The sequence below is a fragment of the Actinomycetospora chlora genome, from assembly GCF_039542135.1.
GTDB classification, from domain to species: Bacteria; Actinomycetota; Actinomycetes; order Mycobacteriales; family Pseudonocardiaceae; genus Actinomycetospora; species Actinomycetospora chlora.
The window spans coordinates 1-46456 of sequence record NZ_BAABHO010000052.1; the positions used below are offsets into that span (position 1 = coordinate 1).

46 protein-coding genes, 1 tRNA gene and 2 pseudogenes are annotated in these 46456 nt (G+C 74.8%); 36 read left to right on the forward strand and 13 right to left on the reverse strand.

Going from position 1 to position 46456, the window contains the following annotated elements; all coding sequences use genetic code 11:
• Positions 1 to 1489 (reverse strand): Hsp70 family protein (locus tag ABD994_RS24940; RefSeq protein WP_345421925.1); only part of this gene is annotated, 1489 nt, incomplete at its 3' end.
• Positions 1490 to 1778: 289 nt separating this feature from the next.
• On the opposite strand from ABD994_RS24940, the gene ABD994_RS24945 reads away from it, so the two are divergent.
• From ABD994_RS24945 to era, 13 genes and pseudogenes are all read left to right on the forward strand, one after another.
• Complete coding sequence (locus ABD994_RS24945) at positions 1779 to 2975, forward strand: IniB N-terminal domain-containing protein (protein WP_345421928.1); 1197 nt, start codon at positions 1779 to 1781, stop codon at positions 2973 to 2975.
• Between the two features lie 95 nt (positions 2976 to 3070).
• The gene (locus tag ABD994_RS24950) at positions 3071 to 4888 is read left to right on the forward strand and encodes a dynamin family protein (RefSeq protein ID WP_345421931.1); all 1818 of its coding nucleotides are present in this window, start codon (positions 3071 to 3073) and stop codon (positions 4886 to 4888) included.
• Positions 4885 to 6411: a dynamin family protein gene (locus tag ABD994_RS24955; RefSeq protein WP_345421934.1), complete on the forward strand. Its 1527-nt coding sequence runs from the start codon at positions 4885 to 4887 to the stop codon at positions 6409 to 6411. The genes ABD994_RS24950 and ABD994_RS24955 overlap by 4 nt, the downstream gene beginning before the upstream one ends.
• A gap of 72 nt (positions 6412 to 6483) precedes the next feature.
• Positions 6484 to 7503, forward strand: a complete 1020-nt coding sequence (gene hrcA, locus ABD994_RS24960) for a heat-inducible transcriptional repressor HrcA (RefSeq protein ID WP_345422044.1) — start codon at positions 6484 to 6486, stop codon at positions 7501 to 7503.
• A 53-nt stretch (positions 7504 to 7556) separates the two neighbouring features.
• A complete protein-coding gene (gene dnaJ, locus ABD994_RS24965; protein ID WP_345421937.1) occupies positions 7557 to 8714 on the forward strand; it encodes a molecular chaperone DnaJ in 1158 nt (385 codons plus the stop codon).
• A gap of 7 nt (positions 8715 to 8721) precedes the next feature.
• The gene (locus ABD994_RS24970) at positions 8722 to 9486 is read left to right on the forward strand and encodes a 16S rRNA (uracil(1498)-N(3))-methyltransferase (protein ID WP_425550121.1); all 765 of its coding nucleotides are present in this window, start codon (positions 8722 to 8724) and stop codon (positions 9484 to 9486) included.
• Positions 9483 to 10388, forward strand: a complete 906-nt coding sequence (locus ABD994_RS24975; RefSeq protein ID WP_345421940.1) for an alpha/beta hydrolase family protein — start codon at positions 9483 to 9485, stop codon at positions 10386 to 10388. Before ABD994_RS24970 ends, ABD994_RS24975 begins: the two co-directional genes overlap by 4 nt.
• Positions 10389 to 10469: 81 nt before the next feature.
• Positions 10470 to 11162: pseudogene (locus tag ABD994_RS24980) on the forward strand (PhoH family protein); the annotation flags it as partial.
• 1077 nt (positions 11163 to 12239) lie between these two features.
• A pseudogene (locus ABD994_RS24985) lies at positions 12240 to 12608 on the forward strand (PhoH family protein); the annotation flags it as partial.
• A 29-nt stretch (positions 12609 to 12637) separates the two neighbouring features.
• Positions 12638 to 13222: an rRNA maturation RNase YbeY gene (ybeY, locus tag ABD994_RS24990; RefSeq protein ID WP_345421942.1), complete on the forward strand. Its 585-nt coding sequence runs from the start codon at positions 12638 to 12640 to the stop codon at positions 13220 to 13222.
• Positions 13219 to 14676: a hemolysin family protein gene (locus ABD994_RS24995; protein WP_345421945.1), complete on the forward strand. Its 1458-nt coding sequence runs from the start codon at positions 13219 to 13221 to the stop codon at positions 14674 to 14676. The genes ybeY and ABD994_RS24995 overlap by 4 nt, the downstream gene beginning before the upstream one ends.
• The gene (gene lhgO, locus ABD994_RS25000) at positions 14669 to 15940 is read left to right on the forward strand and encodes an L-2-hydroxyglutarate oxidase (protein WP_345421948.1); all 1272 of its coding nucleotides are present in this window, start codon (positions 14669 to 14671) and stop codon (positions 15938 to 15940) included. Before ABD994_RS24995 ends, lhgO begins: the two co-directional genes overlap by 8 nt.
• On the forward strand, positions 15924 to 16817 hold the full coding sequence (era, locus tag ABD994_RS25005; protein ID WP_345421951.1) for a GTPase Era: 894 nt from the start codon (positions 15924 to 15926) through the stop codon (positions 16815 to 16817). Before lhgO ends, era begins: the two co-directional genes overlap by 17 nt.
• A 79-nt stretch (positions 16818 to 16896) precedes the next feature.
• On the opposite strand, the gene ABD994_RS25010 is transcribed toward era, so the two are convergent.
• Positions 16897 to 17259 carry a nuclear transport factor 2-like protein gene (locus ABD994_RS25010; RefSeq protein WP_345421957.1) on the reverse strand — a complete coding sequence of 121 codons (363 nt, stop codon included), beginning with the start codon at positions 17257 to 17259 and terminating at the stop codon, positions 16897 to 16899.
• Positions 17260 to 17329: 70 nt separating this feature from the next.
• On the opposite strand from ABD994_RS25010, the gene recO reads away from it, so the two are divergent.
• The 4 genes from recO to ABD994_RS25030 all read left to right on the forward strand — a co-directional run bounded on the left by recO (position 17330) and on the right by ABD994_RS25030 (position 21504).
• Complete coding sequence (recO, locus tag ABD994_RS25015; protein WP_345421960.1) at positions 17330 to 18235, forward strand: DNA repair protein RecO; 906 nt, start codon at positions 17330 to 17332, stop codon at positions 18233 to 18235.
• Between the two features lie 71 nt (positions 18236 to 18306).
• A complete protein-coding gene (locus ABD994_RS25020) occupies positions 18307 to 19098 on the forward strand; it encodes an isoprenyl transferase (protein ID WP_345422050.1) in 792 nt (263 codons plus the stop codon).
• Positions 19095 to 19505 carry a hypothetical protein gene (locus ABD994_RS25025; protein ID WP_345421962.1) on the forward strand — a complete coding sequence of 137 codons (411 nt, stop codon included), beginning with the start codon at positions 19095 to 19097 and terminating at the stop codon, positions 19503 to 19505. The genes ABD994_RS25020 and ABD994_RS25025 overlap by 4 nt, the downstream gene beginning before the upstream one ends.
• A 130-nt stretch (positions 19506 to 19635) precedes the next feature.
• On the forward strand, positions 19636 to 21504 hold the full coding sequence (locus tag ABD994_RS25030; RefSeq protein WP_345422054.1) for a BCCT family transporter: 1869 nt from the start codon (positions 19636 to 19638) through the stop codon (positions 21502 to 21504).
• A gap of 51 nt (positions 21505 to 21555) precedes the next feature.
• On the opposite strand, the gene ABD994_RS25035 is transcribed toward ABD994_RS25030, so the two are convergent.
• The 3 genes from ABD994_RS25035 to ABD994_RS25045 are packed head-to-tail and all read right to left on the reverse strand — an operon-like array spanning position 21556 to position 22603.
• A complete protein-coding gene (locus tag ABD994_RS25035) occupies positions 21556 to 21966 on the reverse strand; it encodes a Fur family transcriptional regulator (RefSeq protein ID WP_345421964.1) in 411 nt (136 codons plus the stop codon).
• Complete coding sequence (locus ABD994_RS25040; protein WP_425550123.1) at positions 21963 to 22301, reverse strand: ArsR/SmtB family transcription factor; 339 nt, start codon at positions 22299 to 22301, stop codon at positions 21963 to 21965. The genes ABD994_RS25035 and ABD994_RS25040 overlap by 4 nt, the downstream gene beginning before the upstream one ends.
• An 11-nt stretch (positions 22302 to 22312) precedes the next feature.
• Positions 22313 to 22603 (reverse strand): DUF6703 family protein, encoded by a 291-nt coding sequence (locus tag ABD994_RS25045; protein WP_345421967.1) that lies wholly within the window; start codon positions 22601 to 22603, stop codon positions 22313 to 22315.
• An 85-nt stretch (positions 22604 to 22688) separates the two neighbouring features.
• Between ABD994_RS25045 and ABD994_RS25050 the strand changes: the two genes are divergently transcribed.
• The 6 genes from ABD994_RS25050 (at position 22689) to ABD994_RS25075 (ending at position 28166) form a co-directional block, all read left to right on the forward strand.
• Entirely contained in the window at positions 22689 to 23024 is a 336-nt protein-coding gene (locus ABD994_RS25050) for an antibiotic biosynthesis monooxygenase family protein (RefSeq protein ID WP_345421972.1), read from the forward strand.
• Between the two features lie 69 nt (positions 23025 to 23093).
• A complete protein-coding gene (locus ABD994_RS25055) occupies positions 23094 to 24521 on the forward strand; it encodes a glycine--tRNA ligase (RefSeq protein ID WP_345421975.1) in 1428 nt (475 codons plus the stop codon).
• 145 nt (positions 24522 to 24666) lie between these two features.
• Positions 24667 to 25680, forward strand: coding sequence for an XdhC family protein (locus tag ABD994_RS25060; protein ID WP_345421978.1), 1014 nt, complete (start codon positions 24667 to 24669; stop codon positions 25678 to 25680).
• Complete coding sequence (locus ABD994_RS25065; RefSeq protein WP_345421981.1) at positions 25677 to 26357, forward strand: YdcF family protein; 681 nt, start codon at positions 25677 to 25679, stop codon at positions 26355 to 26357. The genes ABD994_RS25060 and ABD994_RS25065 overlap by 4 nt, the downstream gene beginning before the upstream one ends.
• Entirely contained in the window at positions 26354 to 27634 is a 1281-nt protein-coding gene (locus ABD994_RS25070) for a deoxyguanosinetriphosphate triphosphohydrolase (protein ID WP_345421984.1), read from the forward strand. Before ABD994_RS25065 ends, ABD994_RS25070 begins: the two co-directional genes overlap by 4 nt.
• 4 nt (positions 27635 to 27638) lie before the next feature.
• Complete coding sequence (locus tag ABD994_RS25075) at positions 27639 to 28166, forward strand: gamma carbonic anhydrase family protein (RefSeq protein ID WP_345421986.1); 528 nt, start codon at positions 27639 to 27641, stop codon at positions 28164 to 28166.
• 4 nt (positions 28167 to 28170) lie between these two features.
• Here ABD994_RS25075 and ABD994_RS25080 read toward each other — a convergent pair whose 3' ends face one another.
• The gene (locus ABD994_RS25080; protein WP_345421990.1) at positions 28171 to 28860 is read right to left on the reverse strand and encodes a GntR family transcriptional regulator; all 690 of its coding nucleotides are present in this window, start codon (positions 28858 to 28860) and stop codon (positions 28171 to 28173) included.
• A 186-nt stretch (positions 28861 to 29046) separates the two neighbouring features.
• On the opposite strand from ABD994_RS25080, the gene ABD994_RS25085 reads away from it, so the two are divergent.
• The 5 genes from ABD994_RS25085 to ABD994_RS25105 all read left to right on the forward strand — a co-directional run bounded on the left by ABD994_RS25085 (position 29047) and on the right by ABD994_RS25105 (position 34960).
• Positions 29047 to 30816, forward strand: coding sequence for a thiamine pyrophosphate-binding protein (locus ABD994_RS25085; protein ID WP_345421994.1), 1770 nt, complete (start codon positions 29047 to 29049; stop codon positions 30814 to 30816).
• Between the two features lie 5 nt (positions 30817 to 30821).
• Positions 30822 to 32207 (forward strand): phenylacetate--CoA ligase family protein, encoded by a 1386-nt coding sequence (locus ABD994_RS25090; RefSeq protein WP_345422060.1) that lies wholly within the window; start codon positions 30822 to 30824, stop codon positions 32205 to 32207.
• Positions 32208 to 32244: 37 nt separating this feature from the next.
• Positions 32245 to 32886, forward strand: coding sequence for a gluconate 2-dehydrogenase subunit 3 family protein (locus ABD994_RS25095; protein WP_345421997.1), 642 nt, complete (start codon positions 32245 to 32247; stop codon positions 32884 to 32886).
• 7 nt (positions 32887 to 32893) lie between these two features.
• Positions 32894 to 34546: a GMC family oxidoreductase gene (locus tag ABD994_RS25100; RefSeq protein WP_345422002.1), complete on the forward strand. Its 1653-nt coding sequence runs from the start codon at positions 32894 to 32896 to the stop codon at positions 34544 to 34546.
• Between the two features lie 75 nt (positions 34547 to 34621).
• On the forward strand, positions 34622 to 34960 hold the full coding sequence (locus ABD994_RS25105; RefSeq protein ID WP_345422005.1) for a thioesterase family protein: 339 nt from the start codon (positions 34622 to 34624) through the stop codon (positions 34958 to 34960).
• Positions 34961 to 34967: 7 nt separating this feature from the next.
• Here ABD994_RS25105 and ABD994_RS25110 read toward each other — a convergent pair whose 3' ends face one another.
• Positions 34968 to 35759, reverse strand: coding sequence for an SDR family NAD(P)-dependent oxidoreductase (locus ABD994_RS25110; RefSeq protein WP_345422008.1), 792 nt, complete (start codon positions 35757 to 35759; stop codon positions 34968 to 34970).
• A gap of 58 nt (positions 35760 to 35817) precedes the next feature.
• On the opposite strand from ABD994_RS25110, the gene dnaG reads away from it, so the two are divergent.
• From dnaG to ABD994_RS25125, 3 genes are read left to right on the forward strand one after another with little or no spacing between them, the layout of a single operon-like run.
• Complete coding sequence (gene dnaG / locus ABD994_RS25115) at positions 35818 to 37710, forward strand: DNA primase (RefSeq protein WP_345422011.1); 1893 nt, start codon at positions 35818 to 35820, stop codon at positions 37708 to 37710.
• Positions 37707 to 38255 (forward strand): hypothetical protein, encoded by a 549-nt coding sequence (locus ABD994_RS25120; protein ID WP_345422014.1) that lies wholly within the window; start codon positions 37707 to 37709, stop codon positions 38253 to 38255. The genes dnaG and ABD994_RS25120 overlap by 4 nt, the downstream gene beginning before the upstream one ends.
• Positions 38252 to 39034: a trans-aconitate 2-methyltransferase gene (locus ABD994_RS25125; RefSeq protein WP_345422016.1), complete on the forward strand. Its 783-nt coding sequence runs from the start codon at positions 38252 to 38254 to the stop codon at positions 39032 to 39034. Before ABD994_RS25120 ends, ABD994_RS25125 begins: the two co-directional genes overlap by 4 nt.
• A 3-nt stretch (positions 39035 to 39037) precedes the next feature.
• Here the strand turns inward: ABD994_RS25125 and ABD994_RS25130 are convergent, their stop codons facing one another.
• The gene (locus ABD994_RS25130; protein WP_425550124.1) at positions 39038 to 39304 is read right to left on the reverse strand and encodes a hypothetical protein; all 267 of its coding nucleotides are present in this window, start codon (positions 39302 to 39304) and stop codon (positions 39038 to 39040) included.
• Between the two features lie 120 nt (positions 39305 to 39424).
• On the opposite strand from ABD994_RS25130, the gene ABD994_RS25135 reads away from it, so the two are divergent.
• A tRNA-Asn gene (locus ABD994_RS25135) sits at positions 39425 to 39497 on the forward strand.
• A 59-nt stretch (positions 39498 to 39556) separates the two neighbouring features.
• On the forward strand, positions 39557 to 39907 hold the full coding sequence (locus tag ABD994_RS25140) for a VOC family protein (protein WP_345422021.1): 351 nt from the start codon (positions 39557 to 39559) through the stop codon (positions 39905 to 39907).
• 260 nt (positions 39908 to 40167) lie between these two features.
• On the opposite strand, the gene ABD994_RS25145 is transcribed toward ABD994_RS25140, so the two are convergent.
• The 4 genes from ABD994_RS25145 to ABD994_RS25160 all read right to left on the reverse strand — a co-directional run bounded on the left by ABD994_RS25145 (position 40168) and on the right by ABD994_RS25160 (position 43000).
• Positions 40168 to 40701 carry a hypothetical protein gene (locus tag ABD994_RS25145; protein ID WP_345422023.1) on the reverse strand — a complete coding sequence of 178 codons (534 nt, stop codon included), beginning with the start codon at positions 40699 to 40701 and terminating at the stop codon, positions 40168 to 40170.
• Positions 40698 to 41225 (reverse strand): hypothetical protein, encoded by a 528-nt coding sequence (locus tag ABD994_RS25150; protein ID WP_345422026.1) that lies wholly within the window; start codon positions 41223 to 41225, stop codon positions 40698 to 40700. The genes ABD994_RS25145 and ABD994_RS25150 overlap by 4 nt, the downstream gene beginning before the upstream one ends.
• A gap of 4 nt (positions 41226 to 41229) precedes the next feature.
• On the reverse strand, positions 41230 to 41688 hold the full coding sequence (locus tag ABD994_RS25155; RefSeq protein ID WP_345422029.1) for a hypothetical protein: 459 nt from the start codon (positions 41686 to 41688) through the stop codon (positions 41230 to 41232).
• 70 nt (positions 41689 to 41758) lie between these two features.
• A complete protein-coding gene (locus ABD994_RS25160) occupies positions 41759 to 43000 on the reverse strand; it encodes an adenylate/guanylate cyclase domain-containing protein (protein WP_345422032.1) in 1242 nt (413 codons plus the stop codon).
• A gap of 79 nt (positions 43001 to 43079) precedes the next feature.
• On the opposite strand from ABD994_RS25160, the gene ABD994_RS25165 reads away from it, so the two are divergent.
• Genes ABD994_RS25165 through ABD994_RS25175 form a run of 3 tightly spaced genes read left to right on the forward strand, consistent with a single transcriptional unit; the run spans position 43080 to position 45170 of the window.
• Positions 43080 to 43991 (forward strand): metallophosphoesterase family protein, encoded by a 912-nt coding sequence (locus ABD994_RS25165; protein ID WP_345422035.1) that lies wholly within the window; start codon positions 43080 to 43082, stop codon positions 43989 to 43991.
• Entirely contained in the window at positions 43988 to 44659 is a 672-nt protein-coding gene (locus ABD994_RS25170) for a 4'-phosphopantetheinyl transferase family protein (protein ID WP_345422038.1), read from the forward strand. The genes ABD994_RS25165 and ABD994_RS25170 overlap by 4 nt, the downstream gene beginning before the upstream one ends.
• Before the next feature lie 13 nt (positions 44660 to 44672).
• On the forward strand, positions 44673 to 45170 hold the full coding sequence (locus ABD994_RS25175; protein ID WP_345422041.1) for a DnaJ family domain-containing protein: 498 nt from the start codon (positions 44673 to 44675) through the stop codon (positions 45168 to 45170).
• On the opposite strand, the gene ABD994_RS25180 is transcribed toward ABD994_RS25175, so the two are convergent.
• The coding region (locus tag ABD994_RS25180; protein ID WP_425550122.1) for an ATP-binding protein at positions 45167 to 46456 on the reverse strand (1290 nt) is incomplete at its 5' end. The two genes, ABD994_RS25175 and ABD994_RS25180, sit on opposite strands and share 4 nt — an antisense overlap.

Consider the following 46456-nt stretch of genomic DNA (forward strand, 5'->3'; position numbering starts at 1 on the left):
CGGCCGGCCCGGTGCCGGGGGGTGGCACCAGGCCGGGCCCCGCGGCGGCGCCGGTCACGGCGGCGCCGGTCGGGCCGAGGGGCGTCACCTCGCCCAGCGGGCGGGCGACGACGGTCGGCGGGACGGTGGGGGCCGGGGCCGGCGGGACGGTCAGCGCCGCCGCCGGCGGGGAGAAGGTGTCGCGCAGGGCGGTGCGCAGGGAGTCGCCGACGGCGTCGTCGAGGGGCAGCGGGACGCTCACCGCGACCGTGACGGCCGCCGCGACCACCACCGACGCCGCGAGCAGCCGCCGTCCGCGGCGCCGGGGCGGGACGTCCTCGTCGTCCGGCACGGCGAACGGCCCGACCACGGCCGTCGGCGGGCGCTGCGGGCCCGCGGGCGCGGCCGCGGGCTCCTCGTCGGTCGCCGCGGACGACGTCCCCCGCGCCGCCACCGCGGCCCCGAGCGCGACGACGGTCAGCGGGTCGGCGTCGGCGGCGACCGGGCGCCCGAGCGCCTCGGTGAGCATGCGCGCGACCAGCGGGATGCTCGACGACCCGCCCGCGAGCAGGACGTGGTCGACCTCCGCCGGGGCCAGGCCGGCATCGGCGAGCGTCGCGACGAACTCCTCGACCGTCGCGGCCACCGACTCCCGGATGCGCGCCTCGAAGTCCGCGCGCGACAGGCGCACCGACCGGTGCCCCGCGGGCAGGACGACCGGCACGGTCACCTCGGTGTCCGCCGAGAGCGCCTCCTTGGCCTCGACGCACTCGCGCCGCAGCCGGTGCAGGGCGTGCCAGCTCTCCGGGTCGTCGGGGTCGAGGCCGGCGAGGGCGTCGGCCACCTCGGCGCGGACGTGGGCGAGCACGGCCTCGTCGAAGTCGACGCCCCCGACGCGGTCGAGACCGCGCGGGGTGCCGAGCAGCGTCACCGTGCCGTCGGCGGCGCGGCGGGCCACGGCGGCGTCGAACGTGCCACCGCCCAGGTCGTAGACGGCGGTGGTCGAGCCGGCGTCGCCGCCGGACCGGCGCAGCGCCGCGTGCCCGAGCACGGCGGCGTGGGGCTCGGCGAGGAGCTCGACGGTGTCGAGCCCGGCCGCGGTCAGCGCGGCGCGCAACCGGGAGCAGCGGAAGTCGCCCCAGGTCGCCGGGTGGGTGACGACGACGTGGCGCGCCGGCCCGCCCTCGCGCTCGGCGACGCGGGCCAGCACCCACGCGACGATCGCGGCGGCGACCTCCTCGGCCGGCCAGGGCTCGCCGCCCACCACCGGCGGGACGTCGTCGCCGAGGCGGCGCTTGACCTCCCGCACGACGCGGTCGGGCTCGTCGGCGGCGCGGCGCTCGGCGCTCTCGCCCACGAGCACGGTCCCGTCGGCGGCGCGGTGCACCACGGACGGGACGACCGCGAGGCGGCTCCCGAGGGCCACCGTCTCCGGGTGCGTCCCGCCGTCGCGCAGCACCGCCGCGGCCGTGTAGGTCGTCCCGAGGTCGATCCCGAGGTCGTACGTCATGGCCGGCCCCCCCACCCATTACTCAGCGCTCGGTACCGATGCACCGAACGTGCACAGTGGCGAGGTTAGAGCGGCATTCGGAGCAACACATAGTCCGAATAGCCCACACGGGGGGTGGATGTTGCGACCCCCGGACCGGGCCCCACTGCTCCGTCGGAGACCCCGGGGGCCGATCCCCCCGGTGCCCCCACGAGGAGGGGGGTCATCCCCGCTCCCCGGGGGCCGGCGGCTGCCTAGCTTTCGTCGCCACCGGACGACCGGTCCGGACCCACGACGCCGGAGGTGCCCGATGCCCGCGACCGAGGCCAAGACGCTGCTGCAGTTCCTGCTCGACCTCTTCCGCGACCCCGTGGCGCGGGCCGAGTTCCTCGCCGACCCCGCCTGCACCCTGCAGGACGCGGGTCTCGACGACCTCACCCTCGCCGACGTCCGCGACGCGGTGCCGCTGGTGATGGACCACGCGCCGGCCGCCGTCGCCGCCCGCTACGACGAGGACGTGCGGGCCGGGGCCCTCGACGGCGCGGGAGGCGGCGGGGGCGCCGACGGTCCCCACGCGCTCGCCGGCCCCGCGGCCTGGGACGACTGGTCCGGGCCGGGCGGGTGGCACGGCTGGACCGGGGGCGGACCCGGCGGCGGACCAGGAGGCCCGGGGGGCCCGGGGGGCCCGGGTGGCCCGGCCGCGGCCCCGGGCACGGCCGAGATCGACCGCGTCATCGCCCACCTCACCGTGGCGACGACCACCTACCACTTCGACAGCCACGACACCGTGCTCAACCAGATCATCGACCAGAACATCTGGGCCGACGGGCCGGTCACCCAGGACTTCGACCTCAGCCCGACCGTCGCGTCTGGGGCCGGTGCGGTGGCCGGGGTGGACGGTGACGGCACGGTCGTCACCGGTGCCGGGGCGATCGTCGGCGACGACAACCAGGTCGTCGGCGACGGGACGGCCGTCGGGGGCGACGGCACCGCGGTCGGCGGCGGGCTCGCCGCCGGCGCCGGCGGGGCGGTGTCGATCGGCGGTGCCGCGACCGGCGGCACCGGTGTGGTCGCGGGCGGCGACGTCGCGGTGGAGAACGGGCCCGGCGACCTCGTGGACGACGACAGCACGACGGTCACGGACTCGGGCAACGAGACCGACAACAGCGTCGACGACCACAGCACGACGATCACGGACTCCAGCAACGAGACCGACAACAGCGTCGACGACCACAGCACGACCGAGATCGACAACTCCGACAACAGCACCACGGAGATCGACAACAGCGTCGACGACTCGGACAACAGCACGACCGACAACTCCGACAACAGCGACGACGACGTCGACGCGTCGGACAACAGCACCACCGAGATCGACAACAGCGTCGACAACTCGGACAACAGCGACGACGACACCACGACCGACATCGACAACAGCGTCGACGACCACAGCGACGTCGACGTGGACCTCGACGTGGACGACGTCGACGTGGACGTCTTCCCCTGATCGGGCATCGTGACGGGGAGTAACATCTGCTGGCTGTGCGGTGACGGGCGGTGCACGGGGAGGCCGTGCACCGCCCGTCCACGGCGGGGGAGCCCATGACCACGACCACCGCGACGCCACCTGACGCCCGTCGGGCCGCGGCGAAGCTGCTCGACGACGCCGTCGCCCTCGCGCGCGAACTCGACCGCGACGACGTCGCGACCTCGCTGGCCCGCGACGGGGCCCGGCTGCTCGACCCGGGCGCCCGGGTCCTCGTCGTCGGCGACTACAAGCAGGGCAAGAGCAGCCTCGTCGACGCCCTCGTGGGCGCCGACGTCTGCCCGGTCCACGCCGACGTGGCCACCGCCCTGCCCACCGTGGTGCGCCACGGCGAGGAGCCGTCGGCGGTGCTGGTCGGGCCGCACGGGCGGGTCGACGTGACGCCGAGCCGGCTCGCGGGCGCGGTCACGGGCCGCGACGACGAGCCGGGCTGGGGGCACGCCGAGGTCGCGCTCGACGCACCGCTGCTCGCCGACGGGATCACGCTGGTCGACACCCCGGGCGCGGGCGGGCCGGGCGGCACCCCGGCGACCCGGGTGCTCACCGAGCTGCCCGCCGCCGACGCCGTCCTGCTGCTCAGCGACGCCTCGCGCGAGCTGGCGGCCGGCGAGGTCGAGCTGCTGCGGGCCGCCGTCGCCCACGTGCCGACCGTCCTCGTCGCCCTGACCCGCACCGACCTGCACCCGGCCTGGCGGGAGGTCCGCGACCTCGACACCGCCCTGCTCGCCGAGCGCGGCCTCGCGGTCGAGGTGGTCGGCGTCTCGGCCGAGCTCGCCCGCCACGCCCGGGGCCGGTGGGGGACGCCCGTCGGCGACGAGCTCGCGGTCGCGTCCGGGATCCCGGCCCTGCGCGAGCTGCTGCGCCGCCGCATCGCCGAGCCCGCCGGCACCCGCACCGGGCGGGCGGTGGGCGAGCACGTCGCCGGCGTCCTCGCGTCGGTGCGCGCCGCGCCCGCCGCCGAGCTCGCCGCGCTCGAGGCCCCCGCCCGGGTCCGCGAGCTCGACGAGGCGCTGCGGGCCGCCACCGAGCGGGCCGCGGCGACCAAGGACCGCTCGGCCCGCTGGCAGCAGACCCTCGCCGACGGCGTCGCCGACCTCTCCTCCGACATCGAGTGGGACCTGCGCGACCGCGTCCGCCAGGTCGTGCGCACGGCCGAGGAGACGCTCGAGACGGTCGACCCGTCACGGGTGTGGGACCAGTTCGAGCCGTGGCTGGCCGAGGAGGTCGGCCGGGCCGCGGCGACCACGTACCTGTGGGCGGGGGAGCGGACGTGGTGGCTCGCGGAGCGCGTGGCCGCGCACTTCGCCGAGCCGGCCGCGGACGGGGCGCCGCCGGGCACGGCCCCGGTCCCGGCCGGGCGCTTCTCCGCCGAGCTCTCGGTGCTGCCGGCGGTGCCGCCGCCGGACCTCGACCGCCTGCGCGTCGGCCAGGCGCTGGTCGTCGGGCTGCGCGGCTCCTACAGCGGGGTGGTCATGGTCGGCCTGGTCTCGACGCTGTCGGGGCTGGCGCTGATCAACCCGTTCTCGGTCGGTGCCGGGGTGCTGCTCGGCGGCCGGACCGTGCGCGAGGAGCGCCGCCGGGCGCTGCGCCGCCGGCAGCTCGACGCCCGCCGGGTCGTGCGCCAGTACGCCGAGGAGGTGCAGTTCGTGCTCGGCAAGCACACCAAGGACATGCTCCGCGAGGTGCAGCGCACGCTGCGCGACCACTTCACCGGGCGTGCCGAGGAGGTCACGATGGGCGCGGCCGCCGCCGTGAAGGCGGCCACCGCCGCGCGGGACCTCGACGCCGACGTCCGCCGCCGGCGCACCGCCGCCGTCCGGGCCCGCCTCGAGCGGATCGACGGCCTGCTCGCCCGCTGCGGGGCGTCGTCGTGATCGCCGAGCGCACCCGCGCCGTCCTGGACCGGGCCCTGGCGGTCTACGCGCAGGACCCGGCCGCGGCCGCCGTCCTGCGCGCCCACCGCGACCGCCTCGACGGCCCGCTGCGCGTCGCTCTCGCCGGGACGCTCAAGGCCGGGAAGTCGACGCTGCTCAACGCGCTGGTCGGCGAGCAGATCGCGCCGACCGGGACCGCCGAGTGCACCCGCGTCGTCACCACCTACCGGGACGCGCCGGCCGCGCGGATCACCGCCGAGCACCGCGACGGCACCCCCGACCGCGAGCTGCCCGTCGTGCACCGCCGCGGGACGCTGGTCATCGACCTCGCCGGCACCCCGGTCGAGCGGCTGCGCGGGCTGCGGGTCGACTGGCCGTCGGCGAGCCTGCGCGCGGTCACCCTCGTCGACACCCCCGGCGCCGACTCCACCCGCCCCGGCATCGCCGGCCGGGCCCGGGCCTTCCTCTCCGCCGGCGACACGGCCGCGCCCGCCGAGGGCGCGGACGTGGCGACCGTCCTCGACGCGGCCCCGGACGACGGCGCGGACGTCGTGCTGCACCTGGTGCGCCACCTGCACGGCGCCGACGTCGCGTTCGCCGAGACGGTGGGCGAGCGCGCCGCGCGCGGCATCGGCCCGGCCGGCACCGTCGCCGTGCTCTCGCGGGCCGACGAGATCGGCGGCGGGCGTCTCGACGCGCTGGTCACGGCCGCCCAGGTGGCCCGGCGCTACCGGGCCGACCCCGGCCTGCGCCGGCACTGCCGCACCGTGGTGCCGGTGGCGGGGCTGCTCGCCGAGACCGCCCGGACGCTGCGCGGGTCGGAGTTCGCCGCGGTGCGCGACCTCGCCGCCGGCGCCCGGGAGGACGTCGAGGACGTGCTGCTCTCGGCCGACCGGTTCCTCGAGGCGCCCGAGCGGCTCGTGGCCGGCGACCACCGCACCCGCCGCGCCCTGCTCGACCGCTTCGGCGTGCACGGGCTGCGGCTCGCCACGACGCTCGTGCGCCGGGGTGCCGCCGACTCCGCCGGGCTGGCCGCCGAGCTGGTGCGGCGCAGCGGGCTGGAGGAGCTGCGCGCCGTCGTGGGCACCCAGCTGGTCGCGCACGGCGACGTGTTCCGGGCCCGCGCGGCGCTGGCCGCCCTCACCCGGGTGCTGCGCGCCGTCCCGGCGCCGCGGGCGGGCGGCGAGGCGGGGGCTGCCGAGCTGGCCGGGGCCGTGGAGCGGGTGCTGACCGGCGCCCACGAGTTCGTCGAGCAGGACGCGCTGGTCGCCCTGCACACCGCCGGGCTCGGCGGGCGCGGCGACGCCGAGGAGGCCCGCCGCCTGCTCGGCGGCGACGGTCCGGACGTCACCGCCCGGCTCGGCGTCCCGCCGGACGCCCCCGCCGCCGACGTGCGCGGGCTGGCCCTCGACGCGCTGGCCCGCTGGCGCCGGGCGGGCGAGGACCCGCGGGCCGAGCGGGCCTGCACCGACGTCGCGCGGGTCGTCGTACGCAGCGTGGAGGGGATCCTGGCGGAGCGCTGACCCGCCGGACGTCGACCTCCGCCTCGCCTACGATGGAGGGTCGGGAGCTCGACCGTTCGGGAGGTGGGCGCGGTGAACGCCGAGGAGCGCCGCGTCGCCGTCCTGCGCGCGATCGTCGCCGACTTCGTGGCCACCAACGAGCCGGTGGGCTCGAAGGCCATCGTGGAGCGCCACAACCTGGGCGTCTCCAGCGCGACCGTGCGCAACGACATGGCGGCGCTGGAGGAGGACGGGTACATCGCCCAGCCGCACACCAGTGCCGGGCGCATCCCCACCGACAAGGGCTACCGCCTGTTCGTCGACCGGCTCCACCAGGTCAAGCCGCTCTCGAGCGCCGAGCGGCGGGCGATCACCACGTTCCTGGAGGGCGCGCTCGACCTCGACGACGTGCTCAAGCGCAGCGTGCGGCTGCTCGCGCAGCTCACCCGGCAGGTCGCGGTCGTGCAGTACCCGACGCTGACGCGCTCGACGGTGCGCCACCTCGAGGTCGTGCGGCTCACGCCGGCGCGGCTCATGCTCGTGCTGATCACCGACACCGGCCGGGTCGACCAGCGGGTGGTCGACCTCGGCGACGTCCTCGACGAGGAGGACGTCTCGCGGCTGCGCGCGCTGCTCAACAACGCCCTGGTCGGCCAGCCGCTGGCCACGGCGTCCGCCCGGATGGCCGAGCTGCCCGACGACGCCCCGGACGGGCTGCGCTCGCCGCTGCTCAGCGTCGCCGCCGTGCTCGTCGAGGCCCTGCTCGAGCGCCCCGAGGAGCGGCTGCTGCTCGGCGGCACGGCCAACCTCACCCGGGCGGGCACCGACGCCACGGCGCTGCGGGGCATGCTGGAGGCGCTCGAGGAGCAGGTGGTCGTGCTGCGGCTGCTGACCTCGGCCAGCGATCCCGAGACGGTCACCGTGCGGATCGGTGAGGAGAACGAGTCCGAGGACCTGTGGAGCGCGTCCACGGTGTCGATCGGCTACGGAGGGGGCACCACGGCCCTGGGCGGCATGGGCATCGTGGGACCCACCCGGATGGACTACCCGAGCACGATCGCGGCGGTGCGTGCGGTGGCGCGCTACGTCGGTGAGATCGTCGGGGGACGCTGAGCGCCCGCGACGCGGGCGGCGGCTCGAGAGCAACAGGACGGACGAGGACCAGCGTGGCGAAGGACTACTACGGAATCCTGGGCGTGTCCCGGGACGCGGACGAGGGCGAGATCAAGCGGGCCTACCGCAAGCTCGCCCGCGAGCTGCACCCCGACGTCAACCCCGACGACGAGACCCAGGCGCGGTTCCAGGACGTCAAGAACGCCTACGAGGTCCTGACCGACCCGCAGAAGCGGCGCATCGTCGACCTCGGGGGCGACCCCCTGGACACCAGCCGCGGTGGCGGCGGCGCCGGCGGCTTCTCCGCGGCGGGGTTCGGTGGCCTCGGCGACATCATGGACGCGTTCTTCGGCGCGGCCGGCGGCACCGGCGGGCGCGGACCGCGCAGCCGGGTGCAGCCCGGCGAGGACGCGCTGATCCGCATCGACCTCACCCTCGAGGAGTGCGCCACCGGCGTCGCGCGCGACCTCACGGTCGACACCGCGGTGCTCTGCGAGAAGTGCCACGGCGGCGGCGCCGAGCCCGGCACCCGCACCGAGACCTGCGACACCTGCGACGGCCGCGGCGAGATCCAGAACGTGCAGCGCTCGTTCATCGGCCAGGTCGTCACCGCCCGCCCGTGCCCCGTCTGCCGCGGCACCGGCGAGATCATCCCCAGCCCGTGCGCCCAGTGCGGCGGCGACGGCCGGGTGCGCTCGCGGCGCACTGTCACCGTCCAGGTCCCGGCCGGGGTCGGCGACGGGATGCGCATCCGGATGGCCAGCCAGGGCGAGGTCGGCCCGGGCGGCGGCCCGGCCGGCGACCTCTACATCGAGGTCTCCGAGGAGCGGCACGACTACTTCACCCGCGACGGCGTCGACCTGCACTGCCACCTGAGCCTGCCGATGACCGCCGCCGCCCTGGGCGCGACGCTGCCGCAGCGCACGCTCGAGGGCGACGAGGAGCTGACCATCGAGCCGGGCACGCAGCCGGGCACCACGCTGACGCTGCGCGGGCGCGGCATGCCCCGCCTGCGCTCCACGGGGCGCACCGACGGGCGCGGTGACCTGCTGGTCCACCTCGACGTCGCCGTGCCCGACCGTCTCGACGCCCGCCAGACCGAGCTCCTGCGCGAGCTCGCCGAGCTGCGCGGCGAGGAGCGCCCGGAGCTCCTGGCCCACCGCGGCAACGGCCTGTTCGGACGCCGGCGCTCGGGCGGCCGCGCGCGATGAGCCGCCCGTGAGCACCTCGGCGGGCACGTCGGCCAGCGCCTGGACCCGCCCGGCGCTGTTCTGGGTCGACGCGGTGCCCGAGTCCGGCGAGGTCGTGCTCGAGGGCGCCGAGGGGCGCCACGCCGCCGACGTGCGCCGCGTCCGTCGCGGAGAGGTGCTGCTGATCGGCGACGGCGTGGGGACCCGCGCGCGGGCCGAGGTCACCGAGGTCGGCAAGAGCCGGGTCACCACCCGGGTGCTCGAGCGCCGCGCCGAGCCCGGCCCGGCGCTGCGCGTGACGCTCGCCCAGGCCCTGGCCAAGGGCGACCGCGGCGAGCTCGCCGTCGAGCTGGCCACCGAGGCCGGCGTCGACGCCGTGGTGCCGTGGCGCGCCGCGCGCAGCGTCGCCCGCTGGGAGGACGGCACGCGCGGGGAGAAGGCGCTCGCGCGCTGGCGCTCCACCGCCCGGGAGGCGGCCAAGCAGGCCCGCCGCGCCCACGTGCCCGACGTCGCCCCGCCGGCGACGACGCCGGACCTCGCGGCCCGCGACGCCGACGCCGTCCTGCTGCTCGAGGCCACCGCCGCGGACTCGCTGGCCACCGTGCCGCTGCCCGACGCCGGCGAGCTCGTGCTGGTCGTCGGGCCCGAGGGCGGCATCACCGACGAGGAGCGCGCGCTGCTCACGGGCGCCGGGGCCCTCGAGGTGCGGCTGGGTCCCGACGTCCTGCGCACCTCGACGGCCGCGGCCGTCGCCCTCGGGGCGCTCGGCGCGCGCACCGGTCGGTGGGCGTGAGGGTGGCCCGTCGCCGGGTGCTGGGCGGCGCCCTGGGCGGTGTCGCCGCCCTGGCCCTCGCCGCGTGCGGGGGTGTCGCCACCCCGACCGGCGGGGTCACGGTCCCGCCGACGGCCCCGGGCACCCCCGGGCCCCAGCGCGTCGCGTACGGCCCCGACCCGTCGCAGTACGGGGTGCTGCACCTGCCGCCCGGCAACGGCCGGGCCCTCCCGGTGGTAGTCGTCGTCCACGGCGGCTACTGGCGAGCGGCGTACGGGCTCGAGCTCGGGACGCCGCTGGCCGTCGACCTGACCAACCGCGGCATCGCGGCCTGGAACGTGGAGTACCGGCGGGTGGGCGCGGGCGGCGGCTGGCCCGCGACGTTCACCGACCTCGCCGCGGCCGTGGACGCCCTGCCCGGCGCCGTCGACCAGGCCACGGGCGGGCGGCTCGACCTCGACCGCGTCGTGTTCCTCGGGCACTCCGCGGGCGGCCAGCTGGTCGGCTGGGCGGCGAGCCGCGAGCGCCTCGACGCGGGCGCGCCCGGCGCGGACCCGCAGGTCCGCCCGGTCGGCACCGTCAGCCAGGCCGGGGTGCTCGACCTCGTCGCCGGGGCGGCCCAGGACCTCGGCGGCGGGGCGGTCACCGACCTGCTCGGCGGCGCGCCCGACCGCGTCGCCGACCGCTACGCGCTCGCCTCCCCGACCGCCCTCGTCCCCGCCCCCGCGCCGGTCGTGTGCGTCCACGGGGACGCCGACACCGTCGTCCCGCTGGACCAGTCGCAGCGCTACGTGGCCGCCGCCCGGGCGGCCCGCGGGGACGCGCAGCTGCAGGTCGTGCCGGGTGCGGACCACTTCGCGGTGATCGACCCGGCGCACCCGGCGTGGGCGACGGTGCGCGCCGCGGTCGAGGGGATGCTGTGAACGGCACCGCGGCGACGTCGGCCGGGGCGCTAGAATGGAGCAAAGGATCACGGACGGCGAGGAAGCAGGACAGTTCAGCACGTGACCGGTGACGCAACCTCCCGGATCGTGGTGCCCGAGGCCGCGCTCCTGGCCCTCCTCGGCAAGCGCGACGAGAACCTGCGCGAGGCCGAAGGACTCCTGGCCGCCGACGTCCACGTCCGCGGCAACGAGCTGACCCTGACCGGCGAGCCCGCGGACGTCGCGTTCGCCGAGCGGGTGTTCGCCGAGCTGGTCGTGCTGGCCAGCCGCGGGCAGCAGATCGACCCCGACGCCGTGCGCCGCTCGGTGCGCATGCTCGGCGAGGACGACACCGACGGAGAGGGCGGGTCCTCCCCGTCGCCGGCCGAGGTGCTCAGCCTCGACATCGTCTCGCGCCGCGGGCGCACCGTCCGGCCCAAGACGCTGAACCAGAAGCGCTACGTGGACGCCATCGACGTCAACACGATCGTCTTCGGGATCGGGCCCGCGGGCACGGGCAAGACCTACCTCGCGATGGCGAAGGCCGTGCAGGCGCTGCAGGCCAAGCAGGTCAACCGCATCATCCTGACCCGGCCGGCCGTCGAGGCGGGGGAGCGGCTCGGGTTCCTGCCCGGCACGCTGTCGGAGAAGATCGACCCGTACCTGCGCCCGCTCTACGACGCGCTGCACGACATGCTCGACGCCGAGTCGGTGCCGAAGCTCATGGCCGCCGGGACCATCGAGATCGCCCCGCTGGCCTACATGCGTGGGCGAGCGCAGCCGGTGGACACGCCGGTCCTGACGCCCGACGGGTTCCGCCCGATCGGTGAGCTCGCCGTCGGTGACATGGTCATCGGGCGCGACGGCGCCCCGACGCCGGTCCTCGGCGTCTACCCGCAGGGCCGGAAGCAGGTCTATCGCGTCACGGCGCAGGACGGCGCCTCCACCCTCGCGTGCGGCGAGCACCTGTGGTTCGTGACGACGCCCGACGACCGTCGCCACGGCAAGGCGGGTCGGGTCCTGCAGACGCAGGACATGATCGGGAACGTCTTCTGGTCGCACGCCCACCGGTACGAGCTGCCGCTGGTGTCGCCGGTCGCGATGCCGCGGCAGGACGTCCCCATGGACCCGTACGCCCTGGGCCTCCTCCTGGGCGACGGGTGCCTCACGACGGCGACCACGCCGAGCTTCTCGACGAAGGACCCGGAGCTGGCCGCGGCGCTGGACGCCGCCCTGCCCGAGGCCGACGTGACGCACAAGTCCGGCTTGGACTACGTGCTCAAGCGCGCCGGCGGCGGCGGGCGCGGTGGAGTCATCACGGCCAACCCGGTGACCGCCGTCCTCCGCGAGCTGGGCCTGGCCGGCACGAACTCGTCGACCAAGTTCGTGCCCGAGGCCTATCTCCAGAACGACGTCGACACCCGGATCGGGCTGCTGCAGGGACTCCTCGACACCGACGGCGGCCCGGTGACCCAGGACGGCCGTACCTGCCGGGTGCAGTACTCCACGTGTTCACCGCGGCTGCGGGACGACGTCATCAGCCTCGTCCGGTCGCTCGGCGGCGTCGCCTACAGCCGGGTCCGGCCGGCCGAGGGCCGTCGTCCGGGCTTGGCCGCCGGCCGACCCGTCCACTACCGCTCCGACGCCTACGTCGTCGACGTCCGGCTCCCGGCCGAGATCGCACCGTTCCGCCTGACGCGGAAGCGAGAGGCGTACGAGGCGACCGGCGGTGGACGGCCGCGTCGCTACATCGACAGCATCCTGCCCGCCGGGCACGCCGAGTGCGTCTGCATCTCCGTCGCGGCGGAGGACTCGCTCTACGTGACGGAGGACTACCTCGTCACCCACAACACCCTGAACGACGCCTTCATCATCCTCGACGAGGCCCAGAACACGACGCCGGAACAGATGAAGATGTTCCTGACGAGGTTGGGCTTCAACTCGAAGATGGTGATCACCGGCGACGTCACCCAGGTCGACCTCCCGGGCGGCTCGACGTCGGGGCTCCGGATCGTCCGTGACATCCTCGACGGGGTCGATGACGTCGTGTTCTCCGAGCTGACCTCGCACGACGTCGTGCGGCACCGGCTCGTCGCGGACATCGTCGACGCCTACAGCCGCTACGACGACGCCCAGCAGCGGCGGCCCCAGGCGGTGACCAGCGCCCCGCGCACCGGGCCGCCGGTGGGTCCGCGCAACCGCGAGCGCCGGGGCCGATGACGGACCCCGATGCGGAGCAGGACACCGACATGAGCATCGAGATCGCCAACGAGTCCGGCGTCGACGTGGCCGAGGGCCCGATCGTCGAGGTCGCCCGCTACGCGCTGGACCGCATGGGCGTCAGCCCGCTCGCGGAGCTGTCGATCATGCTGGTGGAGCTCGAGCCCATGGCCGAGCTGCACGAGCGCTGGCTCGACGAGCCCGGGCCCACCGACGTCATGTCGTTCCCGATGGACGAGTACGACTCCGCGCGCCGGCCCGACGCGCCGTCCTCGGGTCCGGCGCTGCTCGGCGACATCGTGCTCTGCCCCGCCTTCGCCGCCGACCAGGCCGCCGCCGCGGGACACACCCTCGACGACGAGCTGCACCTGCTGACCGTCCACGGCGTCCTGCACCTGCTGGGGTACGACCACGCCGAGCCCGACGAGGAGCGCCAGATGTTCGGCCTGCAGGCCGAGCTGCTGGCCGACTGGCGCACCGCGCGCGCCGAGGCCGAGCGCACCGCCCGCGAGCGCGCGGCGGCCGCGGCCCGCACCGCGCGCGAGCGGGCCAAGGACGACCGCCTGCTCGGCACCGTCGGGCTCGGGGACGACTCCGGGAGCGCCTCGCGGTGACCTCCGGGCTGGTCGGCCAGCTCGTCGCCGCGATCCTGCTGGTGCCGCTCGCCGGCGTGTTCGCGGCGGCCGACGCGGCCCTGTCGACGGTGTCGCGGGCGCGGGTCGACGGGCTGGTGCGCGAGGGCGCCACGGGGGCCCGGGCGCTGGCCGCCGTCGTCGCCGACCGGCCGCGGCACCTCAACCTGCTCACGCTGCTGCGCCTGGGCTGCGAGGCCGCGGCCGCGGTGCTGGGCGCCTACGTGGCGCTCGCCCTCATCCCGTCCGACGGCCTGGCGCTGCTGGTGGCCGGCCTGGTCGTCGTGCTCGTGTCCTACGTGCTCATCGGCGTCGGGCCCCGCACCCTGGGCCGCCAGCACGCCTACGGCATCGCGCTGGCGGTGGCGACGCCGGTGCGCCTGCTCGCCCGCCTGCTGGGCCCGCTGGCCAGCCTGCTCATCGTCATCGGCAACGCCATCACCCCCGGCCGCGGCTTCCGCGAGGGCCCGTTCTCCTCGGAGGTCGAGCTGCGCGAGCTGGTCGACATGGCCGAGCGCGGTGGGCTGGTCGACGACGACGAGCGCGCCATGATCCAGTCGGTGTTCGACCTCGGCGACACCCGCGTGCGCGAGGTGATGGTGCCGCGCACCGAGATGGTGTGGATCGAGCGGGAGAAGTCGGTGCGCCAGGCGCTCGCCCTGGCCCTGCGCAGCGGCTACTCGCGCATCCCGGTGATCGGCGAGAACGTCGACGACCTGGTGGGCGTCGTCTACCTCAAGGACCTGGTGCGCCGGACGGTGGAGCAGGGGGACACGCAGCGGAGCGGAGCTGGACCATCGGGTCAGGCCCCCGCCGACCGCGCCGGCGCGGTCGAGGAGGTCATGCGCCCGGCCAACTACGTGCCCGACTCGCGGCGTGCGGACGGGCTGCTGCGCGACATGCAGCGCGAGCGCAACCACATGGCGCTGGTGGTCGACGAGTACGGCGGCACGGCCGGACTGGTCACCATCGAGGACCTCCTCGAGGAGATCGTCGGGGAGATCACCGACGAGTACGACGCCGCCGAGCACCGCCCGCTCGAGCACCTCGACGGCGACTCCTGGCGGGTCGCGGCCCGCCTGCCGGTGGAGGACCTGGAGCAGGCCGCGGGCGTGGAGTTCGACGTCGAGGACGTCGACACCGTCGGCGGGCTGCTCGCGCAGCGTCTCGGCCGCGTACCCCTGCCCGGCGCCGAGGCCGAGATCGCGGGCCTGCGGCTGCGCGCGGAGGGCGGCGAGGACGCGCGGGGGCGGATGCGCATCGCGAGCCTGCTGGTGTGGCGGCCGCCGTCCGACGACGACGAGGGCGGCGACGGGACCCCCGCGCAGCGCACCGACGAGCCCACCGGCGACGATGCCGGGCGCAACGACCACACCGGCGACCGGGGCGACCTCGCCCAGACCGGTGCCCGCGAGCGGAAGGACGACCGTGGCTGACCCCGGCACCCGTCCCGTCGCCCCGAGCCCGGGGCACGACGTCGTCGTGGTCGGCGGGGGCATCGTCGGCTTCGCCGTGCTGCACGAGCTCCTCGCGGCCGGGCACACGTCGGTGGCCCTCGTCGAGCGTGAGCACACGCCCGGCCGGCACCAGACCGGCCGCAACTCCAACGTCATCCACTCCGGGCTGTACTACGCGCCCGGCTCGCTCAAGGCCCGCCTCGCGGTCGCCGGCTGCGCGGAGACCAAGGCGTTCTGCGCGGAGCAGGAGCTGCCCTACCAGGAGTGCGGCAAGGTCGTCGTCGCCACCGAGGAGGCCGAGCTCCCGCGGATGGCCGAGCTCGTGCGCCGCGGGCGCGCCAACGGCGTCGAGGTGCACGAGCTCGACGAGGCCGGCGTGCGCGACCGCGAGCCCGCCGTCGCCGCCCTCGCCGGGCTGCGGGTGCCCTCGACCGGGATCTGCGACTACGGCGCCATCACCCAGCGCCTCGCCGACCTCGCCGTCGAGCGCGGCGCCGTGCTGCACACGGGGCGCGCGGTGCGCTCGGTGACCCGCCGCCGGCGCGACGTCGTGGTCCACACCGACCGCGGCGACCTGCTCGCCGGCCAGGTCGTGGTCTGCGCGGGCCTGCGCTCCGACGAGATCGCCCGGGCCTCGGGCTTCGACCCGGGCGTGCGCATCGTGCCGTTCCGCGGCGAGTACTCCGACCTCGTCGGCCCGATCGGCGAGTCCGTGCGCGGCCTGGTCTACCCCGTGCCCGACCCGGCCTTCCCGTTCCTCGGCGTGCACGCCACGCGCGGGGTCGACGGCTCGGTACACGTCGGCCCGAACGCCGTCCTCGCGCTGGCCCGCGAGGGGTACGACTGGCGGACGCTGCGGGTCCGCGAGCTCGCCGGCACGCTCACCGACCCGGGCTTCGCCCGGCTCGCCGGCCAGCAGTGGCGCTACGGGCTGGGCGAGATGTACCGGTCGCTGTCGCGGGCGGCGATGGCGCGCGCGGTGGCCCGGATGCTGCCCGGCGTCACCGCGGCCGATCTGCAGCCGCCCCACGACGTCGCCCGCCGCGCCGGGGTGCGGGCGCAGGCGATCCGGCCGGATGGCTCGCTGGTCGACGACTTCCTGTTCGTCCAGGACGGTGCCCCCGACGACGGGCCGGCCGTGCTGCACGTGCTCAACGCGCCGTCGCCGGCGGCCACGGCGGCTCTGCCCATCGGTCGGGAGATCGTGGCGCGGCTGGAGGGCAAGAGTGTCGACGCCGCCTGAGTTCAGGTCGGGCTTCGCCTGCTTCGTCGGGCGCCCCAACGTCGGCAAGTCGACGCTGACCAACGCGCTGGTCGGCCAGAAGGTCGCGATCACGTCGTCGCGCCCGCAGACCACCCGGCACGCCATCCGCGGCGTGGTGCACCGCGAGGACGGGCAGCTCGTCCTCGTCGACACCCCGGGCCTGCACCGGCCGCGCACCTTGCTGGGGGAGCGGCTCAACGACGTCGTGCGCACGACGTGGGCCGAGGTCGACGTCATCGGGTTCTGCGCGCCGGCCGACCAGGCGATCGGGCCGGGCGACCGGTTCATCGCCGGCGAGCTCGCGAAGATCACCGGGAAGACGCCGCTGATCGGCATCCTCACCAAGACCGACCTGGTGCGCCCCGAGGTCATCGCCGAGCGCCTGCTCGCGCTCCAGGAGCTGGCCGACGTCACCGAGATCGTCCCCGTGTCGGCGGAGTCCGGGCACCAGGTCGCGCTGCTCGCCGACCTGCTGCTCGCGCAGATGCCGCCCGGGCCGCCGCTCTACCCGGAGGGTGACCTCTCCGACGAGCCGGAGGAGACGCTGATCGCCGAGTTCGTCCGCGAGGCCGCGCTCGAGGGCGTCCGCGACGAGCTCCCGCACTCCCTGGCCGTCGTCGTCGAGGAGATGACGCCGGGCAAGGTGCTCACCATCCGGGCCGAGATCTTCGTCGAGCGGGACAGCCAGAAGTCGATCGTGATCGGCAAGGGCGGCTCGCGGCTCAAGCACGTGGGCACCGAGGCCCGCCGCCAGATAGAGGCGCTGCTGGGCGAGAAGGTCCACCTGGACCTGTTCGTCAAGGTCGCCAAGGACTGGCAGCGCGACCCCCGCCAGCTCCGCCGCCTCGGCTTCTAGGACTTTCGAGCAACGCGGCATTGCTGGCGTCTCACGCCAGGATCGCCACATCCTCGCTGAGCGACACGCCGAGGTCGCTCTACGCCAACGCGGCGAAGAGCGGCGCCAGCTGGCCCGTGTCGACGTACTCCTCGATCCGGGTGCACCGCCCGTCCTCGACGTGCAGCACCGCCGCCGCGGCCGCCCGCAGCGTCGACCCGTCGGGCAGCGTCCCGGTGACGACGTACTGCGCGTAGCCGTCGCCGGCACGCACGTCGGTCATCGTGAAATCGGGGACCACGGCCCGGATGGCGCGCAGGGTGGCGAACGTGTCCGGCACGGTCGGGGCCTCGACCTCGTCGAAGGAGTGCCAGGTGATCGCACCCGGCGCGAACAGGCCCTCGGGCGGCTCGCTGGACGGGTCGGCCAGGGCCGCGACGATCCGCCGCTCGATGTCGCTCATGGGGCGGATCGTCCCCCGGGAGGGCCACCGCGGGCCACCGTCCGTCGGTCCGGGGTGGGACGATGACGCGGTGGGCTTCTATCGCGACACCGGGGTGGTGCTGCGGCTGCAGAAGCTCGGTGAGGCCGACCGGATCGTCACGTTCCTGACACAGCGGCACGGCAAGGTGCGCGCGGTGGCCAAGGGCGTGCGGCGGACGAGCTCGCGGTTCGGGGCTCGGCTCGAGCCGTTCGGGCACGTCGACCTGCAGCTGCACACCGGCCGCAGCCTCGACATCGTCACCCAGGTGCAGACGCTCGACGCCTTCGGCGGCGGCCTGACCGGCGACTACCCGCGCTACACCGCCGGCTGCGCCCTGCTCGAGACCGCCGACAGGCTCACCTCCGAGGAGGGCGAGCCGGCCCGCGAGCTGTTCCTGCTGCTGGTCGGGGCCCTGCGCGGGCTGGCCGGCGGCGTCCGCGACCCCTACCTCGTGCTCGACGCCTTCCTGCTGCGCGCCATGGTCATCGCGGGCTGGGCGCCGGCGATCACCGAGTGCGCCCGCTGCGGCACCGAGGGCGCGCCGTACCACCGGCGCTTCTCGGTGCCCGCCGGCGGCGCGGTGTGCGAGGGCTGTCGGCCGTCGGGCGCCGTCGTGCCCTCGGAGCCGACGTGGCGGCTGCTCGAGGCCCTGCGCGACGGCGACTGGGGCACCGCCGAGGGCACCGACACCGCCGCGCGCCGCGACTCCGCGGGCCTCGTGGCCGCCCACCTCCAGTGGCACCTCGAGCGCACGCTGCGGTCGCTGCCGCTGGTCGATCGCCGCGGCGGCATCCCGCGCGTCGACCTCGCGGGCGGTGTGGAGGTCGACGACGAGGACGATCCGAGCGAGGGGCTCCTTCGCTCGGAAGAGTCGGCGGAGGGCGCCCTTCGCCGGAACGATCTGAGCGACGGTGCCCCTCGCTCAGCACCGACCGCCCCCGGAGTCGCCCTGTGAGCCCCCGCCGGCGCCCCGAGCGCGGACGCACCGACGGCCGTCGCCTGCGCGGACCCGGCGACCCGACGATCATGACCCCGACCCCGCACCCGAGCGGGGCCACCCCGCCGCCGATCCCGCCGGAGCTGGTGCCGAACCACGTCGCGCTGGTGATGGACGGCAACGGGCGCTGGGCGAACCAGCGTGGCCTGCCGCGCATCGAGGGCCACCGTCACGGCGAGGCGCAGCTCCTCGACGTCGTGCGCGGCTGCATCGACATCGGCGTCAAGTGGATCTCCGCGTACGCCTTCTCGACCGAGAACTGGCGGCGCAGCCCCGACGAGGTGCGCTTCCTGCTCGGCTTCAACCGCGACGTCATCCGCCGTCGCCGCGACGAGATGCACGCGATGGGCGTGCGGGTGCGCTGGTCGGGGCAGCGGCCGCGGCTGTGGCGCAGCGTCATCAAGGAGCTCGAGATCGCCGAGGAGCTCACCCGCGACAACGACGTCGTCACGCTGACCATGTGCGTCAACTACGGCGGGCGCGCGGAGATCGTCGGAGCCGCCCGCGAGCTCGCCCGCCGGGCCGCCCGCGGCGAGATCGACCCCGAGCGCATCGACGAGAAGGCCCTCGCGCGCCACCTCGACGAGCCCGACATGCCCGACGTCGACCTCTTCCTGCGCAGCTCCGGGGAGCAGCGGACGTCGAACTTCCTGTTGTGGCAGTCGGCCTACGCCGAGATGGTCTTCCTCGACACGCTCTTCCCCGACTTCGACCGCCGCCATCTCTGGGAGGCGATCGAGATCTACGCCCGCCGGGACCGCCGGTACGGCGGCGCGCTGGACAGCACCGGATCAGGAGCCGAAGGGACCGGTACGTCGTGAGCCGTGAGGCCGCCACCACCGCGAGCCTGCTGATCACCGCCCGCGAGGCGATGGAGCAGTTCGTCGACGTGCACGTCGACGACGACGGCGCCCTGTCGTTCCACCACGACGGCGTGCCCTGCGCGATCCAGGGCGTGGAGCTCGTCGAGGGCCTCGCCGTGCTGTCGCTGACCTGCGTCGTCGCGTGGGACCTCACCGACGCCGAGACCCCGCGGCGCGTCGCCGAGCGCGCCGGGCAGGGGCTGTTCGGGACGCTCGGGGCCGTCGAGGCCGAGGGCGGCTGGGACGTGACGCTGCGCTACGCCTTCCCGGCCGAGGGCCTGACGATCGGGCCGCTGGGCACGCTGCTCATGCTCGTGGTGTCGACGGCGTCGCGGGTCCGGGCGGACCTGGTCGACGCCGGCTGATCACCAGCGTCACGAAACGGCCGAAAGCGGGACGAAACCGGGCATACACCCCGTAGACTCCCGTCGCCGTCGTCCATCCGGAGAGGAGGGGCGTCCCCGGCCGGGTTCCGGCAGGGAGACGCGACGCGTGATGACACAGGATCTCTCGTCACCGCCGGAGGAGGCGGGCGCCGAGCCCGACTGCGCGGCGGACCGCAAGCAGGGGACCGACCGGGTCGTCTTCGGGGTCGGCGCGGGGCTCGCCGTCGTGTTCGTGGCCTGGGGCGTCATCGGCACCGAGAGCCTCAGCTCGGCGTCCAGCGCGATGCTCAGCGGCGTCATCCGCGGGGGCGGCTGGGGCTTCATCCTCGCCGCCACCGGGTTCGTGGCGTTCGCGCTGTGGCTCGCCTTCAGCCGCTTCGGCCGCATCCGGCTCGGGCGCGACGACGAGCAGCCGGAGTTCCGCACGGTCTCGTGGATCGCGATGATGTTCAGCGCCGGCATGGGCATCGGGCTGATGTTCTACGGCGTCGCCGAGCCGCTGTCGTTCTACACCGAACCGCCGCCCGGGTCGGTCCCGCCGGGAGACCAGGTGGAGGCCCTGCGCACGGCGATGGCCACGTCGCTGTTCCACTGGACGCTCCACCCGTGGGCGATCTACGCCGTGGTCGGCCTGGCCATCGCCTACTCGACGTTCCGCAAGGGCCGCCGCCAGCTGATCAGCTCGGCGTTCATCCCGCTCATCGGCGAGCGGGCGGCCAACGGGGCGATCGGCCGCGTCATCGACATCATCGCGATCTTCGCGACCATCTTCGGCTCGGCCGCGTCCCTGGGCCTCGGGGCGCTGCAGATCGGCGGCGGTCTCGAGGCGACGGGGTTCTGGCCGGGTGCCGGCAACGAGGTCCTCGTGCCGCTGATCGTCGTGCTCACCGCGGCGTTCGTGCTCTCGGCGGTCTCGGGCGTGGCCAAGGGCATCCAGTGGCTGTCGAACATCAACATGGTGCTGGCCGGCGTGCTGGCGCTGTTCGTGTTCGTCGTGGGCCCGACAGTGATCATCCTCGACCTGCTGCCCACCGCGGTGGGCGCCTACTTCGGCGACTTCGCCGAGATGGTCGGGCGCACCGAGGCCACCGGCGGCACCGCGATGCTCGACTGGCTGAGCTCGTGGACCGTCTTCTACTGGGCCTGGTGGATCTCGTGGACGCCCTTCGTCGGCATGTTCCTCGCCAAGATCAGCCGGGGCCGCACCATCCGCCAGTTCGTCGGCGGCGTCATCCTCGTGCCGAGCCTCGTGAGCCTCGTCTGGTTCGCGATCTTCGGCGGCACGGCGATCAGCCAGCAGCAGGCGGGGCTGGATCCGGCGGCGGCGGGCACCGAGCAGCAGCTCTTCGCCGTGCTGCAGGCCTACCCGTGGGCGACGTTCACCGGGCTGCTGGTGATGGTCCTGGTCGCGATCTTCTTCGTGTCCGGCGCGGACGCCGCGTCGATCGTCACCGGCACGCTCTCGCAGCGCGGCACCGACGAGCCGTCGCGGTGGATCGTGATCTTCTGGGGCTCGGTGATGGGCGCCGTCGCGATCATCATGCTGCTCGTCGGCGGCGAGGACGCGCTCTCGGGCCTGCAGAGCCTCACGATCCTCGTGGCCGCGCCGTTCGTGGTGATCATGGTGCTGCTGTGCGTCGCCTTCATGCGCGACCTCAACCACGACCCCGTGGTCCTGCGCGAGTCCAAGGGCCTCGAGGTCATGGAGCAGGCCGTCGACTACGGCACCGACCGCCACGGCGACGACTTCTACCTGCGCGTCCAGGCCTTCCCGGCCTCGAGCCCGCGGCGGGACGGCGAGGAGTCCGGGCCCACCTACGCCGACGTGCGCGGCGTCCAGGACCCGTTCGCCGAGACCGAGGGCGACGCGTCCCCGACGGTGCCGCGCGACGACGACCCGGCTGGCACCGAGGTCGTCGACACCGGCCCGGGCGCCCGGGCCCAGCACGCCGGGCGGCCGAGCGCCGAGCGGGAGTAGACGGGAGCCGGGCCCCCGCCGCGTTCGGCGTGGCGGGGGTCACCGGCGCCGTCAAGCGCGGCAGCCGGCGCAGACGCCGAGGATCTCCACGGTGTGGGAGATCTCGGCGAAGCCGTGCTGGGCGGCGACGCGGTCGGCCCAGTGCTCGACGGCCGGGCCCTCGACCTCGACGGTCTTGCCGCACACCCGGCAGACGAGGTGGTGGTGGTGGTGCTCGGAGCACCGCCGGTAGGACGCCTCGCCGGTGCCGGTGCGCAGGACGTCGATCTCGTCGGCGTCGGCGAGGGCCTGCAGCGTGCGGTACACGGTGGTCAGCCCGATGCCCTCGCCGCGGCGCCGGAGCTCCTCGTGGATCTCCTGGGCCGAGCGGAAGTCGTCGAGCTCGTCGAGCAGGCCGGCGATCGCGGCCCGCTGGCGGGTGGCGCGCAGCCCCGGCACCGACGCGGAGCGGGGCGTAGTCACGACTCCTCCTCCGCGTGCTCGACGGCGTCGACGACGATGTGGGCCAGGTGGTCGTCGACAAGGCGGTAGACCACCTCGCGGCCCCGGCGGTCGCCGCGTACCACCCCCGCGGCCTTGAGCACGCGCAGGTGCTGGCTGATCAGCGGCTGGGTGACGCCGAGGGCGTCGACCAGCTCGTGGACGCAACGCGGCGAGGCGCGCAGCTGCAGGACGATCGCGATCCGCACGGGCGCGGCGAGCGCGCGCAGCAGGTCGCCGGCCGCGACGAGGGCCGCCGGGTCCGGGGCCGGCGGGGCCGGCACGTCCGGCTCCTCCTCGGCGTGCGTGACGGGCACCCCGGGCGCGCTCACCGGACCACCAGCCCGATCGCGATGGCCACGAGCACCGCGAGCACCAGCACGCGCACCGCGCGCTCGCCCGCACCCAGCACCGGCCAGGTCGCCGCCAGCAGGCCCGCGACCCCGAGCGCCAGCAGCCCGAGCAGCACCGCGCCGACCACCCCGCCGATCAGCACCCCGGCGGCGAAGACGATCACCACGACCGCGAAGACGGCGGGCACCGGCACCCGGGCCAGCGGGCCGTCGCCGGCGATCATCCGACCCCGGCGCCCGGGGCGCCCCGGCACGCGTCCGCTCACGGCAGCCTCCCCGGTGACCTCGACGGTGTCCTCCCTTCCGATAATGGCATCCGTTGTCGATCGGTGGGGACGGGAGGAGGGCCGCGTGCTGCTGGTCTGCCGGTTCGCGCCGGACGACGCGGACGACCCGGCCGGGTTCCTGGCCCGCGCGCGCCGGGCCGTCGGCCTGCTCGCCGCGCAGCCCGGCTGCGAGGGCGTCGACCTCGGGCGGGCCATCGAGGAGCCCGGTCGCTGGGTGCTCGTCGCCCGCTTCGCGACGGTCACCGCCTACCGCCGGGCGCTGCAGCCCTTCGACGTCCGCGAGCACGTCGTGCCGTTCCTGTCCGAGGCGCTGACCGACGAGCCCGCGGCGCACGAGCGCGCGATCACCGCCGGGCCGGACGGCCTCACCGAGCAGCCGAGCCTGCTCACCGACCGCTGAACGGCCGATCGCTACCCTGGATGCACCCGCCAGCCAGGCGAGCACCTGCGATTCCCCGGAGCTCCCACCGTGCCCACCCCCACCGGCAGCGCCCGCATCGAGACCGTGGTCAACCTGTGCAAGCGCCGCGGCTTCGTCTTCCCCTCCGGTGAGATCTACGGCGGGACGCGGTCGGCGTGGGACTACGGCCCCCTGGGCGTCGAGCTCAAAGAGAACCTCAAGCGCCAGTGGTGGAAGGCCGTCGTCAACGGCCGCGAGGACGTCGTCGGGCTCGACTCGAGCGTCATCCTGCCGCGCCAGGTCTGGGTCGCGTCGGGCCACGTGGATGTGTTCACCGACCCGCTCGTCGAGTGCACGGCGTGCCACCGGCGGTTCCGCGCCGACCAGCTCGCCGAGGACTTCGCCGAGCGCACCGGCGGCCCGTCGCTGGAGTCGACCGACGCCGAGGGCCACGTCCACTACGACCTGTCGAACGTGCCGTGCCCCAACTGCGGCACCCGCGGCCAGTACACCCCGCCGCGCGAGTTCAACATGATGCTCAAGACCTACCTCGGCCCCGTGGAGTCCGAGGAGGGCCTGCACTACCTGCGGCCCGAGACCGCGCAGGGCATCTTCGTGAACTTCGCCAACGTCATGTCGGCCGCGCGCAAGAAGCCGCCCTTCGGCATCGGGCAGATGGGCAAGAGCTTCCGCAACGAGATCACGCCCGGCAACTTCATCTTCCGCACGCGCGAGTTCGAGCAGATGGAGATGGAGTTCTTCGTCGAGCCCGGCTCCGACGAGCAGTGGCACCAGTACTGGATCGACGAGCGCACCCGCTGGTACACCGACCTCGGCATCGACCCGGAGAACCTGCGGCACTACGAGCACCCGAAGGAGAAGCTCTCCCACTACTCGAAGCGCACCGTCGACATCGAGTACCGGTTCGACTTCAACGCCGGCCAGCAGTGGGGCGAGCTCGAGGGCATCGCGAACCGCACGGACTTCGACCTCACGACGCACTCGAACCACTCCGGGGTCGACCTGTCGTACTACGACCAGGCCACCGACTCCCGCTACCGGCCCTACGTCATCGAGCCCGCCGCCGGCGTGGGCCGCTCGATGATGACGTTCCTGCTCGACGCCTACACCGAGGACGAGGCGCCCAACGCCAAGGGCGGCGTCGACAAGCGCACGGTCCTGCGCCTCGACCCGCGCCTCGCGCCGGTCAAGGCCGCCGTGCTGCCGTTGTCGCGCAACGCCGACCTCTCGCCGGTGGCCCGCGACCTCGCGGCCACGCTGCGCCGGCACTGGAACGTCGAGTTCGACGACGCCGGCGCCATCGGCCGCCGGTACCGGCGTCAGGACGAGATCGGGACGCCGTTCTGCGTGACGGTCGACTTCGACTCCCTGAACGACCAGGCCGCCACCGTTCGCCACCGCGACGCGATGACCCAGGAGCGGGTGGCGCTCGACCAGCTCGAGTCCTACCTCGCCGCCCGCCTGATCGGCTGCTGACGCTCGCCCGTACGCCGACTCCGTCGGGGAACGAACGGCGCTCTCGCTGCTTCCGAGGCAGCGAGAGCGTCGTTCGTTCGTCCCGGGCCGTCGACCCCGGCCCGGCGGGCGGGGGAGGAGTGCGGGCTCGCCTACCCTGGACGGCGTGAGCGACCTGAGCGAGGTGGCCGGGGTCCTGGCGCGGGGCGACGAGGCGCGGGCCGTGGTCCGCGTGCTCGACCGGCACGGTTTCGGCACCGTCGAGCCCGGCCAGCTGATGGTCGCCGGGGCCGACGGCACGCTGGGCGGGGTGCTGTTGCGCGGCGCGCTGGACGACCGGGTCACGACGCTGGCGACGCAGGCCCGCACGCGGCCGGCCGTGGTCGAGGCGCACGTCGGCGAGGACGCCGCCGTCGCCGCCGGCCTCGCCTGCGCCGGCGGCGCGACGCTGCTCGCCCACCCCCTCGACGCCACCGCGCCCCGCGCCCTCGCGGCGGCGTTCGCCGCCGGGGTGCCGGCCGCGCTGGTGTCGCGCGCCGACGGGTCGGCGTCGCTGGCCATCACCGGCGAGGAGCTCGACGCCGTCGAGGGCTCGCTGGGCTTCGCGGCGATCGATGCCGCGGCCGCCGCGCACGTCCGTGGCCTGCTGCGCCGCGGCGCGACCGTCACCGAGCGCGTCACCCTCGAGGCCGGCGCCGACGTGCTCGTCGACCTGTGGGTACCGGTCCCGACCATGATCGTCGTCGGCCCCGGCGCGATCGCAGACGCCCTGGCCGCGCAGGCCGGGCTGCTCGGGTGGGCCGCGGGGCGCGCCGACACCGTCGCCGAGGCCGACGCCGCGGTCGCCGCGTTCACCGACGCCGACGTGCTCGTCCTGCTCGACCACGACCCGGCCTTCGACGCGGTGCTGCGCACGGGCCTCGGTCACGGATCCGGGCCGGGCCGCGGGTTCCTCGGCGCGCTCGGCTCGCGGCGCACCCAGGCGGCGCGGCGCGAGCGCCTGCTCGCCGCCGGCGTCACCGAGGCCGAGCTCGGCCGCATCCACGGGCCCGTCGGGCTCGACCTGGGCGCGCGGACGCCCGCCGAGACGGCGGTGTCGATCGTCGCCGAGGTCCTCGCCGCCCGCAGCGGGCGCGACCCGTCGGCGCTGGGCCGGGCGGCCGGGCCGATCGGCGCATGAGTCCCGCCCCCGCCGGTCCCCGTCCTGCACCCCCGCCGCCGAGCACCGCCCGCAGCGCCCTGCGCTGGGCTCCGCGGGTGGTCGTCGGCGCGGTCGTGGTCGCCGTCCTCCTCGTCGCCGGCACCGCGATCCGCGTCTGGCAGCTGGGCCGGGTCGACGAGCGACAGCCCGTCGACATGATCGTCGTGCTGGGCGCCGCGCAGTACGACGGGCGGCCCTCGCCGGTGTTCCGGGCGCGCCTGCAGCACGCCCTCGAGCTCTACGAGGAGGGCGTCGCACCGCGGATCGTCACGGTCGGCGGGGCGGCCGCGGGCGACGCGTTCACCGAGGCGCAGGCCGGCGAGCAGTGGCTCGTCGAGAACGGCGTGCCCGGCCAGGCGCTGCTGCCGGTCGACGAGGGCCGCGACACCTTCGAGAGCTTCGAGGCCGTCGCGGACGTCGCCGAGCAGCGGGGCTGGGAGTCCGCGGTGCTGGTCAGCGACCCGTGGCACTCGCTGCGCTCGCGCACCATGGCCGACGACGTCGGGCTCGAGGCCACGACGTCGCCCACCAAGCGCGGACCGGTGGTGCAGACCCGCGAGACGCAGTTCCGCTACATCGTCCGGGAGACCGGCGCGTTGATCTACTACCACCTGACCCACGGGTCGTCCGACTTCTCGGACCCCGGCCTGGGATGACGACGCCGGGGCACCGCGCCGCGCGGTTGTTCGACGAGGCGCCCAAGCCCGGGCGGGACCGGCGCTCGCCGTTCGCCCGTGACCGCGGCCGCGTCCTGCACTCCGCGGCCCTGCGCCGCCTCGCGGGCAAGACCCAGGTCGTCGGCCCGGACGAGGACGCCGAGGTCACCGGCGTGCCGCGCAACCGGCTCACCCACTCGCTCGAGGTCGCGCAGATCGGGCGGGGGATGGCCGAGGACCTGGGCGCCGACCCCGACGTCGTCGACACCGCCGGCCTGGCCCACGACATCGGCCACCCGCCGTTCGGCCACAACGGCGAGCGGGCACTGCACGAGCTGGCCGCCGACTGCGGCGGCTTCGAGGGCAACGCGCAGACCCTGCGGATCCTCACGCGGCTCGAGCCGAAGGTGCTCGACGACAGCGACGATGGATCCGGGCATTCCCGCGGGCTCAACCTCACCCGCGCCGTGCTCGACGCCTGCCTGAAGTACCCGTGGACCCGCCGGCCCGGCACGCGCAAGTTCGGCGTCTACCCCGACGACGTCGCCGTGTTCGACTGGATCCGCGAGGGCGCGCCGCCGGACCGGCGCTGCGTCGAGGCCCAGATCATGGACTGGGCCGACGACGTCGCGTACTCGGTGCACGACCTCGAGGACGGCATCCTCGCCGGGCGCATCGTGCTGCGCTGGCTCGCGCGCCCCGCCGAGCGCGCCGAGCTCGCCGCCCTGGCCGCCGAGGCGTTCTCCGCCGCCCCGCGCGGCGAGCTCGAGGAGGCCGCCGGGGTGCTCGCGGAGTTCCCGGCCGTGCGCGCGGCCGCGGCGCACGGCGCGCACGACGGGTCGCTCGCGGCCACCGCCGACCTCAAGCGCCTGACCAGCGAGCTCGTCGGCCGCTTCGTCTCGGCCGCGGTGGACGCGACGCGCGACGCCCTCGGCGAGGACGTCGTGCCGGCCGGCCACGGCGCCGACCTCGTGGTCCCGGCCCCGATCGGGGCCGAGGTCGCCGTGCTCAAGGCGGCCGCCCTGCGCTGGGTGATGCGCGACCCGGCGCGGCTCGCCGTGCAGGCGCGCCAGCGCGACCTCGTCACCGAGCTCGTCGAGCGCCTCCGCCAGGGGGCCCCGCAGGCCCTCGACCCGGCCTTCGTGCCCGCGTGGGAGGCCGCGCCCGACGACGCCGCCCGGCTGCGGGTCGTCGTCGACCAGGTGGCCGTGCTGACCGACGGCGGCGCCGAACGGTGGTGCGCGCGCCTCCGCGCCGCCCGCCCGGTGGCCGGCTGACAGGATGGCCGGCGTGCAACTGATCACCGTCGACGGCCACACCCCGACGATCGCCGACGGCGCGTGGGTCGCGCCCGGTGCCGTCGTCGCCGGCCGCGTGACGATCGGGACCGACACCGGCGTCTGGTACACCGCCGTCGTGCGCGCCGACACCGCCGAGGTGACGGTGGGGGAGGGCACGAGCATCCAGGACGGCACGGTCGTGCACGCCGACCCCGGCTTCCCGGCCTCGATCGGCAGCAACGTCACGGTCGGGCACCGCGCGGTGGTGCACGGCTGCACCGTCGAGGACGACTGCCTCGTCGGCATGGGCTCGGTGATCATGAACGGCGCGGTCGTGGGGCGCGGGTCGGTCGTCGCCGCCGGCGCGGTGATCTCCCAGGGCGTCGTCGTCCCGCCGAACTCGCTGGTGGCGGGTGTGCCGGGAAAGGTGCGCCGCGAGACCACCGAGGACGAGCGGAACATGATCGGGCTGAGCGCCGCGACCTACCGCCACCTGCTCGGCGTGCACCGCGCGGCGACCCGGGGCTGATCGTTCACTCGGCCTCGGGGACGACCTCGTCCGCCACGGCCGGCGCCGGCATCGACGCCAGGATCAGCTGCTCGCCGTGCTCCGCGTGGCGGCGGGCCAGCGCCTCGGCGCGGTCGCCGTCGCGGTCGCGGACGGCGTCGAGGATGGCGGCGTGGTCCTCCCACACCCAGGCCGGCCCGCCGCCCTGCAGCAGGACCTCGCCCATGACGCGCTGCACGTTGCGCCACATGACCCCCGCGCTCTCGGCGAGCAGCGGGTTGCCGGAGGCCTCGACGACCGCGCGGTGGAACTCGACGTCGTTGCGCACCATCGTCGCGAACGCCCGGTCGGAGAACGCCTGCCGGCCTGCCACGACCACCTTCGTCGCATGGCGCAGCCACTCCTCGTCACGGCGCTCCGCGGCGAGCCGCGCCGCCTGGCCGTCGAGGATGCCGCGCAGCTCGTAGAGGTGGCTCACGAACTCGCGCTCGAGCGGGGCCACCTCGAGGCCCCGCCGTCCGAACTCCCGCACCAGGCCCTGGTTGCGCAGGAGCAGCAGCGCCTGCTGGATCGGCTGGCGGGACACGTTGAACCGTTCGGCGAGCTGTTCCTGGCGCAGGGGGACGCCGGGCACGAGCCGGCCGGTGCAGATGTCGTCGACGATCGCCTCGAAGACCTGCTCGGTCCGCGAGGGCTTCTGGGGTAGCTCCGCCATCGACGTCCTCTCCCGTTCCCGTGTGGCGCGCCGAAGATCCTGGCACGCCGAGCGGGAGCCGTGATGCCCGGATGGTAGCGGCCGGTAACCACGACACCAGGCTTGACTTCTGAATTCAGAATCCGGGACGGTGGTGTGACCGCCGACACGCGCAGGCCCGGGTCGGCCGTCACGAACGGAGGGTCCATGGCGGACCAGCTGGCGAACCCGGCGACCGAGTCGGCGAGCGGACCGGTGCCCGTGGCGACGCTCGTGGCGCGGTTCCTCGTCGAGCACGGGGTCGACCGCGTCTTCGGGCTCCAGGGCGGACACATCCAGCCGATCTGGGACCAGCTCGCGCGCGCCGGCGTCCGGATCGTCGACGTCCGCGACGAGGGGTCGGCGGTGCACATGGCGCACGCCCACACCGAGCTGACCGGCGAGGTCGCCGTCGCGATGGTGACCGCGGGGCCCGGCGTCACCAACACCGTGACCGGCGTCGCCAACGCGTCGGTGTCCCGCATCCCGATCATGGTGATCGGCGGCTGCCCACCGATCCCGCAATCGAACATGGGGCCGCTGCAGGACATCCCGCACACGGCGATCCTCGCGCCGGTCACCCGGCTCGCCCGCACGCTGCGCAGCGCCGACCAGGTGCTGCGGGAGTTCGACGAGGCGTGGGCCCGGGCGACGGGCGACCGCGGCGAGCCCGGCCCGGTCTACCTCGAGATCCCCACCGACGTGCTGCGCCGCGACGTCCCGCCGGCGCTGCAGACGCCAGAGCACCTCCGCGCCAAGCCGCGGCGCCGCCCCCAGCCCCACCCCGACGACGTCGCCGCCGTCGCCGACCTCATCCGGGCCGCCGCGAAGCCGGCGATCATCTCCGGCCGGGGTGCCCGCACCACCGACGGGACCGACCTGGTGCGCCTGCTCGACGCCTCCGGCGCCGCCTACCTGGACACCCAGGAGAGCCGCGGCCTCGTGCCGGACGACCACCCGGCCGCGGTCGGCAGCGCGCGGTCGGCGGTCATGCGCGACACCGACCTGCTCGTCACCGTCGGCCGGCAGCTGGACTACCAGCTGGGCATGGGGTCCCCGGCGGTGTTCCGCCACGCGAAGGTCGTGCGGATCGCCGACACCGCGAGCGAGCTCATCGACAATCGTCGCGGCGAGGTGGAGATCCTCGCCGAGCCGGCGGCCGCGCTCGGGGCGATCGCCGACGCGCTGGCCGGCCACACGCCCGACACCACGTGGCGCGACGAGCTGAAGGCCAAGCACACCGACCGGGCCAAGTCCTACCGCGAGGAGCTGCACACCACCGAGGACGGCGCCGACGGCCACCTCCACCCGAACCGCATCTTCGGCGCGCTCGACGCCCTGGACGGTGACGCGGTCGACCTCGGCGAGACCGTCATGATCGCTGACGGCGGGGACCTGCTGTCCTTTGCACGGCTCGGCATCACGCGGTGCGCCCGCTACCTCGACGCCGGGGCGTTCGGCTGCCTCGGGGTCGCGACGCCGTTCGCGATCGCCGCGTCGCTGGCCCGGCCCGAACGCCCGGTGATCGCCGTGACCGGCGACGGCGCCTTCGGCATCACCGCGACCGAGATCGACACCGCGGTCCGGCACGGGGCGCGGATCGTCGTGATCGTGTCCAACAACCGCGCCTGGAACATCGAGCGCTACGACCAGGCCGAGAACTACGGCCTGGTGGCCGGGACGCTGCTCGCCGACTCCGACTACGCGGCGATGGCCCGCGCGTTCGGGGCGCACGGCGAGCGCGTCGAGACCGCCGACGACCTCGTGCCGGCGATCCGGCGGGCGCTGGAGAACGCCCCGGCCGTCGTCGACGTGGTCACGACCCAGGACGCGCCCTCGCCCGACTCCGGCAAGGGGCTGGGCTTCGTGCCGGACTACCAGGCCCTCACGCCGTGGAACGACGCCGAGATCGAGCGCCGGAAGGACGTGCCGCAGTGACGCAGATGGAGGAGTGGGCGTTCCCCACCCGCTACGACCAGGACTACCTCCCCGATCCGGAGTCGCCGTACTGGTTCCCGGTGCGCGAGACCATGGATCCCGAGGAGCGCGACGCCGCTGTCCTTCCGCGGCTGCGCGAGGTCATGGAGTACGCGTACGCGAACTCGTCGTTCTACAAGGACAAGTGGGACGCGGTGGACTGCAAGCCCGCGGACATCACGTCGTTCGAGGCGTTCGAGCAGGTCCCGGTGGTGACGAAGGCCGAGATGCGCGAGTCGCAGGCCGACCACCCGCCGTTCGGCAACTACCTGTGCATCGAGCCGACCGACGTGCACCACATCCACGGCACGTCGGGGACCACCGGCCAGCCCACGGCGTTCGGCATCGGGCGGCGCGACTGGGAGGTCATCGCCGACAACCACGCCCGCATCCTCTGGGGGATGGGCGTGCGGCCCGGCGACACCGTGTTCGTCGCGGCCCTGTTCTCGCTCTACCTCGGCTCGTGGGGCGCGATGGCCGGCGCGGAGCGGCTGCGCTGCCGGGTGCTCCCGTTCGGGGCCGGCGCGCAGGGCATGACGTCGCGCGCGGTGAACTGGCTGGCCCGCCTGAAGCCCACGGCGTTCTACGCGACGCCGTCCTACGCGCTGCGCCTGGCCGAGGTCGCCGAGCAGGAGAAGATCGACCCGCGCGAGTTCGGGCTGAAGGTCATGTTCTTCTCCGGCGAGCCCGGCGCGTCGGTGCCCAAGGTGCGCTCGGCGATCGAGGAGGCGTTCGGCGCCACGGTGATCGACTGCGGGACGATGGCCGAGATGACGCCGTTCATGTCGGCGTCGGCCACGGCCGGGACCCCCGACGGGATGCTGCTCTGGCAGGACATCGTCTGGCACGAGGTCTGCGACCCCGAGACGTTCCGGACCGTGCCGTACGGCGACGAGGGCACGCCGGTCTACACCCACCTCGAGCGCACGTCGCAGCCGATGATCCGGCTGGCCTCCAACGACCTGACCCGCTGGGTCATGGAGGACAACCCCTGCGGGCGCACGTACCCCAAGCTGCCGCAGGGCGTCTACGGCCGGATCGACGACATGATCCACATCCGCGGCGAGAACGTGTACCCGACGGAGGTCGACAACTACCTGCGCGGCGTCGACGACTACGGCGGCGAGCACCAGATCATCGTGCGCCGCACGGGGTCGATGGACGAGATGATCGTCCGCGCCGAGACCACCCTGCCCGAGGGGCAGCGCTCCGACTTCGAGCAGCGGACCGGCTCGGGCCTGCAGTCGTTCCTCGGCGTGCGCGTGACCTTCGAGTCCGTCGACGCCAACACCCTCGAGCGCGCCGAGCACAAGTCCCGCCGCGTGGTGGACGAGCGCGAGCACACGCGCTGACCCAGAGACCGACCTTCACAGGAGAGGGGAAGAGACCGTGGACAACGCACTCGGAGAGAAGCCGGCCCCGTTCGGCGCTCCGGAGACGACGGCGACGCCGGGAGAGGCGGGCGGCTACTTCGAGTCGGGCCGTCCACGCCTCGGCGGGCTCCAGGAACCGGTCCGGTTCAGCGACCTCCAGGCGGAAGTGATCAACGCGGTCGCCGACACGATCATCCCGCCACATCCTGCCTGGCCGACCGCGAGCGAGCTGGACCTCGTGACGTTCGTGGGCCGGTACACGACCCCGAGCGGCTACCGGAACAAGCACTTCCCGTTCGCGACCGAGGACGAGCTCAAGGCGGGGCTGGACCGGCTCGGCCAGGGCTTCGTCGACGGCTCGGCGGCGGACCGGACCGCGGCGATCGGCGAGCTCGAGGAGGCCGAGGACCCGCTCTTCGAGCAGCTGCGCGCGCTCGTCTACTACGGCTACTACTCGCGCCCGGTGGTCACGCTGGCGATCAACCGGAACCTGCCGGCCGGCCGCGACTACCACGGTCCGCCGCTGCCCTACGGCTACCTCCAGACCACCGAGCCCTGGGACGAGGAGCTGCTCACGCAGGCCCAGGAGAACGGCTCCTACCTCGAGACCGACGAGGTCGTGCGGGTCGACCTCTCCCAGCTGTCCTGGACGAAGTGAGGCGACCGTGGCTGCACACGAGGAGACCGACGTCCTGATCATCGGCGCGGGCCCCGGCGGGGCCGGCATCGCGCTCAAGCTGGCCCGCCACGGCGTGAAGGTGGTCTGCTTGGAGCAGGGCCCGTGGGTCAAGCCCACCGAGCACCCCCACTACCACGACGAGTGGGAGCTGGAGAAGCAGCGCGGGTGGGCCTACGACCCCAACGTCCGCCAGCTGCCCGAGGACTATCCGGTCACCGGCACGACGACGCCGTACATGATGAACAACGTCGGCGGCTCGACGGTCCACTACGCCGGCCACTGGCCGCGCTACAAGCCCGTCGACTTCCGGAAGGGCACCGAGCACGGTCTCGAGGGCACGATCGACTGGCCGATCTCCTACGAGGACCTCGCGCCGTTCTACGACGAGAACGACGAGATCTACGGCATCTCCGGGCGCATCGGCGATCCGTCGTACCCGGACCGCAAGCAGGCCGTCCGCGACCCCGAGGTGCTGCCCGGCAAGCTGGGCCTGAAGTACGCCAAGGCGTCGCGGGACCTCGGCTGGCACTGGTGGCCGTCCGACAACGCGATCATCACCCGGCCGCGCGAGAACCGCGAGCCCGACCAGGCGATGGGCAACGAGCTCTCCGGCAGCCCCACCGGCTCGCTGTCCACGCCGGCCAACGCCCACTGGCCCTACGCGATCCGGCACGGGGCCGACCTGCGCACGATGGCCCGCGTCGAGACGATCAACGCCGAGAACGGCCGGGCGACGGGTGCGACCTACATCGACCGTCTCACCGGTGACCGCCACGAGGTGCGGGCGAAGATCGTGGTGCTGGCGGCGAACGGCATCGGGTCGCCGCGCCTGCTGCTGCAGAGCGCCCAGAAGGGCCACCCGGACGGGCTGGCGAACTCGAACGGCATCGTCGGCAAGTACCTGATGCACCACGTGTTCGCGTTCTGCGATTCGTGGTTCGACGAGCCGGTCGAGGGCTTCAAGGGTTCCTTCGGAGCGCCGCTCTATTCGCACGAGTTCTACCACACCGACGTCAGCCGGGGATTCGTCAACGGTTTCGGTATGCAGGTCGCGCGCAGTTTCGGGCCGGCGTACGCCGCGATGGGGACGCACACCGGTTACACGGCGCCGTGGGGTGAGCAGCACCGCGAGTTCTTCGACGGCCACTTCGCCAACCACCTCATGGTCTTCATGTTCGGGGAGGACCTGCCGGTCGAGACGAACAGGGTGACCCTGGACCGCGACGTCACCGACTCCTCGGGGCTGCCGGCGGCGCACGTGAACTACGAGCTGCACCCGAACGACGTGGCGCTCGCGGAGTACGGCATCGACAAGATCTTCGAGGCCACGCGGGCGGTCGGGGCGGTCGAGACCAACGACACGGGCGTGCTCTACCCGCCGCCGGCCTGGCACCTCATGGGCACCTGCCGCATGGGCAACACGCCCGACGACTCGGTGCTCAACAAGTGGTGCCAGACGTGGGACCTGCCGAACCTGTTCGTCTGTGACGGCAGCACGCTGACCACCGGCGGCGCGGTGAACCCGACGTCGACGATCGGCGCGCTCTCGCAGCGCACCGGGGAGTACCTCCTGCGCAACCACGACGCGATCGTCGCCCAGAAGACGACGCCGTCGAACGCGGACGCCCCGGACATGTGAGGGCCTCGGCCTCGTGAGTGGTTCGGGTCGTGCTGGCGACCCGAACCACTCACGTGGACCTCTACCATCGCCCCGATGAGGTACACCGTCACCGACGACGACACCGCTGTCGCGCTCGGCAGCGGCGACGTCACCGTGCTGGGCACGCCGCGGCTGATCGCCTGGCTCGAGGCGGCGACGGTGTCCGAGGCCGCGCCACACCTGGCCGAGGGGCAGACCACGGTGGGCGCCGCCGTCCGGGTCCGGCACCGCCGCCCGACGCCCGTCGGCGGGACGGTCGACGTGTACGCCTCGCTCACCACCGAGGGCGACCGGCTGACCTTCGACGTCAGCGCGGTCGACGGCGACGGCCACCACGTCGCCGACGGCGAGATCGACCGCGTCGTCGTCGACCGGGCGTCGTTCACGGGCTGAGCACGGCTCACGGCACGATCGAGTCGACGTACCCGCCGTCGACGCGGACGGCCGCGCCGGTGGTCGCCGAGGCCAGGGGCGAGGCGAGGTAGGTCACCATGTGGGCGATCTCCTCCGGCTCGATGAGCCGCTGGATCAGCGACTGCGGCCGGTGCTCGACCATGAACCGCCGCTGCGCCTCGTCCCAGGGCAGGTCGTCGCCCACCATCTGCCGCACGAACTCCTCGACCCCGCCGGTGTGGGTCGGGCCCGCGATGACCGAGTTGACGGTGACGCCGGTGCCCGCGGCCTCCTTGGCGAAGCCGCGCGACACCGCGAGCAGCGCCGTCTTCGACATCCCGTAGTGGATCATCTCGGCGGGGATGACGACGGCCGAGTCGCTGGCGATGTCGAGGACCCGGCCCCAGCCCCGCTCGGTCATGCCGGGCAGGTAGGTGCGGATCAGCCGGGCGGCCGCGAGCACGTTGACCTCGAAGAAGCGCCGCCAGTCGTCGTCGGTGATCTCCAGGGCGGGCCGCGGCCCGAAGACGCCGAGGTTGTTGACCAGCACGTCGACGGCCGGCTCCGCGGCGGCCAGCGCGGCGGCCCCCTCCTCGGTGGCGACGTCCGCGGCCACGCCGGTGACGTCCCCGCCGGTCTCGTCGCGCACGCCGGCCGCGGCCTCCTCGACCCGCTTCGGCGTGCGGCCGTTGACCACCACCCGCGCGCCCGCGCGGGCGAGGTCGACGGCGATGGCCCGCCCGATGCCACCGGTCGAGCCGGTGACGAGCGCCGTGCGTCCGGACAGGTCGAGCTGCATGGTGCCTCCTCGTCGGGGAGCGCCCGGGTGCGCCGGGGACATCCCTACACTCGGGGGCATGGCGGGGCGCATCCGGGACGCGGACATCGCCGAGGTGCGCGACCGCAACCGGGTCGACGAGGTGATCGGCGAGTACGTCGCCCTGCGCCGGGCCAGCGCCGGGTCGGTCAAGGGCCTGTGCCCGTTCCACGACGAGAAGACGCCGTCGTTCAACGTCCGGCCCACCCACGGCACGTTCCACTGCTTCGGCTGCGGCGAGGGCGGCAGCGTCATCGACTTCATCATGAAGATCGAGCAGCTGGGCTTCGTCGAGGCCGTGGAGAAGCTGGCCGATCGCGTCGGCTACCGGCTCACCTACGAGGGCGGCGGGTCCAGCGTCCAGAAGGACCGTGGCACGCGCAGCCGGCTGCTGGCCGCCAACAAGCTGGCCGCCGAGTTCTACGCCGAGCAGCTGCGGGCGCCCGGGGAGGCGCAGAAGGCGCGGGAGTTCCTGGCCGAGCGCGGGTTCGACCAGGCGGCGGCCGAGGACTTCGGCTGCGGCTTCGCGCCCAGCGGGTGGGACAAGCTCACCAAGCACCTGCTCGCCCAGGGCTACACGCTCGAGGAGCTGGAGAAGGCCGGCCTCTCGCGGCAGGGGCAGCGCGGCCCGATGGACCGCTTCCACCGCCGGCTGCTCTGGCCGATCCGCGACCTCGGCGGCGACGTCGTCGGCTTCGGCGCGCGGCGGCTGTTCGACGACGACCGCATCGAGGCCAAGTACCTCAACACCCCCGAGACGCCCGTCTACCACAAGTCGAAGGTCCTGTTCGGCCTGGACAAGGCCAAGCGCGAGATCGCGAAGACGCGCCAGGCGGTGATCGTCGAGGGCTACACCGACGTCATGGCCATGCACCTCGCCGGGGTGACGACGGCGGTCGCGAGCTGCGGCACGGCCTTCGGTGACGACCACGTCGCGGTGCTGCGCCGCCTGCTCATGGACGACTCGTTCGACCGCGGCGAGGTGATCTACGTCTTCGACGGCGACGCCGCGGGGCAGGCGGCGGCGCGCAAGGCGTTCGAGGGCGACCAGCAGTTCGCCACCCAGACCTACATCGCCGTCGCGCCCGACGACATGGACCCCTGCGACCTGCGCCAGAAGCGCGGCGAGATCGCGCTGCGCGACCTCGTGGCGCAGCGGGCGCCGCTGTTCTCGTTCATCATCCGGGCGATCCTCGACGAGCACGACCTCGGCTCCGTCGAGGGCCAGGTCGCCGCGCTGCAGCGCGCCGTGCCCGAGGTCGCGCGCATCCGTCGCGAGGACCTCCGGGACGGCTACGCCCGCCGTCTGGCCGGCTGGGTCGGGTGGTCCGACGAGGCCCAGGTGGTGCGCCGGGTGCGGGAGACGGCCGGGGCGCCGGTCGAGCCGGCCCGGCGGGCCCCGCGCCGCACCCCAAGCGCACACCCCTCAAACAGTAATAGTCCAGAATTGCCAGATAGACGAGACCCAGTCCTTCGAACACAGCGCGAGGTATTGAAGGCCGCGCTGCAAGTCCCGGCCTACGGTGGGCCCGTCTACGACGAGCTGGCTGATGATGCGTTCAGTCACGAAGCGTACCGTGCAATGCACCGCGCGATAATTGCCGCGGGAGGGACCGGTTCTGGTCTCGGCGGCTCAGAGTGGCTGGAAGCTGTGGCCAACGAGGCGCCAAGCGGGTACCGACGCTTGGTGTCGGAGTTGGCCGTTGAGCCGCTAGAGACCAGGAAAGCCGACGAACATCGTTACGTAACAGGCATGATGACGGCCCTGCGAGGGGCGCAAGTCGAGCGTCAGGTCTCTGATATCAAGTCGCGGCTGCAGCGAATTAATCAGGTAAGCGAGCCTGACGAATACAACGAACTGTTTGGCGACCTCGTCGCTCTCGAGCAGTACAAGAAAGCGCTGCGCGACCAGGCCTCAGGAGCAACCCTGTGAGCGGGGTGCGCGACCGCCTGACCGCCCTGCTCACCGGCCGCGAGCCGGTGCCGGAGGGCTTCACGGGCACCCTCGACGAGGGTGAGCGGGTGCTCGCCGACGGGCAGGGCCCGCGCGGGTCGGTCGTGCTCGCCACCGACATCGGGCTCTGGCTGCCGCCCGCCGCCTCCGGTGAGCCGGCGCGCCGCATCGTCTGGCACCTCGTCACGAAGGCGACGTGGGCGAGCGGCGCGCTCGAGGTGGTCGAGGCCGACGAGGCCGAGGAGCTCGCGGGCGGGGTGGTGCTGCTCGCCGACCGGCCGCCGCGCCGGGTGCCGCTGACGCGACCGGGCCGGATTCCCGAGACCGTCCACCGGCGCGTGACCGCCGCGGTCAAGGACAGCCAGCACCACGACCTCGGGGCCGGCGGCGCCTGGTTCGTCCAGCGCCGCGTGCCGGGCGACGGGATCGTGCTGCACGTCCGCCCGGATCCGGGCACCGACGTCGACGCGGTGCGCAGCGTCGCCGAAGGGGTGGGGGAGAGGTTGAGAGAGGCCCGGGGATGACCCTCACCTGGGACCCGGCGCTCTACCGCCGCCACGACGACCACCGCGCCCGGCCGTTCATCGACCTCGTCGCCCGGATCGGCGCGCCGGCACCCCGCGAGGTGGTCGACCTCGGCTGCGGTCCGGGCCACCTCACCGAGGTTCTTGCCCGGCGGTGGCCGCGTGCGCGGATCCGGGCCACCGATTCGTCGTCCGAGATGGTCGCCGCCGCGCGGGCGAACGGCGTCGACGCCGAGCAGGCCGACGTCCGCGACTTCGCACCCGGCCCCGCCACCGACGTCGTGGTCACCAACGCGGTGCTGCACTGGGTGCCCGAGCACCGCGAGCTGGTGACGCGCTGGGCGGCGGCGCTGCCGGCGGGCGGCTGGCTCGCGCTGCAGGTGCCGGGCAACGAGCGCTCGCCCTCGCACGAGATCGCCCGCGACCTGCTGGAGTCCCCGGCCTGGTCGGCCCGCGTCCCCGACGGGCTGCCGACGTACGGCGTCGGGGCCCCCGAGGAGTACGCGCGGCTGCTCGCCGCGACCCGCCCCGGCGGTGTCGTCGACTGCTGGGAGACGACCTACCTGCACCCGCTCACCGGGGACGACCCGGTGGGCGACTGGATCGCGGGGACGACGCTGCGCCCGGCCCACGCCGTGCTCGACGACGCGGACTGGACGCGGCTGCGCGCCGAGCTCGCCCCGCGGCTGCGGGAGGCCTACCCGCCCGACGCCGCCGGCGTCACCTGGTTCGGGTTCCGCCGGGTGTTCGCGGTGCTGGGGATCCCGGACGGCGCCTGAGGCTCACCGGCCCGAGCCGTTGGTGGTCGACCGGCCGGGAGCGGCGGGCTCGTGACCGCCCGATCCGGAGGGGGCCACGCGCTCCTTCGCCATCGCCACGCCGGTCTGCACGGCCTCGCCGGCCTTGGCGCGGGCGACACCGGCCGCCCCCTGGACGCTCGGGTGGTCGGCCACCTGGCGGTACGCGCGGGCGATCTGCTCGTAGCGCTCGCGTCCGGCGCGCGCGCCGAGGACGTAGCCGACACCGGCACCCAGCAGGAACGGGATCATCTTCATGGAACTCCTCCGCGGACGTCTGCGGGCCATCCTGCCTCACCCCGTGCGGGATGACGGCGGAGCCCGTGCGGTAGCGTGTTACCCGTCCGGCAGCGCGATCTGTCGGGCGTGCGGTCCTCCGTAGCTCAATCGGCAGAGCATTCGGCTGTTAACCGAAGGGTTACTGGTTCGAGTCCAGTCGGAGGAGCCGAAGCCCCAGGTCAGCGTGCTGGCCCGGGGCTTTTTCATGATCCTGTGGAGGTTCTCGTGCAGGTCACGAGCGTTCACGTCAACCTGCGCGTGCCCGACGTCGCGGCGGCGCGCACCTTCTACGCCGACTACCTCGGGATGAGCGCCGAGGGCATCGGGATGGACTGGGTGACCCGGCTCTCCGACCCCACGACGGGAGCCGGGGTCCAGCTGCTCACCCGCGACGCGACGGCGCCCGAGGACCCGGTCGCGTCGCTCAAGGTCGCCGACGTCGAGGAGGCCCACGACGAGGCCCGCCGGCGGGGGTACGAGATCGTCCACCCGCTGACCACCGAGCCGTGGGGCGTGCGCCGGTTCTTCGTCCGCGCCCCGGACGGCAACGTCCTGAACATCGCCCAGCAGGAGTGACCTGTCCCGGCGCCGCGGACGGTGCCGTGGCGGCGAGGGGACGGGGCCGGGACGCTCACCGCGTCGAGTGAACCCGTCACCGTGTCGAGTGAACCTCGGTGCGGACCCCTGGTGCCGACGGTGTGGCGCGGGGCACGCTCTTCGGTGAGCCGGTGAGGAGTCCCGGTGTCCGGTGCCCGGGGGCACCGTCCGCGTGGTGGTGGGCCGGAACGGCATGCTGGGGAGCGGGCCCCGGCCCACCACCATCGCGCACCCGTCGCTCAGCCCGGCGCGGTGGTCGGCACAGTCGTCGGCACGGTGGTCGGCACGGTCGTCGTGGGCGTCGTGCTGGTGGTGCCCGTCGTCCCGGTCGAGCGCGGCGTGGCGCCGCCGGCGGGGCAGGTGACGGCCTTGCTGACCGTGGCGCTCGGCGCGCCCGTCCAGTTCCCGGCCTTCGCCGTCACGGTGACGTACACCGTGAGCAGCAGCGTCGTGGTCGTGAGGGTCGTCGACGTGCCGGTGACCGTCCTCGAGTCCGAGAGGAGGCCGAGGGCACGGCCGGACGCGACCGTGTACTCGCCCGCCCCGGTGACCCCGGTCCAGCTCACCGGGATGCTCGCGGTGGTGGTCAGACCGCTCGTGGTGCAGGTGATCGCCCCGATCGTGACGCCCGTCGGCGTCCCGATCTGGCCGGCCCGTGCCGTCGCGGTACCGGTGTTCTGGCTGCGCCACGCCGCCGCCGCCACGCCGCCGCCCGCGAGCAGCAGCGTGGCGACGACGGCCGCGGCGAGGATCCCGAGCGCCGGTCGCCTCACGCGCTCGTGATGGCGACGGTCACGGGGATGGTGAAGGTCGCGTTCTGACACCCGGTCTCCGATGCGCTCGTCATCGACGCCGCGCCCGCGAGCGTCAGCGTCGCCGACCCGTTGGCGGGGACGGTCGTGCCCGGTGAGACCGTCGTGAGACCGACCCCGGTGGTCCCGCACGAGCCCGTCCCGCCGGCGGCCGTCGGTGCGCCGCTGGGGCTCACCGAGGTGACCGTGACGGGGTAGGTGTTCGGGTTGTTGACGGTGATCTTGACGTCGCCGCTGGACCCCGGGTAGAGCAGGTTGGCCGTGACGGCCGTCCCGGCGACGGTGGTGGTCGTGGGCGGCTGGGCCTGCCCGGCCCGCGAGGTCGCGGTGCCGCCGCCCGTCGAGAGCCAGGCGGCCGAGGCGAGCCCGGCCCCCAGCAGCACGGCGACGGCGACCCCGGTGACCCCGACGGCCGGCAGGCGGCGCAGCCACCACCGCCACGAGGTCCGGCGGCCCGAGGACCAGCGGGCGCGGCGTGCGGACACCGGCTCAGCTCGCCGCCGAGGCCAGGCTCGCCGTCAGCGGGAGGACGAAGCTCTGGCCCTGGCAGCTGTTGTCCGGGTTGGCGATCATCTTCGCCGTCAGCGTGTAGGTCCCCGACGCGCCCGGGGCGATGGTGCCGGCCGGGTTCGTCAGGCCCCCGGTGGTGACGGTGCCGGCGGGGCAGTTGCCGCTCGTGGCGGTCGAGCTGCCCGGCGAGATCGACGCGACGACCACCGGGTAGGAGTTCGGGTTGTTGACGGTGACGGTCGCCGTCGTGGTCGCGCCCGGGTACAGCCCGCTCGCCCCGTTCTGTGGCGTGATCGTCGAGTTGACGGCGGTCGTCGAGCTGCCCTCGGCGGTACCGGCGCCGCTCGAGAGCCAGGCCGCGAGCGCGACACCCGCGACGCAGGCGAGCGCGATGCCCGCGGCCACGGCGCCGAGGCGCCTCTTGGTCGTCGTTTCCACGGTGGACACTCCTCTCCGACGTCGGCTCTCCGACGTTCCGGACAGGAAGTAGGCCGAATGGCCTAACGTCTCACCGGGAACCGGGCGGATTCACCGGATCGTTGGGCGCGCCGTTGCCGCGTGACCCGGCCGGGCGACGCTGGACCCGGTACAGGCGCTGCGCTCCCCGGACACCCTTGAACTTCCGCGGGGCGGCGGCCCGGAACCGCAGCGGCGGATCGTCGCCCGCGGCCGCGACGACGGCGTCGTGCACCGCGGCGGTCACGGTGACCTGACCCGGCCGGGCGGTCTCGGTGACGCGGCTGGCCAGGTTGACCGGCGGGCCGAACCAGTCGCCGGCGTGCGGCACCCCGATGCCCATGGCCACGCCGACGCGCAGCCCCGGGCGCCCGTCGCGGGGGTCCGACCACTCCTCGACGAGGTCGAGGGCCGTGCGCACCAGCGCCGTGGGGTCGGGGGAGACGAGCATGACCGCGTCGCCGATGACCTTGGCCAGGCGCACGGGCCAGGCGGAGACCTCGGTGGCGCACGCCGACAGCATCTCGGCGACCTCGCTGAGCTCGACCGCCGAGACCGACTCGCCCAGGTCGGTGAAGCCGACGAGGTCGGCGAAGCACACGGTCACCTCCTGGGCGCCCTGCAGGCGCCCGGCGCTCGACTCCTCGACGGCGAGTGCGTGCGAACGGATGCGGTCGGCGAGGGCGGCGGCGACCAGGTGCACGAGGTGCAGCGAGTCGTCCTCGACGATGCGCCGCGCCTCGGCCGCGTAGCGCAGGGCCGTCTCGGGCTCGGGCTCGCCGGGACGCAGCAGCGCCTCGCCCAGCAGCCCGCCGAGCGCGTCGGCGATGTTGAGCACGCCGCGTCCGATCGCCCGGACGACCGGCATCATCTCCTCGTCGCTGAACCCCAAGCTGCGGTAGCGGTGGATCCGCTCGGCGATCTCGACGTCCTCGTCGGTGTAGATCGGCTCGTCGGGATCGGGGGCCAGCGGGCGTCCCAGGGCCTGGAACCAGCGGCGCACGACGTCGGCGTCGATGTCGGCGATGCGGCAGACGTCGGTCAGGGAGTGCCCGTCCTCGGGGCGCAGGGTGCGCTCGAGCAGCAGCAGACCGAGCCGGTCGCGCTCGATGGCGTCGCGCATCGTCGCGATGTCGACGCCGTCGGCGGCCAGCGACTCGAGCACCGACACCCGGACCCGGCGCTCGTCGCCCGACAACCCGTCGAGGAGGCCGGCGCGGTCGTAGTCGCCCTCGGCCATGACCGACCGGACCCGCGCCGGGAGGGGCAGCGACGTGCGGGAGCGCGGCGGCACCCGTCCATGGTGCCAAAGGGGTGCGGGGTGGACACGCCGTGGCGACCGGTGAGCCCGCGGGATCCGTACCGTGATCGGTATGAGCCGCGGCCCCCGCCTGCTGGCGACGAGCGACCTGCACGTCAACCGGCAGGAGAACGAGGACCTCGTCCGGGAGCTGGCCCCCACGCACCCCGACGACTGGCTGATCGTCGCCGGCGACGTCGGCGACCGCGTCGCCACCACGCTGTGGGCGTTGGAGATCCTGGCCGGGCGGTTCGCGCGGGTGATCTGGGTCCCGGGCAACCACGAGCTGTGGACCCCGCCGGGCGACGAGGTCGACCTCGTCGGGCCCGCGCGCTACGACCACCTCGTCGCGGAGTGCCGACGCCTCGGTGTGCTGACCCCCGAGGACCCGTGGCCGGTGTGGGAGGGGGCGGGCGGGCCGGCGTTGGTGTGCCCGATGTTCCTGCTCTACGACTACAGCGTCCGGCCGCCGTCCATCCCGGCGTCGTGGACCGACGAGCAGGCGCTCGAGGTCGCGCGCGAGGCCGGTGTGGTGTGCACCGACGAGGTGCTGATGTCGAGCGACCCGTTCCCCGGCCCGGCCGCCTGGTGCGCCGACCGCCTGGCCCGGACACTCGCTCGCCTCGAGGACCGGCCCGCGGGGATGCCGACCGTGCTCGTCAACCACTGGCCGCTCACGCCCCACCCGACCCGCATCCTGCGCCACCCCGAGTTCGCGATCTGGTGCGGCACGACGGCGACGGCCGACTGGCACGTCCGCTTCGACGCCGAGGTGGTCGTCTACGGCCACCTGCACGTCCCGCGCACCACCGTCGAGGACGGGGTGCGCTGCGAGGAGGTGTCGGTCGGCTATCCCCGCGAGTGGCGACGGCACGGCCTGGTCCGCGGGGCGCTGCGGGAGATCCTGCCCGGGGCACCGGACGACGGGCCCGACCCCTTCACCGCGTGGGCCGCCGAGCAGCGCGCCCGCTGGGCCCGGTCGTGACGACGGCCCTGGCGGACCTCCTGCCCCCGGCCGTCGTGGCGGTGGCCCGCACCGACGACGACCCGGGCGCCGTCCTCGCGCCGGCCGAGGAGGCGGCCGTGGCGCGCGCGGTCGCGACCCGGCGGGCCGAGTTCACGACGGCCCGCGCCTGCGCCCGCGAGGCGCTGACCCGGCTCGGGGCCCCGGCCGTGGCGGTGCCGGTGGGGGAGCGGCGGGCCCCGGTCTGGCCGTCGGGCGTGGTCGGCGCGATCACGCACTGCGCCGGCTTCCGCGCGGCGGCGGTGGCCTGGAGCGCCGAGGTGCGCTCGGTCGGGCTCGACGCCGAACCGCACGTCGCGCTGCCCGACGGGGTGCTGCGCGTGGTGACCGACGCCGGAGAGCAGGCGGCGCTCGCGGCGCTGGGTCGTGAACGGCCGGACGTCCGGTGGGACAAGATCCTGTTCAGCGCCAAGGAGAGCGTCTACAAGGCGTGGTTCCCGCTGACCGGGCGGTGGCTGGGCTTCGAGGACGCCGAGCTGCGGCCCGCGCCCGACGGCACCTTCACCGCGACGCTGCGCGTCCCCGGTCCGGACGTCGACGGCGCCGAGCTCACCGGGTTCCACGGCCGCTGGGCGGTGCGCGACGGCCTCGTGATCACTGCGATCGCCCTGCCCGCGGGCGTTTCGTAACCTCGGGAGCACCATGCGGAACGAGGGCTACTGGCAGGCCTACGAGTCGATCGTCGAGCAGCGCATCCGCGAGGCCCAGGAGGAGGGCAAGTTCGACGGGCTGCGCGGCGCCGGCCGTCCCCTGCCGCGCGGGCGCAACGACGAGAACTGGTGGCTGCGCTCCTACCTGGAGCGCGAGGGCATCCCCAACGACGTCCTCCTGCCCACCCCGCTGCGCCTGCGCCGCGAGATCGACCGCCTGCCCGAGACCGTGCGCGACATGACCACCGAGCGCGAGGTCCGCGACACCGTCGCCGCCCTGGCCGCCCGCGTGGCGGCGTGGCTGCGCTTCCCCGACGGGCCGCAGATCGCGGTGTCGATGCCCCGGGCCGACGACGTCGTCGCGCGGTGGCGGGCGGACCAGGGCGCGGCGCGCGCGGCCGCGGCGCGGCCGGACCCGGCCCCGGAGCCGCCCGTCCCGGCCCGGCCGCGGTGGGACCGGCTGCGGCGGGCGCTGCGGCGCATCCGCTAACCGGCGCGCGGGGCGCGGGGGAGGTCGACGACGGTGCCGGGGACGGCCACCGGGGTGTCGCTCGCGGGCCGGTCGTCGCGGTCGCCGTCGCCGGACCGGCGGGACGGCGTGAGCGGCACGACCGTGGCGGCGCCGATGCCGTGGTAGCGCTCCGGGGTGCAGGTCAGCACGATCACCTGGGCGGCGCCGGCGGCCGCCGTCGCCGCGGTGAAGACGGCACCGAGGCGGGCCAGGCGCTCGGGGTCGGTGTGGCCCAGGGCGTCGTCGATGACGACCGGGACGCCGTCGGCCGGGTCGACCAACGCGGCGCAGGCCAGCCGCGCGCACAGGCCGAGCTGCTCCTGCGCCCCGCTCGAGAGCGCCTCGAACCGCACCGTGGTGCCGTCGAGCGTGCGGTGGGTGATCCGCAGCTCCTCGTCGATCTCCAGCGAGAGCGTCGGCCCGAACACGATGCGCGCCAGCCGCTCGACCTGCGCCCGGAACGGTGCGACGTAGGAGCGGCGCACGCGGTCGCGGTGGCGCGCGAGGGTCTCGTGCAGGCGCCGGGCGGCCGCGGCCCGGCGGGCGACGCCGTCGTGCTCGCGGACGGCGGCCTCGAGCTCGGTGGCCGCGGCCCCGAGCTGGTCGTGCCAGCCCTGGGCGCCGGCGGCCTGCAGGCGCCCGGTGGTCTCCGCGTGCTCGCGCTCCAGCCGCGCGGCCTCCGTCGTGAGGCGCTCGGCGACGGCGCGGGCGTTGACCACGCGCGCCTCGACGGTGTCCGGGTCGTCGTCCGCGAGGGCTGCGGCGAGGACCTCGTGCTCGCGTTCGGCCTCCCGGGCCCGCGCGAGACGCGAGGCCTCGGCCGCGGCGAGCGTGGCGTCGGGCTCGTCGGCCCGGGCGGCGCGGAGCTCCTCGGCCCGGCGGGCGTGGGCGTGCCGGGCGTCGGCCGCCCGTTCGGCCAGGACCGCGGCGCGGGTATCGGCGCCGCGCACCGCGTCCTCCGCGGCCCGGCACGCCACGTCGGCCTCGTCGGCCCGTCGTGCTGCGTCCTCGGCGGCCGTCCGGGCGGCGTCGGCGGCGGCGCGCAGGGTGGTCAGGTCGTGCCCGGGGTTCGGTGCGGGGGCGAGCTCGGGGCCGAGCCGGTCGCGCACGGCGTCGTGCGCGGCGAGCAGGGCCGCGGCGTCGGGGTCGGCGTCACGGTGCCCGGCGAGGTCGCGGGCCAGGGCGGCGCGCTGCTCCTCGGCCTGCCGGGCCGCGTCGCCGGCGGCCCGGGCCGCCTCGACGTGGGCGACGCCGAGGTCGCCGCC

What these genes read in the sequence shown, in the direction of transcription:
- ABD994_RS24945 (WP_345421928.1), top strand. Translation starts at nt 1,779, where the DNA reads ATGCCCGCGACCGAGGCCAAGACGCTGCTGCAGTTCCTGCTCGACCTC.
- ABD994_RS24950 (WP_345421931.1), top strand. Translation starts at nt 3,071, where the DNA reads ATGACCACGACCACCGCGACGCCACCTGACGCCCGTCGGGCCGCGGCG.
- ybeY (WP_345421942.1), top strand. Translation starts at nt 12,638, where the DNA reads ATGAGCATCGAGATCGCCAACGAGTCCGGCGTCGACGTGGCCGAGGGC.
- ABD994_RS25010 (WP_345421957.1), bottom strand. Translation starts at nt 17,259, where the DNA reads ATGAGCGACATCGAGCGGCGGATCGTCGCGGCCCTGGCCGACCCGTCC.
- ABD994_RS25020 (WP_345422050.1), top strand. Translation starts at nt 18,307, where the DNA reads ATGACCCCGACCCCGCACCCGAGCGGGGCCACCCCGCCGCCGATCCCG.
- ABD994_RS25030 (WP_345422054.1), top strand. Translation starts at nt 19,636, where the DNA reads ATGACACAGGATCTCTCGTCACCGCCGGAGGAGGCGGGCGCCGAGCCC.
- ABD994_RS25065 (WP_345421981.1), top strand. Translation starts at nt 25,677, where the DNA reads ATGAGTCCCGCCCCCGCCGGTCCCCGTCCTGCACCCCCGCCGCCGAGC.
- ABD994_RS25070 (WP_345421984.1), top strand. Translation starts at nt 26,354, where the DNA reads ATGACGACGCCGGGGCACCGCGCCGCGCGGTTGTTCGACGAGGCGCCC.
- ABD994_RS25075 (WP_345421986.1), top strand. Translation starts at nt 27,639, where the DNA reads ATGGCCGGCGTGCAACTGATCACCGTCGACGGCCACACCCCGACGATC.
- ABD994_RS25080 (WP_345421990.1), bottom strand. Translation starts at nt 28,860, where the DNA reads ATGGCGGAGCTACCCCAGAAGCCCTCGCGGACCGAGCAGGTCTTCGAG.
- ABD994_RS25085 (WP_345421994.1), top strand. Translation starts at nt 29,047, where the DNA reads ATGGCGGACCAGCTGGCGAACCCGGCGACCGAGTCGGCGAGCGGACCG.
- ABD994_RS25090 (WP_345422060.1), top strand. Translation starts at nt 30,822, where the DNA reads ATGGAGGAGTGGGCGTTCCCCACCCGCTACGACCAGGACTACCTCCCC.
- ABD994_RS25105 (WP_345422005.1), top strand. Translation starts at nt 34,622, where the DNA reads ATGAGGTACACCGTCACCGACGACGACACCGCTGTCGCGCTCGGCAGC.
- ABD994_RS25110 (WP_345422008.1), bottom strand. Translation starts at nt 35,759, where the DNA reads ATGCAGCTCGACCTGTCCGGACGCACGGCGCTCGTCACCGGCTCGACC.
- dnaG (WP_345422011.1), top strand. Translation starts at nt 35,818, where the DNA reads ATGGCGGGGCGCATCCGGGACGCGGACATCGCCGAGGTGCGCGACCGC.
- ABD994_RS25125 (WP_345422016.1), top strand. Translation starts at nt 38,252, where the DNA reads ATGACCCTCACCTGGGACCCGGCGCTCTACCGCCGCCACGACGACCAC.
- ABD994_RS25130 (WP_425550124.1), bottom strand. Translation starts at nt 39,304, where the DNA reads ATGATCCCGTTCCTGCTGGGTGCCGGTGTCGGCTACGTCCTCGGCGCG.
- ABD994_RS25165 (WP_345422035.1), top strand. Translation starts at nt 43,080, where the DNA reads ATGAGCCGCGGCCCCCGCCTGCTGGCGACGAGCGACCTGCACGTCAAC.
- ABD994_RS25175 (WP_345422041.1), top strand. Translation starts at nt 44,673, where the DNA reads ATGCGGAACGAGGGCTACTGGCAGGCCTACGAGTCGATCGTCGAGCAG.